Below are 57,671 nucleotides of genomic sequence, written 5' to 3'. Positions count from 1 at the left end.
GCGGGCATTGAACAAAAAATTAACGACATGATTATTGCGCAAGGGCAAGAACTCATCGGGTGGAGGACAGTTCCAATTAACGCTAGTGTTCTAAGTGAAAAAGCAAAAGAGACAGTACCAGTCGTTCGTCAAGTATTCATCAGAGCAATAAACGCAACTGATTCACTTGCATTTGAACGTAAATTATATATCATTCGAAAACAAGTGGAGCACTGGGCACTACAACAGGATAAAAAATTCTATTGTGCAAGTCTGTCAAGTCAGACAATCGTCTATAAAGGATTACTTACTCCCAAAGAGGTGAATCTTTTTTACGTGGATCTTCAAGATGAGTTATTTACATCTGCCTTTTCATTAGTACATTCTCGCTATAGTACCAATACATTTCCAAGTTGGGAAAGAGCACATCCAAACAGATATATTGTTCATAACGGCGAAATAAATACATTACGTGGAAATATTAACTGGATGAAAGCACGGGAACAACAATTTGTATCAGAAGCATTTGGGGAGGATCTTCCAAAACTTTTGCCAATCATTGATACAAATGGGAGCGACTCTTCCATGTTAGATAATGCATTTGAATTTTTTGTACTTGCTGGTAGAAAACCAGCTCACGCTGCCATGATGTTAATACCAGAACCTTGGACAGAAAACCCTCATATAACTGAGGAGAAAAAGGCTTTCTATTCTTATCACAGCAGTTTAATGGAGCCATGGGATGGACCAACAGCTATTTCATTTACAGATGGGAAACAAATTGGGGCAATTTTAGATCGCAATGGTTTACGACCAGCTCGGTACTATGTGACAAAAGATGATTATATTATTTTCTCTTCTGAAGTAGGGGTAGTAGATGTAGAAGAAGAAAATATTTTATACAAAGAACGTTTAACCCCTGGAAGAATGCTACTTGTTGATTTAGAACAAGGTCGTATTATTTCAGACGAAGAAATTAAATCAGATATGGCAAATGCATTACCTTACCAACAATGGTTAGACGAAAATTTAGTAACTATTACATCTGAAATGGAAGAACCAGAGCAAATAGATGATTTGTTGTTCAAACAAAAAGCATTTGGCTACACATATGAAGATATTCAAAAATACATGATTCCGATTGCGTTAGATGGCAAAGACCCAATTGGATCAATGGGGAATGATACACCACTAGCCGTTTTATCAGATCGACCACAATCGTTATTTAATTATTTTAAACAGCTCTTTGCACAAGTAACAAATCCACCAATAGATTCAATTCGTGAGCATATTGTGACATCTACAATGACGCTACTTGGAGCAGAAGGAGATTTACTGCATCCAAATCGATCTAATAGCGAACGAATCTTTTTAGAAACACCTATTTTAACAAATAGCCAGTCTAGCCAATTAAACGATATGAAATCAAACAAATTCCGAAGTGCAACTATAGATTTAACTATGTCTGCAAATTTAGAAATCGATTTATGTCATGTTTCTAAACAAGCGGATGAATATATAGCACAAGGGATAGCCTTGCTCATACTTTCCGACCGACTGTTGGATGTAAAGCAATCTACAATTCCAGTCCTACTAGCTGCAAGTAGCCTCCATCAACATTTACTTCGCACAGGAAATCGAACGAAGGTAAGTATTATTGTGGAATCTGGTGAAGCAAGAGAAGTACATCAATTTGCTGCTCTGATTGGATTTGGGGTAGATGCGATTAATCCATATCTTGCTTATGCAACGATTGCAGAAGCAATCGAAGAAGGGCATATTGATAGTAGTTATGCAGTAGCGGTTGCGAAATATAGTAAAGGTATTGCAGATGGTGTAGTGAAAGTAATGTCGAAAATGGGTATTTCAACTGTTCAAAGTTATCGCGGAGCTCAAATTTTTGAAGCGGTAGGGATTAGTAAAGAAGTGATTGAACGTTATTTTACAGGAACCGTTTCTCAATTAGGAGGTATTAATCTAGAAACGATTGTGGAAGAAGCGCATAAAAGACATCAAGCAGCTGTAGATTCCACTGGGGTTTCTTTAGATTCAGGTAGCGATTTCCAGTGGAGAAGTACTGGTGAACATCATGCATTTAATCCAAAAACGATCCACACACTTCAGTGGGCTACTCGAAAAGGGGATTACGGTTTATATAGACAATATGCAGAAATGGCAAATGAAGAGCGTATTGGATTTTTACGTAATTTATTGACATTTAAAAAAGATGTTAAATGTATTCCACTGGAAGAAGTCGAGTCTGTAGATTCCATTGTCAAACGATTTAAAACGGGAGCGATGTCGTTTGGTTCATTAAGCAAAGAAGCCCATGAAACACTTGCTATTGCGATGAATCGTCTAGGTGGTAAAAGTAATAGCGGAGAAGGTGGAGAACATCCTAGCCGTTATGAACTAGATGACAATGGAGATAACCGAAGAAGTGCCATTAAACAAATAGCGTCTGGTCGATTTGGAGTGAAAAGTCATTATTTAGTGCAGGCAGATGAACTGCAAATTAAAATGGCGCAAGGTGCGAAACCGGGCGAAGGTGGTCAGTTACCAGGTAATAAAGTATACCCATGGGTAGCCGATGTTCGTGGATCGACAACTGGAGTTGGATTAATATCTCCACCTCCACATCATGATATTTATTCGATTGAAGATATGGCGCAATTAATTCATGACTTAAAAAATGCGAATAGAACTGCTCGTATTAGTGTGAAACTAGTGGCGAAATCGGGTGTTGGAACGATTGCTGCTGGGGTGGCAAAAGGTGCAGCAGATGTGATTGTCATTAGTGGATATGACGGTGGAACAGGTGCATCTCCTAAAACAAGCATTAAACATACGGGACTACCTTGGGAGCTAGGACTCGCAGAAGCACATCAAACATTAATATTAAACGGTTTACGTGATAAAGTGAGACTGGAAACGGATGGGAAATTGATGACTGGTAAAGACGTTGTAATGGCTGCCTTACTTGGAGCTGAGGAGTATGGATTTGCAACAGCTCCATTAATCGTCTTAGGCTGTATTATGATGCGTGCGTGTCATCTAGACACTTGTCCAGTCGGGATTGCGACTCAAAATCCGGAACTTCGCAATAAATTCACAGGAAGTGCTGATTATGTTGTGAATTTCATGAAATTCGTAGCGGAAGAAGTTCGTGAGTATATGGCGTTACTTGGATTCAGAACTGTAGAAGAAATGGTGGGACGTGCGGATGTGCTAGAAGTTAGTGATCGTGCAAAAGAACATTGGAAAGCAAAACAATTGGATTTAACGGCGTTGCTTTATCAGCCAGAGGGAGCACGTACGTTTAAAATTCCACAAAATCATAAAATAGAACAATCATTTGACTTACGTGAATTATTACCAAAAGTAGAACATGCTATTCTAAGTGAATCCAAAGTGGAATTGAATTATCCAATTGCAAACACGGACCGTGTAGTAGGCACGATTATTGGAAGCGAAATATCCAAACTATATGGTGCTAGAGGATTAGCCCACGATTCGATCACACTTCGATTTACTGGAGCAGCCGGGCAAAGTTTTGGTGCGTTTATACCAAAAGGGATGTCTATGTATGTAACAGGGGATGTAAATGATTATTTTGGCAAAGGATTATCTGGTGGAAAACTGATTGTCACTGCACCTATTCAAGGTGTTGCTGAAGAAAATGTTATTGCTGGAAATGTTGCGCTATACGGTGCAACAAGTGGAACTGCATTTATAAATGGACGTGCTGGAGAGCGCTTTGCAGTTCGAAATAGTGGAGTAGATGTTGTCGTAGAAGGCATCGGGGATCATGGCTGTGAATATATGACAGGTGGTCGTGCTGTCATATTAGGGGATGTTGGGAAAAATTTCGGTGCAGGAATGTCTGGCGGAATTGCGTATGTACTTGTTGATGACTTGGACGGATTCAAACAAAAATGTAACACAGAAATGATTGGATTTGAACGAATTGAATTATCAGAAGAAAAACATGCGATTCGCCAGTTAATTATGGATCATTATTATTATACGAAAAGCACGAAAGCTATGAACATACTAGATAAATGGGAGGAAAATGTTCAAAGATTTGTAAAGGTCGTGCCAAATGATTATAAGAAAATGCTCGAAAAAATCGCTGACTTTAAAAGAGATGGTTTAACGGATGATGCAGCTGCAATGCAAGCATTTTTAGCAACTTCCGTGAACGCAGAAATAAAGCTACTCACGCTTGTGAAAAAATAAGAGAGGGGAATAGTAAATGGGTAAACCTACTGGATTTATGGATTATAAACGAGAAAAAGGAAAGGAAGAAGCCCCTCTCAGACGTATTAAAAATTGGGGAGAGTATGCCTCGAAGTTAACAGATGAAGCACTTCAAACACAAGGTGCAAGATGTATGGATTGTGGGACTCCTTTTTGCCATATGGGGATTGAAATACAAGGTGCGACTGCCGGTTGTCCTATTAATAACTTAATCCCTGAGTGGAATGACTTAGTGTATAAAGGAAAGTGGCAGGAAGCACTAGAAAGATTATCGATGACAAATAATTTTCCGGAATTTACTGGTCGTGTTTGTCCAGCTCCTTGCGAAGGATCTTGTACACTTGCCATTTCAGATCCAGCAGTATCGATTAAAAATATTGAGCGAACTATTATCGATAAAGGATTTGAAAATGGCTGGATAGTACCTAGAATTCCAGTAGAGCGCACAGGGAAAAAAATCGCTATAGTCGGCTCTGGACCTGCTGGACTTGCAAGCGCAGATGAGTTAAATCAAGCGGGTCATTCTGTAACTGTATTTGAACGTGCGGACCGTGTTGGTGGACTACTCATGTACGGCATTCCAAATATGAAACTAGAAAAAGATGTAGTCGAACGTCGAATTCAGTTACTCCAACAAGAAGGAATCGATTTTGTGTTAAATACGGAAATTGGTAAAGATATTTCAGCAGATCAATTAAAAGATGAATTCGATGCGATTATTTTATGTATCGGCGCACAGAAACAACGTGAACTTCGCATGGAAGGTAGCGATTCAAATGGAGTTCATCTTGCAATGGATTACTTAACTTTTACTACCAAAAGTTTGCTGGATTCTAATTTTGCTGACGGGCAATTTATCAATACAAAAGGGAAAGATGTCATCATAATTGGTGGAGGAGATACGGGGGCAGACTGTGTGGCAACTGCAATTCGTCAAAACTGTAAATCAGTTGTCCAGTTCGGAAAACATCCACAGCTACCAGATACAAGAGCGGAAGACAATTTGTGGCCAACCGATTCGAATATTTACAAATTGGAATATGCTTATGAGGAAGCGGAAGCTAAATATGGCAAAGATCCTCGTGAATACTTAATCCAAACAACGAGAATAGTCGCAGATGAGAAAGGAAATTTAAAAGAGCTCCATACAATTCATATGGAAAAAATACTAGGGGAAGATGGGGTTCATTTCTTTAAAACAATACCTGGTACAGAAAAAATTTGGCCTGTACAATTTGTGTTTGTTGCAATTGGATTTGAAGGAGCAGAGCTTTCATTACCAAATCAATTGGGCGTGAACATTGTAAACAAAAAAATTGCCGCAACAACAAAAGATTATGCAACAAATGTAGATGGTGTATTTACTGCAGGAGATGCGAGAAAAGGTCAAAGTCTTATCGTTTGGGCCATTAAAGAAGGGCAAGATGTAGCGAAAAAAGTCAATGAGTATGTAAGTAAGCAGCCAGTCATTTGCTAATACGGCAACGTTGGAGGAAGCTGAACGGATGGGTTTAATACTTCATCTGCAGACAGCCGATCACTTGCTCGTTATCTTATGTTGAGCCTGCAAGGAATACATGTCATAGCACGAGCGCAGACGAGTAATAAACAATTATTACTCAACTTTTGCAGGGCGAACTCGGCAAATAAGCCTTGATATAACTGGGTAAACCGGCCATCCATTGCTGTAATTGTTTTTCGATTAACTTTTTGAGTGTAGATTTGGTTTGTTTCAGGACATCTTGAAAAAGCTCGATCAATTGCTGTAAAACGACAGCCCAATTCAGTTCGTTTACCTCATCGCATAATTCATAAAAAAGCCCACCCAGTGTTCGTTCATCTGTATTACAGCGGTTTTGCCACGCGAGTACGATATAGCGTGAAAATACAATTGTCGTGTGGCTAATCAATCCATCATATGAACGACCTTGAGACTCTTTTTGGAGTTTCAAAAGGGATTTCGTCGTCTTAAAGTACACCTCAATAGCCCAGCGCATGCCGTAAATTCGAACAATTTCTTATTCGGAAAGCGTACAGTCGGTGCTTAGAATGGCGAGCCATTCGCTTTTCTTATTTCGATTTTGAACGAAAATATTTTTTACTGATGTTCCGTTCGACATCACACAATGAATGGAACGGAGGATGCTCTTTTATCTTGAACGGGCTGCGCTAAACGGTAAAGTTTCATTAATTCAACCAACTGACCAGCTGCTAAATAGCGCTGTTTCGTCGCTTTTACAATGCCAATCACATCAATCCCTTGTTCAACAATTCCTTTGATAAGGGGTGGCATCGTAAAACAAGAATCAATCAGGACATAACTAGAGTCAATTCCACTGGAAAGTGCGCGGTGAATCATCGCTGGAATCTGTTCAGGAGCCGTTTGTAACGTATTTACACGGCGTTTATAAGATGTTCGTTTATCGATATCCGTTGAAATGCCATTGATTGGGGCTTTCTTCAAACTAAGTAAAGAAAAATTCATCGGCATAAACGTACACCCATCTGACCACCCCAATGTGAGCATCCGAAATCCTTTGTAAAAGTGCATTTTTTGTGAAGCATGATCAAAACAGTGCGTAAGAAGTTCCACCTCTTTACTACGATTTCGATCAAAAGACAAATCGTCAATGATCAATACCTTTGTTCGTGTTTGATCCGTCAAGTGTCTCACTTTCTGAATGGTAGAGGCACTAAAAGAGTGAAAAACGACGCCACTTGAACGTGGATTGATTTAAGAATCGATACACGGCATCCTTGGACGGATAACGATCGGCTTTCTTTGACTCTAAAAGAGAGAACCAGTTTCTATGTTGGAAAATTAAGCAAAAGACAAGTTGAAATAAGTACGAACAGCTGAAACCGACTAACTTTTTAATGCTCGCATTGCATAAGTGTTTAAAAATCTTTAGTTCAGGAAAAACAGAGCGAAGTACTTTTGGGAGTTGATTAGTAGCACGGGTATGTATCATGTTAGTAGGCACTTCTTCTATGTGGTAGTGATTTCTCAGTAATCTCACTATACCAAAGAATGAGGTGTCTTTTTTCAGTTATGAAATTGTCAAAGGACCTATTGGACGGGCTACAAAGCTAGGGCAGTCAACTGATTACGCTGTTTTATTCGGTGCGAAAGTTGAGTTATTAGCTGAAAATGACAAAGAAATTATTGAATTGGATAAAAAAATCACTAGTGTTGCATTAATTAAAATTGAAAACTCCAAGTTTTACAAACTTTAAAAAATTAACCTAAAAGAAAAATTCCTTTGTAATGTTCTGTACAGGTAGTTTCTGTCCAAATTCAATAAAAAGGACCTATGCATGGAGAAGAATACACTAAAAACTTCATTTGGTTAATGGGTTGGACCCATTAATTTTGATAGACTTTGAAAATCTGTCGATTTACACAGACAGGATTATTATACGAAAAAATTAGCGATGCAATCTTTCATGCTATTGATGCTTTACTCCCATTTGAGTGGGAAAGAAAGTTTTTATGCCATGGAGGCTGCTCTTACAGACGAGAACTTGCAAACCACACTTGGTTTCTCTTCAATCAGTGTTTCCCAATTGTCTAGGAAAAATAATGACGTGGATCAAGCCATTCTCTCGAGTCTGTTCTAGAATCTTGTCGGTCAATTGAATGCACGTTATCAACCGCAAAAACAAGAACGGCTTTGAAAGTTATCGATTCCACAACGATTCCATTGAACTTGAATCACTTTAAGTGGGCGGAGTTCCGAAAAACTAAGTCTGGTTATAAACTACATCTACGCCTCGTATTCAACGAAGATGGTTCACACTATCCCGATAGGGAGGTCATGACAAATGCCAAGGAACATGACTGTGGGCAACTTGAAGTTCTTGTCGATGATAAGAAAGCCATGTCAATATTATTTAGAATGGAATGGGGAAGAGTGGAGTAATCAGTCATGCTTTGGTTACGTGATTAAAGGCTTAGAAGACGTGTAGCAACTTATGAGTTGCTTTAGGCGCACATTGATGATACTTCACCCAAATAGGCACAAGACATCTATTGTCATTCAAGATATTGAGAAACTGATTGGACACGCTACCTATAAGGGGTTAGCGTGTTTTTCGTATTTCGTATTGAATGATTAGTATGTAAGCGCCAAATAGGTTATTACTTATAAATAATCAAACTTTTTTCAATAGCTACTAAGAAATTATTTATTATATGTCTTGTTTTACACAGATTTTTAATTATTCGAATAAAAAAGCCTTTGTCTCAAATTAATGAGACAAAGCTCACTTCTACGCTAGCATACGAATATGGTCAATATCTTTTATAGTATTCATCAACACCACCTAAACTTCATTCAATTTACACAAGTCACATATATTATCAAATAGTCATGATAGAGGAACTAATAAAACTATTCAGAAGAAAAAGGAGTCCGACCTTAATGGAAGAAGTTAACGTAAAAGCTGCTAAGCAAAACCAAAAACAAACAAACGGCTCACTGTACAGAATAGTATGGAGATGGCATCTTTATGCTGGCATAATTTTTGCCCCGTTTCTTTTTATCCTAGCTGTTACTGGTTCGATCTATTTATTCAAGCCACAGATTGAACAAATAATTTATCAAGACTACTATGAAGTGACTCCACAAGTCGAGAAAATATCTGCATCTGCGCAAATTGAAGAAGTGAAAAATTTATACCCTGATGCTATCATCAAAAAATATCGTCCTGGAGAAAATACCATGCGTTCGAGTGAAATAAGTATTACAGCCACCAATGATTCCCTAACAATCTTTATAGATCCTTATACCGGTGAATTTATTGGAGAGTTAATTAATAAGGACAAAATAATGAGTAAAATTGAAGAATTACATGGCGAGCTAATGGTAGGCACACTAGGTGATCGAATTGTGGAGTTAGCTGCTTGTTGGGCAGTAGTGCTAATTGTCAGTGGGCTTTATCTATGGTTTCCCAAAAAGAATCAAAGGCTGTCTGGAGTCCTTTATCCGAGAATTAATAAAGGGAAAAAGATACTCAGAAGAGACTTGCATGCCGTTCCTGCCTTTTGGGTAACAGCAGGAATGTTGTTTTTAATAATGACAGGTTTGCCCTGGTCTGGGTTTTGGGGTAGTAATTTCCAATCGATAGCGACTAATACGGGTGCAGGGTATCCACCATCTATTTGGTCGGGAGATGCTCCAACATCCATAATTAAAACAAAAGACATAGCAGAAGTTCCCTGGGCTGCAGAAAACTTAGATGTACCTCTTTCAAAAATTCAAGGTTACATCCCTTTGCCAATTGATGATGTCGTTGCGATTGCTAATCGTCAAGGTCTACATCCAAGTTATACCATATTCATTCCACAAGATACAGAAGGCGTCTATACTTTGTCTGCTTATCCACCGAAAGCACAAGATGAAGTGACCATGCATATTGATCAATATTCTGGTGCAGTTCTAGCTAATTATAGTTATCAAAATTATGGTTTAGTCGGAAAATTTGTCGCTTGGGGAATTACCTTACATAAAGGAACACAATATGGTTTTATTAACCAATTAATTAGCCTTCTCATTTGTTTAGGAATTATTCTTGTTACAGTTAGCGGTTTTTATTTATGGTGGAAACGAAAGCCGAAAAAAGGATCGGGTGCACCAAAAGCTCCTAGTATAAAGAAAATGAAGTTTTTCCTAGTCCTGTTAATCGGGTTAGGGATTTTGTTTCCCTTAGTTGGCTTATCACTTATTGTTGTATGGCTAATTGATTGTTTAATTATTCAAAGAATAGCTGTGGTTAAGAATTTTTTTAATGCATAATCCGAAATGTAAAGGGTGGCTTTTGCTGTGAAAAAAAATATAAGTATGTCTATGATCTTTATTTTAAGCCTATTGCTAAGTGCATGTTCACTTAAACAGGATGTCACTAATTTATACAAACAAGAAACACCTCTTGAATCAGAAATAATTATACCAGAATCCATTTCAGCTAATAAACAAGAGACGATTAAGGTTATTCTTACCCAAGATGGTAAGAAGGTTGAGGGAGCAGATTATGTTCATTTTGAGATATGGAAACAAGATGGTTCTGTGAAATTTGATATGGAACAAGCTAAGGAGGAGGGAAACGGTACGTATAGTTTGAGCAAAAACTTTGATAGTGAAGGTCTATATTATATTAAAGTGCATGCAAGTAACGATGGTTCTATAATCATGCCACAAAAACAATTTGTTGTAGGAGAGCTTTCTGAAAGTGAGATGAAGTTCTTGCAAAAAGGAAAACCAAAACAACAAGAGAGTCATAAAAATCATCATTAAACTCGAAAAAATTTCTTGATTCAGTGTAGAAACCTTAGCTCTTTTAATTGCAAAGTGGCTGAGGTTTCTATTTGAATGTGTTAATAGTATATAACAAACTGAAGTTTGATTAGAAATGTCAATGTGGAGTTGGATTGAAGTATGGGCATACCGGTGATTGTAGTGTTTAAAAATTATACTTCGTCTGTAATCCTCAATTCACAACCGGAAATTTTAGTGTGTGACTATTGATTTCTATGATGTATAACAAAAGTCTAGATGAAGGGGGACAGATGCAGCTTGTTTGTATTGCGTATTCTATTGTAACGGAGCCTAAATTTATTGTGTTCGATGAGACTATGTTGCTTTGGTGTTTCGAAGGGAAATTCGTCAGTTGTTGCTAATATTTGCGATAGAATTCTTTTTTAAATTTAAGGAAAGGTTGTCGACGAATTATAGAGTTCCAACTTTCAAATTGTTCAAAATGATTATTCGAAGAAGCGGCAAGGTTCATAAATTCCTTTTAATGTTCAATAAATATGCAACTAAAGCAGGTCAATTTCTTAACGATGAGTTTCTTGATAAACCAAGAAAGCGCGTGATTTTAGTGATGTGTTGACTTGGATTGTATTTTGAAACTATGCAATAGGATCGTCAGATATACCTTCTTTTAGTGTTTTTTTTAGAAATTCGCATTACGAAAAAATCAGTTGCTAATTTAAAAACTCTCTTGTATGATAAACAAACAAGTAAATCGTAAACATTACTGTTTGTAATTAGTGAAGTAGAAATAATGCCGACTAAAGTAGTTACAGAGCATAATAACTTTAACTGTCTTGGTCGTTGATGAGAGAAGGATAGATATAAACCTAATTTGAGAGGAGAGATTTTTATTAACTCAAGTAAGAAGATTCCAGTATATGTACTAAGCGGTTTTCTTGGGAGTGGTAAAACCACCGTGTTATTAAATATGCTAGAACATTGTAAGAAAAAGAGGCTACAGCCGGGAATTATTTTAAATGAAATAGGCCAAACAAACGTAGAAGGTCATCTATTTGAAAATCAAAAGGTGTTTGAACTGTTAGACGGTTGTATTTGTTGTACGATCCAAGAAGATTTAAAAGAAACAATGAACGTGTTGATAACGGAAATGGAACACAGTCCACTCGACGTTTTATTTATAGAAGGAACCGGAGTAGCCAATCCGATGGAAATACAAGAAGTTCTTCTGAGTCATCCATATACTGATCAATTTGACTTAATGTCTATTATTACAGTTTTGGATGCTAGTAATTATTTGGAGTATCAAAGCATATTCTCAAGCTCAACAGAAGTCCGGAATTTAATACATGAACAAATGATTTGTGGAAGTCTACTGGTGTTAAATAAGACGGATCTAGTTCCTTTAAATCAACTTGAAAGTATTAAACAAAAAATCACAAAGAAATCGAAACAAGAAAAAACTATTATGGAAAGTGTTTACGGTAAAATTGATGCTGAATTGCTTTTCGAAAAGCGTATCCACTCTGTTACGATTGGAAAATCGTCTTTGGATGTTGAACACCATCATCATCATCACTCGACATTGCAAGCGCTTAAGTTAGAGGATTGCCCTGTAGTTCGAAAGAAAGGATTCGAAAAATGGCTCAAACACCTTCCAGCCAATGTACTACGAGGAAAAGGGTTCGTTGAAATCGAAAGCTCACACCAACTTTACAGTTTCCAATATGCTTCAAGGAAGGTAGCATTTACTCCAGTCCCCGCCGCTTTAAATAGAAAACCAGTTATTATTTTAATTGGCTTGGGGCTTGACACAGAGCAGATAAACGATCATTGGAAACAACTCGTAAAGCAATGAAAATCGTGTTTTTTTGCGTAGCACTTTACAGAAATTAAGGATATTAGAGAGATAGGAGTACGATTCATGACAAGCAAACGAAGTTTAGGGGTGAGCTTACTTCTCATAGGAGTGCTCCTCTATTTCTTTTTATCAATAGGATTCACAGAAATACAAGCGGCAATTCCAAAAAGCATGTTGCATGTAAATACCATTTTTCTGAGCATCGTATTAGAAGCATTACCCTTTGTGTTTCTTGGGGTGTTTACATCAGCTCTAATCCAAACGTTTGTGTCTGAAGAGGCCGTACAACGGTTTATTCCTAAAAATCCTATTATAGCAATCGTGCCAGCTGTACTAGTAAGTGCAATTTTTCCCGTTTGTGAATGTGCAATTATTCCAGTGGTACGAAGATTGATGAAAAAGGGGATGCCGTTGCATATAGGTGTTATTTTTATTGTTGGGACACCTATATTAAATCCGATCGTCTTTGCATCTACCTATTACGCCTTCCAATCTACTCCAGCAATTGCGTATGCCCGGATGGGATTGGCGTTTGTATTAGCCATTGTAATTGGTAGTCTCATATATGCTTTCTATCGCAATCGTAATCAATTAAAGTGGACAACAGAGGAACTGCTGGATAGACCTATACAGCCGAGTGGCAGGGAAGTCCCTAAAATAAAAGCTGTATTTTATCATGCAAGTGATGAGTTTTTCGATATGGGGAAATTTTTGATCATCGGCGCAATGATCGCCAGCTTATTTCAGACGTTCTTTGATAGGAATCTATTGGTAAGTATTACTGCCAATGACATGACTTCACCTCTTGTTATGATGGGATTTGCGTTCATCTTATCACTTTGCTCAGAAGCGGATGCATTTGTAGCATCCTCGTTTGCACACACATTCTCCGCAGGCTCACTTCTTGCTTTTTTAGTCTATGGGCCGATGCTAGATTTGAAAGGTACGATTATGCTGTTTGCTTATTTCCGTTCTAAGTTTGTTATAGGCTTAATGGCTATTATTACTGTGTCTGTATATGTGATGATTTTGATATACCAATACTTATTTATGTGAGGTGCGTTATGCAGGAAGAACGGGATTACAGTTCTCATGCTTTGTTTAGAGGAATTATATTATTGGGTTTTTTTCTACTCTTATTTAGATTGCTAGTATCAGGGGATATTACCTATTATATTGCTCCTAAAATGATTCCCTTTTCTTATTTTGCACTTGTGATTTTATTGGTATTGGGGCTTATGCAACTATGGAGAAGTGGATCGAAGAATCTGGAGGAATTATACTGTAATTGTGGCTTTAGCCATACTCAAACTGGCACACCCCTACAAACATTTTTTATATACACTTTGTTTGTCTTACCTGTTCTGACTGGATTGTGGTTTCCAATGACCGTTTTAGATAGTTCAATTGTCGCCAAAAGAGGGGTTATATATGGAACAGGTTTGAATACCACACTGCCAGCTGTTAGAAATGATGAAACGGATACCTCCTATGACTTGCCAGGAACAGATCCTGTCATTGTAGAAGAATCCATTGATGGAACGAAGATTGATGAAGACATGAACTATGAAAATGATGAATACCCTAATCGTATGGAAAGTCTGAGAGATGAACTATTAGAAAACGATAAAATCATTGTAAGTGAAGCAAGATATCTGGATATTACCGATAATATTTATGCTTATCTCGATTGGTTTCTTGGTAAGGAAATAGAAATTGTTGGGTTTGTATACAAGCAACCTGACTTGGAAGAAGATCAGTTTGTTGTTGCACGATTCGGAATTACTTGTTGTGTTGCAGATGCTTCTGTCTTTGGCATTTTATCGACTTCTGGTGAAATGTTTGAAGTAGAGGAAGATGAATGGGTTAGGGCAACGGGCTATTTATCGAAAATAACCCTAGAAGATTGGGATTATCCTTACCTGCAGATAACTGACATAGAGAAGGTAGAAGAGCCCGAAAATCCATATATAAATTAAACATAGCCCTTGTCAACCGGACAGGGGCTATGTTTTTTAGGTGTAATAATGTGCGGAAACTTGTTTATAGCTATCGTGAAATAAATGGACCTAATACAACGAAAGGAATAATACTCAATAATTGCCACGGCCATTGCCTGAACTAATGTGGTAACGGTCATCTCTACTTTTTAGGATGTAGACTTAACCAACGTGTGTTCAAACTTCTATACTAACTCCAATAATCTTGTAAAACAGTATTAAAAGAATTCATTAATCATAATTAAGGGTACCTTATCTCCCGCAAAGTAAAAAGAGATCATTCATGACCTGAAAGTACAGGTGTGCTTAGTTTAAAGAAATTACTTTTCACAATATGAAATAAAAACAGTTGCTAATTCAAAAATGCTCTTGTATGATAAATAAATACTTAAAACGTAATCATTACGATTTAAGGGAACAAAGGAGGAGTTTTTGTGGTGAATAAAAAGTTTTTATCTATTTTTTCAATTATTACTCTACTATTGCTCGCAGCATGCGGCAACAAAGAGCAAACGAAAGGGAAGGTAGAAGCGGAAGGTAACGAAGACCTCATATCCGTTTATACTACTGTCTATCCGCTTCAATATTTCACAGAACGGATTGGCGGCGACGCGGTCGATGTACAATCTATTTATCCGCCGGGGGCAGATGAGCATACGTTTGACCCAACACAAAAGGATATGATGGCACTCGCTGATTCAGATTTATTCTTTTATATCGGACTTGGTCTTGAAGGATTTGTGGAGAATGCCGAAAAGACAATGAAAGGCGAGCATGTCAAAATGATAGCGGTCGCTAACAATATTCCAGAAGAGTCGCTAGGTGAAGGACATGATCATGATCACGGAGAGGAGGGGCATGAGTCTGATGGGCACGATGAAGAAGAGCATGAGTCACACGAACAGGACCATGAAGAAAACGATTCACATGATCATGACGACCATGAGCACAGCGAATTCGACCCTCATGTTTGGATTTCTCCTGTATTAAGTATAGAACTCGCAACGGTAATTAAAGACTCACTCATCGAAGCATCTCCTGAAAAAAAGGATATGTTTAATGAAAATTTTGAAGGGTTAAAAGAGGATTTACTCGCCCTCGATCTGAAATTTAAAGACATGGCTTCCAATGCTACTACAAAAACATTTTTCGTTTCACACGCAGCTTTTGGTTATATCGCCGATTCGTATGGACTTGAACAAGTAGCAGTTGCCGGATTAAATTCGCAAAGTGAACCTTCACAAAAGGAATTGGCTGCTCTTGTTAAATACGCGAAAGCACATGAAGTGAAATATGTTTTATTCGAACAAAACGTCTCCTCTAAACTAACTGATGTCATTCGAAAGGAAATTGGAGCGAATTCACTGATGTTGCATAATCTTGGTGTTCTAACAAGTGAGGATGTGGAAAACAAAGCAGACTATTTGTCTTTGATGGAATACAACATTGCAACACTTGCGGAAGCATTGGGTAATAAGTAAAGCGTAAGGGGTGGGAGAATGAAAAAAAGGATACCCGTAACGTTGTTAAGCGGTCACTTAGGTTCGGGGAAGACGACCTAATTGAATCATATTTTACACAACCGACATGGGCTGAAAGTCGCCGTCATCGTTAATGATTGGCATTCGGATGAATCAACAGGAAATTACGGAAGGCTTAGATAAATGCTTGCTTACGGAAGAAGAATTAGTGCAAGATTGGACAATTTTTGTGGATCCATTGCCTAATTTTCAGATCGAAATTTGACTTATAGGAGGAACTAGTATGAGGGTAAATATCACATTAGCTTGTACAGAATCAGGAGACCGCAATTACACAACTACAAAAAACAAACGCACTAATCCCGAACGGATTGAATTAAAGAAATACAGCCCGCGCTTGAGAAAAGTCACGATTCATAGAGAAACAAAGTAAAAAAATTTGCAAAGTTTTAAATCGTAATGATTACTAATTGGGGAGTGGAAATAGAATGGCGAAGAAGTCTAAGGTAGCGAAAGACAAGAGGCAACGGAAGTTGGTTGCTCACTATGCGGTACTTCGTAAAGAATTGAAAGAGAAAGGTGACTATGAATCGTTAAATAAGCTACCTAAGGATTCTTCCCCAACACGATTGAAAAATCGATGCGAACTGACGGGGAGACCAAGAGGATATATGCGGAAATTTAACATGTCACGGATTGCTTTTCGGGAACTTGCGCATAAAGGGCAACTACCAGGTGTTAAAAAAGCCAGTTGGTAAAAGATATTCAACCATTCGGTTACTATAGAATGGTTGAATTATTCCAATGTGAATTATGTAATGTGTGGGGAATAAATGAACGATTAATAGTCATTATTAGGAAGCGAGATTAAAAAGCTTTCGGAATTAGCAGGTACTTTATTGCAAAGTGACATTTTAAATCCATTAGCTGAACCCGGCATTATTGGTGCGACAGCTTTGAGTACGCTTTTTGCCGTCCTCTAGATTACCTACTCGGCTTTTTAAATTCTTATGTGTTACAGCCTTACTATTGTGGTAGCTATTGGGGCGACGCTTTCTGTTGAGTTGATTTATTGGATCTCGAAGTTCCCTCGTATCAGGATGCAGAAATTGGCTTTGATTGGTGAGTTTTTTCAGTTAATATACAATCTTTATTTTACTCATACTATTGTAACAAAAACAAGCTATGGGGACCATTTTTCTATGGATGATTAAATCGCTGAACGGACGTACATGGTTGCAATTTTATATGGTAGTATCTTTTGCTGGTATAGTGAACGGCTTGCGTCTAGGTGACGAGAAAGTATTCTTCATAGGATTCTGATTAGAATAATGAATACTGTTTTTTATAGTTTTATATTTTGATGAAAAATACTAGGAGGATATGCATGAAGATGAGAATATGGTTATCTATGTTTTTAACAGTAGCTGCTGTGTTTAGTGGCTGTTCAAAAGAGGAAGAAACTAAACCAGAAAATCAAATATCGAGTGGCTCCCTTGAGGAGTTAGTTGTGTCGATAAAGGGAGAACCAGCAAAGGGGTTTGATCCAGCATTTGATTGGCCTGGCTTGGGAGAGGCATTGTTCCAAAGTAAGCTAGTGGTCTTTGATAAAGAGTCAAATATAATTAATGATCTTGCAACAGAAAGAATTGTAAGTAAGGACGGAAAAGAGCTAACAGTTAAGTTAAGAGAAGATGTACTTTATTCTGACGGAGAAAACTTTACGGCAAGCGATGTGGCTTTCACCTTTGAAAAAGTGAGAGAGAATACCTCATATATTGATCTTTCTAATGTTAAAGAAGTAATCGCTGAAGACGATTATACAGTGAAATTTCTACTGAATCATCCGGATTCAACTTTTGAATATACATTGAGTCGAATTGCAATTATCCCAGAGCATGCTTACGGTGCGGATTATGCTCAAAATCCAATAGGTTCCGGTCCCTACAAGTTTGTGGAGTGGCAAAAAGGGCAGAAACTTATAATTGAGGCAAATCCATTGTATTACGGAAAAAAACCAAATGTTAAAAAAGTAACCTTTCTATACCTTGATCTAGACGCAAGTTTTGCAGGTGCAAAACGTGGAGAAATAGACATTGCTCGAGTTAGTATGGATTATATTGGGAAAGAGATACCAGGATATACTCAGAGAAACCTTGAAACAATGGATATTGTTTCTTTGAGTTTACCGTCAGTGAAAAGTGGCACATATGAATTGGAAGGAACACCTATTGGTAATGACGTAACGTCTGACAAGGCAATACGAAAAGCACTGTCTTATGGAATAGATCGCAAAGGGATAAGTGAAAATGTTTTGAATGGTGGAGGGCGCCCGGTCTATTCTCACAATCCGGGGATGCCTTGGGATGCGGTAGAAAATGAGATTAAGGATGGAGATGTGAAAAAAGCAAAGAAGATCCTCCAAGAAGGGGGTTGGATTGATACGAACAATGATGGAATTGTTGAAAAGAATGGTCTGAAAGCAGAATTTACACTAGTTTATGTACCAGGGGAAGTAGAGCGGGAGGCTGTTGTATTAGGTATTCAAGAAAGCGCTGAGAAAATTGGTATAAAAGTGAATTTGGATGCTAAAGTTTGGGATGAAATTAGTCAACAAAAGTTAATTTACAAAGATGCTTATCTATTTGGAAAAGGGGCGGACAGTCCGTTTGAAATATATACTAATTTTAGTTCTGAACGGATTGCAAAGGGGACAACCAACTCACCAAGCTATAAGAATGAGTTTGTGGACGAGTACTTGAAAAAGGCTATTGAGACAACGGATCAGGATGAAGCAGTTGAATTCTGGAAGAAAGCACAGTGGGACGGAAAGCACGGAGCAAATACGTTGGGAGATAGTCCGTTTGTACCTATAGTTGCTTTTCATCATACATTTTACATCAAAGACGGTGTAGAAATTGGTGACTTCAGACCTGCCCCTCATAGAGGAGCTTACTGGATTACGGTGGAGAATATAAAAGATTGGATTAAAAATTGATGAATATTAGTATCAATCCTAGATCTATGATAACATCGCCCCAGTTAAAGAATATCTCACTTCTTATTATGAAAAAGATTCTACGTTTATTTTTTCTGTTGTTTGTCGTTACAGTAATTTGCTTTATCTTAATGAAATTTGCTCCTATTGATCCAATAGAAGCATATATAGGTGGTGAACAAGCATCTTTACCGCCTGAGCAAATCGAACATCTACGTGAGTATTGGGGACATAACGACGGCTTTACTATACGTTATGTGAAATGGATGAGAGGAATGCTGAGTGGTGATATGGGAGCTAGTATGATATACAATCAACCTGTGAAGGACGTTATTTTAGAGAAATTCTCGGCCTCACTTTTACTCATGGGAAGTGCTTGGGCCATATCAGGGGTTTTAGGATTCACTCTAGGGATTATAGGTGCCCTAAACAAAGGTAAACTTATCGATAGAATTGTCAAACTATATTGTTTGACCTTGGCATCCGCACCAATATTTTGGATTGGAATTCTTCTTTTGACTGTATTCTCAGTTCAATTAGGCTGGCTTCCAATTGGACTAAGTGCGCCGATTCATTCAACAATTTCAGATGCAAGCTGGGGAGACAAGATATATCATTTAATACTTCCAACGCTTACGTTAAGTTTGACAGGGGTAGCCAGTATTGCACTTCATACACGGCAGAAATTCATTGATGTGTTGGACAGCGATTATGTCCTCTTCGCCAAAGCAAGAGGAGAAAGTAAGTTATTGATTTTGAGAAGGCATGGATTAAAAAATATAATGCTACCAGCTATTACGTTACAGTTTGCTTCAATTGCTGAGTTGTTCGGAGGATCGACATTAGCAGAAGGGATATTTTCTTATCCGGGACTCGGGAATGCTGTCGTAGAGGCTGGGATTAAAGCTGATTTACCATTACTGGTAGGTATCACTATATTCGCGGCTGCTTTTGTCTTTACCGGGAATTTAATCGCGAATTTATTATATGCCTTGATCGATCCTCGAATCAGGGAGGGACAAGAAAATGTATATTAATAGCGATATACACACTCGACAGACAAAAAAAGGTTTTTTCAATTTTATACAAATGAATATGCGCCAAAAAACTTTATTTTACATTTGTTTCAGCACACTGCTACTGCTATCCGTTCTGATTACTGGGAACCTTGTAACAGAAGGGGATTTGCGAGTTAATTTTGTTGATAAGAACTTTCAGCCATCGATTGATCATATTTACGGCACAGATTGGTTCGGTCGAGATATGTTTCTACGCACCCTAAAAGGACTCTCGCTCAGCATTATTATTGGAGCATTATCTACGTTAGGTAGTGGAATTATTGCGCTCCTATTGGGAACAGCAGCCGCTATCGGTGGAAAAAGGATTGATTCTTGTATCAATTGGCTAATTGATGTCATTATGGGCGTGCCTATGCTTATTTTTTTGATTTTAATTTCTTTTATTTTTGGTAAAGGACCACAAGGAATAATTATAGGTATGATTCTGACGCATTGGACATATCTTGCAAGGGTGATTCGCGCGGAAGTATTACAGCTTAAATCTAACCAATATGTAATTGCTTCCAGAAGTCTTGGGAAAAGCAATGGATATATCGTGTTACATCATATACTTCCCCATGTTTATCCACAATTTTTGGTGGGATTAATCTTGATGTTCCCTCATACCATTTTGCACGAGGCATCTTTGACCTTTCTTGGATTTGGCTTATCTCCTCACGAGCCTGGTATTGGGGTAATCTTATCAGAATCGCTTAATTACTTGAGCACGGGTCAATGGTGGATTGCTCTTATGCCTGGTTTATCATTGCTCATCATTGTTAGATTGTTTGATATATTAGGAGAAAATGTACAAGCTTTGTATAATCCATACAAAGCCCATGAATAGGAGATATAGCATGGAACAAAGAATACCACTTCTGAAAGTAAAGGGATTTGGCGTAAGCTTTAAACAATACGAGAAAGGCTTAAAGCAGAAGGAGACTCAAGTTATTTCTAATTTCACATTGGATTTATATCCAGGTGAAATCATGGCTATCGTCGGTGCTAGCGGCTCAGGAAAAAGTCTACTCGCTCATGCGATTCTAGGAATACTGCCCTCCAATGCACATATAAGTGGAAGCATTGAATATAAAGGTGAAGAACTCACCCAGAAGAAAAAAGAACAGTTGCGGGGCAAGGGAATCTCGCTTATCCCCCAGTCAGTGGGATATCTAGATCCACTTATGAAAACAGGCAAACAGATAGACAGTCCATTAAAAAGCGTAAAAAGCACAGTCAAAAACATTATGAATCGTTTTAATTTGGAAGACAATGTGAAAAAAAAATATCCATCCCAATTGTCAGGAGGCATGGCAAGAAGAGTGCTCATTGGTACGGCATTAACATCGGGGGCAGATTTGATTATCGCAGATGAACCTACTCCTGGTCTGCATAAGACAATGGTTGATGAAACGTTGAGAACGTTGAAGGAACTGGCTAGCAGTGGAAAAAGTATTTTGATGATTACTCATGACATCGATCTTGCATTTATTATAGCGGACAAGATTGCAGTATTTAACAAGGGAGTTACTGTCGAGGTGGTCGACGCTAAATTATTTGAAATTTCTCCAGATAATGTGAAACATCCCTACAGCAAGGCTTTATGGAACGCTTTACCACAAAATGGATTTCATTCAATTCCAGGTAAGGATTATGGAGCTGATCTTGATGCAATACAAGAAATATTAGGTGGTGGAGTATAATGCTAACTGCAAAACATATTCATTATAAGTACAACAGCAACAAAGAATGGGTATTGGAAGACATTTCAATTGAGGTTAATGCGGGTGAAGTAGTGGGCTTAGTCGGAACCAGCGGTCGTGGTAAGAGTACGCTTGGAAAAATATTAGCCGGACAAATAGAAAAGTACAAAGGGGAGGTATTGCTGGATGAAAGACCTATTCAAAAAGGAGGTTATTCTCCAGTTCAACTGATTTATCAACATCCTGAATTGGCGGTGAATCCAAAATGGAAATTAGGCAAAACCTTAGCAGAAATAGGTGAATATGACGATGAACTCAGAAAAGAAATGGGCATCGAGAAAAAATTTCTGAATCGTTGGCCTAATGAACTTTCAGGCGGGGAACTTCAGAGAATATGTGTGATGAGAGCACTGAAACTGCAAACACGATTTATAATTGCGGATGAAATTAGCACAATGTTAGATGTGATTACACAATCTCAAATATGGCATATTGTCCTTGACTATGCAAAGAAAAATAACATTGGTATTTTGGTAATAACCCATAACGAGAATTTGGCTAGAGTGATTTGTACTAGAATAATCAATTTAAACTGATCATATACAATGGTTACTGTCGTGGATGCCAATAGTTTTTGGCGAGATTTTACTTCAGGTGAGACTTTGCTTGATCGGAGAGAGGCCTCAACGGAAGTTGATGAACGAGAAATTGCAGATTTGCTCATCGACCAGATTAAATTTGCCAATGTGTTGTTGTTGAATAAAACGGATTTAATTTCCCCGGAAAAGGCGGAAGAATTGAAAGGTGTTCTACACGCGTTATACCCGGATGCGAAGATCATCGAAACGGACCAATCCCAACTTGATTTAAGTGAAGTGCTCGACACTGGATTGTTTGATTTTGGGATCTCCAGTCAAAGTGTCGGGTGGATAAAAGAGCTGAATGAAGAACATGTTCCTGAGACAGAAGAGTATGGGATTGCGTCGTTTATCTACCGGAGTCAAAATCCGTTTCATCCGGAGCGTTTGATGAATTGGATTTTAGAATGGCCGGTTGAAATCGTCCGGGCAAAAAGATTTCTATGGCTGGCTACACGCGATGATGTCGCAGTTTTACTATCTCAAGCGGGTTCATCCCTAGGTATAGAAGGAGCCGGCGTTTGGGATGAAGAATTCGGTGAAAAAATGACTGAATTTGTAATGATTGGACAATTTTTGTGGATCCATTGCCTAATTTTCAGATCGAAATTTGACCTATAGGAGGAACTAGTATGAGGGTAAATATCACATTAGCTTGTACAGAATCAGGAGACCGCAATTACACAACTACAAAAAACAAACGCACTAATCCCGAACGGATTGAATTAAAGAAATACAGCCCGCGCTTGAGAAAAGTCACGATTCATAGAGAAACAAAGTAAAAAAATTTGCAAAGTTTTAAATCGTAATGATTACTAATTGGGGAGTGGAAATAGAATGGCGAAGAAATCTAAGGTAGCGAAAGACAAGAGGCAACGGAAGTTGGTTGCTTACTATGCGGTACTTCGTAAAGAATTGAAAGAGAAAGGTGACTATGAATCGTTAAATAAGCTACCTAAGGATTCTTCCCCAACACGATTGAAAAATCGATGCGAACTGACGGGGAGACCAAGAGGATATATGCGGAAATTTAACATGTCACGGATTGCTTTTCGGGAACTTGCGCATAAAGGGCAACTACCAGGTGTTAAAAAAGCCAGTTGGTAAAAGATATTCAACCATTCGGTTACTATAGAATGGTTGAATTATTCCAATGTGAGGTGCGGGGGATAAATGAGCTTGTATCAGTTTAACTCAGGAAACGGAAGGGAGATTTAAGTGTCTTGCCAATAAAACATCAACTACTTAGCAGTTTGTTACTCATGTTACTTGTTTTAGGAGCTTGTAGTAATAAAACGGAGGAATCGTCTGCTGAGTCAAAGGAAGAGAAGAAGCTACTAGATAGCACGAGTACAGAGATTGTATTAGACAAGATACCCTCTGAAATTATTTGTTTAACAGAAATCTGTGTGGATACCCTGCATCTTTTAAAAATCGATCCCAGTGCTGTATCAGCTGATGGAATCACGCAGGAATCAGAATTTTTTGGAGAAGCGGGTGCCGCTATCCCATTGATAGGCGGAACTTTTTTTGAGCCAAACATTGAAGATATTTATCAAACGAATCCGCAACTGGTTATTGGTTTAGGTGGCGTTCATGATAGCTTGCGTGAAAGTTTAGGAGATATACCGCTTTATATAGTTAATCCATTGTCATACAAAGATTCTATTGAATTCGTACGTGTAATGGGAAGCATAACAGGAAGGCAGGACTTGGCCGAGGCTGCAATTAAGAACTTTGAGGAAAAAATTGAATTATTTAAAGAACAAGCATCTATGGATATTACCACATTAGTGATGTACGGATCTGATGTGAATTTTGGTATTGATACAAAAGAAAGTGTTGTCGGCTCTTTATTAGCCGAAGGCGTCAGCTATCCATGGTCTACTGGTGGAGATGCTGAAAGTCATACTAGTGGGGGAGCTCAATTCTCTTTAGAGGAAGTCCTTAAGCAAAATCCAGATATCATCTTTGTCGAAACATTTTCCTTTGATAAGAAAGGACCGACATTGTCCGATCAACTCTCTGAAAGTCCAATTTGGAAAGAATTAAAAGCTGTTCGAAATGATGAGGTCTATGAAGTTAGGACCAATATCTGGGCAAATGGTAGAGGGATAGGTTCATTATCAATTGTTTTAGATGAAGTGACTGGGATTATTGAAAACGGTAAATAGGCCGAGAAGTGGGCAAAAAATACTATCTATTAGTTTATCCCTCGCACTTTTATGTATGATTCTATCGTTTGTTCTACTCATTTTAAGTTTAATGTTGGGCGAGCCTCGACTCTCATTTGCCTCCTTGTTACAAGTGTTGGATGGGCAGGCCACGAAGTTAGAGGAAATTGTTGTTTTTGAGATACGATTTCCAAGATGGGTTGTGGGATGGATTGCAGGGGCTCTTTTAGCACTTGCTGGTACAATGCTTCAAGACGTCCTTCAAAATGACTTAGCAGGACCGGAATTGACAGGAGTGTCAGCGGGTGCTGCGATGGTAATGGCATGTGTTACTATATTTAGCCTGCCATTATCTTTTTCACTTTATCCGTTAGCAGCACTGACTGGCGCTATGTTTAGCGGACTTATTGTGGTCACAGTAGCCTCCAGTAAATTGCGACGATCTTCTATCTTACTGGTCGGCGCTGCTATGACCGCAACAATAAATGCACTGGTGATTGTGGTGATAAGCATTGGAAGTCCAAATGACATCGGATTGTTGTTTTTCTATCTCACCGGCAGTTTAGCGAACCGAACGCAAGAGCATGTTTTGGCCCTTTTACCTTGGTTTATCATCGGCGTTCCTTTGGCATTACTTGCCGGAAAAGCTTTAAATGTTTTCCGTTTGGGAGATGAAGCGGCAAAGGCGCGGGGAGTCTCCGTAGATCGCATCAGACTTTTGGTATTTGGAATAAGCGCTACCTTAACTGCTGCTGTTGTCGCTTATTGTGGTCCAATTGGTTTTGTTTCGCTTATTATCCCTCATCTAATACGTCGGGGTGTTCAAAGTACAAACAGCTATGTTGTTATGCCATTAAGTATTCTTGCGGGCGGAACATTTTTGACAGGAATGGATTTAATTACACGAATTTATTTTTATCCGGTTGAAATTCCTGTAGGATTTCTCACTTCCATAATTGGTGGGAGCTGGCTCTTGTTTATGTTTATAAAAAGGAGAACCGGCTTATGAATATATATACTTTTAAAAGATTATGGTCTATTCTATGTATCTTACTTTTGCTGTTCTTTTCTCTTCATTTGATTTTAGGTGGTTTGAGTGTGGAAATTCAAACAGTTGTTAAAGAGCTCATGAATCCTAATCATAATTCTACAGTCCGGAATATTCTTCTAAACCTGCGTTTACCAAGAGCGATAATTGCTGTTCTTTGTGGGGGGATGCTTGGGTTAGCAGGTGCTTTATTGCAAAGTGTCATTTCAAATCCATTAGCTGAACCCGGTGTTATTGGTGTGACAGCTTTGAGTACACTGTTTGCTGTTCTTTGGATTATCTACTCGCCATTTTCAATTCTTATGAGTTATAGCCTTCCTGTAGTGGCAGCTATCGGAGCAACGCTTTCTGTTGCGTTGCTTTATCGGATCTCGAAGTTTCCTCATATCGGGATGCAGAAATTGGCTTTGATTGGTATACTTTTTTCAGTTATTATACAAGCTTTTATTTCTCTCATTCTATTGCAGCAACAACAAGCTATGGGGAGTATTTTACTATGGATGATTGGATCGCTAAACGGACGTACATGGTCACAATTTTATATGGTGGTACCTTTTGCACTGATTTTGATACCGATAGCACTTTCTTTTGCAGGTATAGTGAACGGCTTGCGTCTAGGTGACGAGAAAGCTCGAACATTGGGCATTAATTTACAATCATCAAAAAAATACATACTGCTTGTTGCGGGATTACTAACTGCAGGTGCCGTTTCAACAGTTGGAGCAATTGCGTTTGTAGGACTCATTGGACCGCACATCGCCAGACACCTAGCTGGAGAAGATGCCCGACTATTCCTGCCTATAAGTTTCTTGACTTCCTCTTTACTTTTATTGGCTGCAGATATAATTGCTCAAGTTGCAGTTCCATTACTGCCGGATGCTTGGGTACCGTTTACTATCCAATTGCCGACGGGTGCTGTAACAGCTTTAATTGGCGGACCCTTCTTTATGTACTTAATTACTAAAAACATGAAAGGTGGTAAAGTCAGTTGAGTCAACAAAATATACAATTGCAGGATATCGGGATTTCTTTTGGCTCAAAGGACGTAGTGACAGCATTTTCTGCAACGATTAAAGAAGGGAAAATCACTGTTCTTTTAGGCCCGAATGGCTGTGGGAAATCAACGCTATTAAAAGCTATTTCAAATATTGTAACGCCTCAAACAGGTAAAGTTTTGCTTGGAGATACACTAATTTCAAGCCTTTCTGCTAAAAACCTGGCAAAAAAAATGGCGTTGCTCCCGCAAGTTTACGATGCATCGATTCGGATAACGGTGGAAGAACTGGTCGAGCAGGGTAGATATCCCCATATGGGTGCAATTGGCATGCTCAGAAAACAAGATCATATTGCCATCGGAAAAGCTATGGAGATGACTTCAGTTAATCATTTGAAGAATAAATTATTGGACAACTTGTCTGGTGGAGAAAGACAGCGGGCATGGCTTGCTTTAGCGCTTGCTCAGGATACACCGATTATATTGTTGGATGAGCCGACAACGTTTTTAGATATCCAACACCAATTAGCAATGCTTGAATTGATAAAAGAGATTAATCAAAAAGAACAAAAAACAATTTTATTGGTATTACATGACTTAAACCAAGCACTTCAATATGCGGACGAAATTTTATTGATGAAAAACGGCTCGCTATATGTTGGTGGAAAACCGAAAAAGGTATTGAACGCTGAAACGATTAAAGATGTTTACAATGTGAAAGTCAGCTTAATAGAAGATGCACAGTCAAATAAATCATTTATTCTTCCATTCCACTGATTCTGTGTAAAATGTCACCTACTAGGCGTTAAAAATGCAAGTTGGTAAAGTCTATCCAACCATTCTTTAATTAAAGAATGGTTGGGTTTTTAAGTTACAAATACGTGAGGTGAGGAAAATGAATGATCGATTAATGGAATATTTATTAAGAAGCGAGGTTAAAAAGCTTACGGAAGAACAAAGGAGCCTGTATCAGTTTGTCATTGAGTTAGAGGATTCTTTGGCTGAAAGTGCTGAAACGGCTGATCATTTTCTTAGTCTTCTAGTGGAGAATTCTCCGTATGAACTCGCGGGCCGCCATTTTAATTTGCCCATAACAGAAGTGGTACATCTGATGACTGCTATTGAAGTAGAATTAACTAGGAAAATAGAAACAAGGTGTGGAAAGATGAAATGGGTTGATTATACTGATCACTTACTGCAAACAGTTGAAGAGGGACGGAGTAAAAAGCTATTTCTGTTTATCAATTAATAAAATTGATTGTAGCGTAAAGAGCAATTAACATGATTATCTTCATTGGATGTGGCTCTAGAGGATTACTAAAAAATTGTAAATATTGGTGTCCATCCTTTTTTTAAGTCGATTTAGAAAGTAGACAGATTATGAACTCAGACGATAAACAGCGCCTGTAAGAGGATTAATGAGATGGAATGAATTCTTATAAGGAACGAAATTACGTTGAACGTGTAAACACCAATCTCAAAGGTTATTTTCTACCAAATCAGATCTAACATTATACAGGAGAGAAAGCCAAAGTTCATTTCGACGGGGTTCATATTGAGTGCAACACTAGTAACTTGCAGTTAATCAACTCATCCAGCTTCAACTATTCACAACAGCGTAATCGGAATTTTCATTCGTTTTTTTAAGAAATCATTTGGACTCTGTTTCTTTATGATTTTTTAAGAGTACGTAATATGAAATCGATTCAATTGACTTTTAAAAAAGGGAAGAGTAAGATACGGAAGTACTCTAATTAAAGTACTTTGTTGAAACTGTAAAACATATTTTATTGGAAAGAAGGAAGAAATACATGAAATTTATACATTTCTTAAAAACAAAAGGGGCTATTGCCGCTATTTTTATGGGGATTTTTTACGCAATCGCCATGCTAGGAATATTTATCCCCGGGTATTCAGCCATTCCGAATAATATTGATCAAATGCCAATCGCTATGGTGAATGACGATGCAGGCGAATATGGGATAAAGATTGCAGAACAACTCGCAGAGAAATTGCCATTTGAAGAAATTGAAACGGATTTGACAAACAAGCAAGCGTTAGCACAATTAGAAAAAAATGAATTGGCGTTAATCATCCATATTCCTGTAACGTTTTCTGAAGACATGCAAAATGGGGAAACAGCATCAAGCATTGACTTTACAACCAATGGAGCAAGTGCGACAGTTGTTTCTTCGACAATGACTTCCATCGTTAATGAAATCAATAATCAATTAAGCACACAGTTTTCCACACAAACAGCACAAGGTGTATTGATGAATTTGAATATACCCGAAGAGCAAGCAACTGAAATGGCGGAAATGATCGAAACCGCATATGCTGGAAATTTGGTCACGATCAATGAGATTCCAGCGGGCATGAATAATACTATGCTACCAATGTTCTTAACAATGGCCGGATACACGGGTGCAATGATTGGCGCTATGCAATTAGTCGGAGCATTTAGAGCCAGTCGCGGAAAAGCAAGCAAGACGCGGCTATTCTTATATGTTCAATTAACAGCATTGTTAATCGCGGTTGTATCATCCCTTGTAGCTTTGGGTATAGCATATTTAGTCAGCAGCCATGGAGCTGACATATTTGTGAGCCTGACTGCACAGCAAATTTTGAACTATATGGTATGCTTCAATTTCACGGCGATTTTAATTTTCTTGATGGGTGAAGGCGGAATGGTTCTCAACTTGCCAATACTATTGGTCCAAACACTTGCCAACGGTGCGACAATCCCTCGGGAAATGATGTACTTGCCATATGAATGGATGAGCTATATTTCGCCGATGTACTATTCTGTCCAAGCGTACTTCGCGACATTATATGGCAGCGTCAGTGCAGCGCCTAACCAGTGGATGATGGTGGCTGTGGGAGCCGGGGCCATGTTAATTAATATATTAATTGTGGCTTTCCTTCACAAGCCGCAGCCTGTATCGGAACCTGAAACAGAGTCTGTAAGTATTAAGACGGCTGAAATCACTGCATGATTTTGTTACAATGAGGGAGTCACTTGCCGAAGGAGATTGATCATGACAATCCAAATATACATTTTGAGTAAATTAATCGAAGGCAATAATTATCCATATAAATTAAAAAGACAGCTGTCGGATCCGATTCCATTTGATAAACTTGCCGGATTGACAGAAAGTAAGTTGTATTATAATTTTAATACTTTAGCAAAACAAAGACTTATCGAGGCAGTGGAAATCATCAAAGAAGATCATCGGCCTGACAAGCAAGTATTTTCCATTACTGCAAAAGGCCGTGAAGAACTGCCGAAAAAAATATACAAGTTATTCGAAAAAGCCGACAAAATCAGTGAAATGCTTGTGGGCTTAGCCAGTATCGAGTACGTTGATCGCGACAAAGTGATTGCCATTCTTGAAAGGAAGTTAGCCGATCATAAAGACCGCTGGGAGTATTTGAAAAGTTTAAATGAGCACGTAGATGTTGGAAAAGAAAAAGAAAAGCTCATGGAATTTATGGGCGATTATTTCCCCAGCAAGGCCGAGCATACAGCGAGCTGGCTTGAAGTGTTGATAGACCTAATAAAACAAAGAAAAATATAATTGGATGAATGAATCTAACGCTATTGGAAGCTTGTACTTCCGTGTAATTAAAGGGTTTATTCCCTATGAGTTATGTTGGTATCAGCTTTTATGATTATTGCTTACTGTATGGTTTTTATCAAACTAAAGAAGTCTTTTGGGTAAAGAAAATTACTTTATTAAATGAACCGTTACGTCCTTGAATAAGGAAATAACGGTTCATTTTTATTTTCATTCAAGTAATTGTTTGTCTGTCCTGTAGAATAGAGATACATTTTATTCAAATGAGTGTTTGCGTCCGTCAAATTTATCACTAGTTGAAATCGATTACTGATATGGTGGGCTTCAGGAGGGGCTTTCCAAATCTCAGTGGTAAGAGAGCCATATCTTGAGACATAATTTATATTAGCAAAAAAGAAAGCTAGATAACTGCATCTTCTATCTCTCTTGATTCTACGGGATTAATGACCCGACCATCGGCTAGGTTCACCATGATGGTACCGTAACTCTTTCTCTTTTTTATTGCGAAATCAGCGATACAAATGGCTTCAATGTCCTCTTAATTTATTACCAATATGCTTTTTTGATAATTACAGATTGCGCTCTTTTCCACTTCATTATAAAACAATGTACAAACAATTCAACTAATTGTGGAAGTAACCTCTTTTTCATTTACTTTAAAGAGAATGAAGAGCCATCAATAATTTCAACGTCTTTCCTTGCTTTTACTTCATCCATTAATTTGAAAAGCGCCTCATCTTTTTTCTTTGCCTCAATCATGCAGTCAATTCGTGGAATACTACCCTTTATTACATGAAGGAATCTAAAAAACATATCGATGTCTACATAATCTGAATGATGGCGAAAAGCTTTATCACTCTTTGGACTTGATATATGTATTTTTATTGAGAGCGGAGAATGTCTCCATGTCTGAATAACTCTATTCCAGTTGGTTTCCCAATTTGCACCTAGGTGATGGGCCAGATGATGATGATGATCGAAAACAAGAGGTATATCTAGTTTTTCACATAAGTAAAGTGTATCTTCGAACGTAAAAGAAGTATCATCATTTTCAAGCATAATCATATTTTGAATCCTTTTCGGAACGTCCATCCAATTATCAACAAAACGTTCAAGTGAGAGTTCGGTTTCTTTATAATTACCACCAAAATGCATGACACAGCGATGAGTCGGGTCAATCCCCATCGCCTTTAGTAATAAGTAATGTAGCTTTAAGGTACTAATTGAATTTTTTAAGATATGCTTCTCTTTAGAATTAATCAGAACAAAGTGATCTGGATGAAAATCAACTCTAATATTTATGTTTTTTTGCGAAATCTCCAATCTCACGAAGCGGTTCTATTAATGGCTTTATATAATTCCATTTAAGAAGCTCCTCATGGTTTGCTAAAGGAATAAGGCGAGAGGTTAGCCGATAAAAATGAATATCAGACGCTACATTATGTTTTAACAGTCTTAGTGTATTATGTAAATTCGAAAGTGCAATACGTTCTAATTTACGGATGGCAGCTTCCCGATCATCAATTTTTTTGAATTGGGTAAAAGTCATTGTTTGCGAAGGGGATGCATTATCAAGTTCCATACTCATTGCGACATAACCAAGACGTACAATCGTCATCTATTCCACCTCATCGGTATTATCATTATTCAGCAAATGTTTTTGTACTGAAAGCGAAGCGTCAGCTACAGAAGACTCTCACCTTCATAGGTGGGAGATGAATGCAATTTTTTTACCTGTTAAGCGGGTGTCAAAATATCCGCTGACCAAAGAAAGAAAGGCAATCTAAGTTCGCCGCGTCCTGCGGCAACGGTTGCATGATCTACATCCTGTTTGCCTCAAGCTCGATTCAAAATCTGGACTCAATAAGTGATTAATTCTATTCTTCGCGGTTACCATTCCACAGATGACCCTGAAGTACGTTTGACTCCTCGAATTGCAGCTATTTCATCTACAAGTTTCAGCATGGCAAGGTTTTTTTGTTTTGCTTCTATCATTATGTCAAAGTCCTTATTAAGCTCCTTTGCCATCTTTAAGAAGGGGAGGACAAAGTCTAAAGAAACAAAGTCGGCATGAGAACGATAGGCTTGATCTGATTTCGGTGAAGAAATGTGAACTTTTGGGACAATATTAAAGGTATTCCAAGTCTTAAATATGCGGTCCAAGTAAAGAGGGAGGTCACTCTCCACGTTATTCGCCATATAGTGATGATAATCGAGTACCATTGGAATGTTTTCCCTTTCACAAGTAATGAGTGTTTCCCGAACATCATACGTTTTATCATCATTTTCTAGCGTCATCTGCTTCTTAATTTCCTTTGGCAATTTTTTGAGATTTTGATGGAAACGGTTTAATGACGCAGTTTTATCCCCATAGGCTCCGCCAATATGAATATTTATTAATCCCGTATCAAGAAAGTTCATAGCTTTGAGCATCCTAAAATGATATTCCATACTTCTTACTGCATTCGTTGTGACTTCTTCTCTTTGGCTTGTGAAAAGTGTAAATTGATTTGGGTGAAAGCTTACTCTAAGCTTGAAATTTTGGACTAAATTCCCGATTTCTTCCCATTCGTTTTTGAATGGAGTTAAGAAATCCCACATCACTTCCGGATGGGTTGCTAAAGGGACAAGTGAGCTTGAAAATCGGTATAATTCTATTTCATGCGCGATATTATAATACAAAATTCTTTTTGTGTGCTGTAAATTTTGTGCTGTTATCGATTTCAATTTTTCCATTCTCTCGTTTATAGGGAGCGTTGAATACCGTGTAAAAGTTATAGTTTTTGATGGACTTGCATCCCATAAGCCTAGTGCATTACCTACATATCCGAACCGGATTTTCATCTACTTTTCCCCTTTATTTAATACTTTGAGGTTCAAATCTAATCTGACACATAATATCTAAGAGCATTTTAAACAGTGAGGGGAAATTTATACATAAATATTATCTGCATAAATCCATTTATGTATACACAAAATGAGAATGGTTAACCCGCTTCGTTAATTGAGTAGGCTTTATATAAGCTAACGGTCCATGAGAGACAATTGGTTCAACCTTCCTTTTACTTGTTCATATAATGTATTGAGAGGAGGTTAAACTAAATGGATCGATTTATTCTTTTGATGTTGGCTAGTATTTTAGCTGGATTTGCATTATTAAAGGTTCCCTTATCAGATACTTTTTTAGCGGGTTTAGAGCCGATAACTAACTTAATAGGTATTTTGGCAATTTTGATTTTCTCCCTTGTCCTAATGTATAAAGGTTTAATGGCGCTACTGGGGAGAAAATGATAAGAAGTTTAGACTCAGAAGTTATTCTGAGTCTTTTTAAGTTACTACTCACAAATATATTATTATCTAAAAGGTTGCAAACATACAATGGCATTGTAAAAAAATATGGTATTTCACTCTTATAGGTAATACTTATTCAACTAACGAGTGCGTTACTGAAAGAGGGAATAGAAATATGAGAAATGAAGATAAGATATGCTATCTAGATTGTACAGGCTAGAATAGTTTGGGTTTTTTTGATACTTTCACTTGAATCCCCTATTATAGAAGGAACAAGTCTAGTCTGAAGTGGTGGCGATTTTGGCGAAGATAATACCATACAAAACTAGGCAGCAATTATAAATAGAAAAGGCGGTTAAAGTATGCACGTGTGGAAGCCCGCTTGGGATGGGAAGAAGCAAATTGGCACAATGTAGTAGATAGAGAAACGAAGTATGAGGGGTGCAATTTAATGATAAAGTATGAATGGCGAAAAAAGGATAAAGAAATCTATTTACCAAAACAGATCCCTACTATTTACAATGATACTGAAAAGACGTATATCAAATTACAAGGTGCAGGACATCCAGATAGCGATTCATTTCGGATAAATGTGGAAGTTTTATATGCATTGTCTTATAGTATTCGAATGATGCCGAAGAGTGGCTACACACCACAAGACTACTATGAATATACAGTATTTCCGCTTGAGGGAATTTGGGATTTAGATGAAGAGGGAAGAAAATTGGATTACCTGGATAAAAATCATTTTGTCTATCAATTAATGATTAGACAGCCTGACTTTGTGACGAGGGAACTTTTTCAAAGGGCTGTTGAAAATGTACGAGCAAAAAAGAAACATTTAGCAGTTGATACAGCAACACTCGAATCTTTTTCTGATGGATTATGTGTTCAGATGATGCACCATGGTAGCTACGATAAAGAACCAGAAACGTTTTCTAAGATGGAAAAGTATTGTGAGGAACAAGGTTTGATACGAATTGAAAAAAGCCATAGAGAAATCTATATTACAGATGCAAGAAGAACAGCTCCAGAAAAATTAAAGACTGTGCTAAGATTTAAAGTTTCTAAATAAAAAAATGTTCGTTTCGCGCTTTATTTAAAACGAATCGTATTCTCAAATACCCCAAGCTGTATTTTGTATATTCCCATTCAATTAGTAATGCTTTTTTATGCCAGACGAATGAATTCGAAAAAGAGTATTTGAAGTTGCAAAATACATAAGTGGTCAGTGTATATAGTTAAAGAGAATATTGGGTAGCGTTAACTCGAAAAAGTTAGTCTTTATAACAAATAACGTCATGAAAAGCCTTACACATATTATAGAGATTGAATAGAAGAAACCTAGGTATATCAGGAATTAAACGCTCTAAAAACGTCCTCGTGGGACATTATGTAACGAAAATTGATTCAATAAAAAACACCTAAAACATTGTTGATTTCAATGTTTTAGGTGTTTTTTTATGGTAAGTATTTGGTTGGAATTGATTGTTTATAAAAAGTGAAAAAAACGTCTCTTTCAAATTGAACAGCAGTGTGCTCAGTGATCAGGCTCTTTAATAAGGGGGAACGAAAAAGCCCAATATCTTAATATTAATACTAAGGAATTAGGCTTTTTAATATTGGAATTTCTTAATGTTTTAAATCCGTATTTTCCTGATGCTACACTAAATAATTGGATATCATTTTTCATCTTCGAATTCGCAACAATTATGATTGCATAAATTCATTGAAAAAAGTGAGAAACTGTGGTAAATTTATATAGTTATACGCTATTTAAGTAGATTGTGTATAGATTACCCTATTTTAATTATACATCATAAAGCCCTTTTTAGTCAATATTTTTTTGAGAAAAGAAGTGTTTGATGTGAATATGGAACTTCGCCAGGAGCAAGAACGAGTGGACAGCGTAATTAGTTGATCAGATGAACAATTTTTGTCATATGATTCGTCTTGGTATTGAGCGATAAATGGGAGGGAAAGAAATGAAACCATATGTACTAGAGTTACGGGAAATCGATAAAATGAGTCAAATGGTGGTTGGTGGCAAAGGGATGAATTTGGGTGAGTGTTCGAGGATTGAAGGAACACTTGTACCAGAAGGTTTTTGTGTTACCACTGAGGCATATAAAAGAGTCATTGGGGAAAATGAGGAACTTCAACAATTACTAGATCAACTAGCAGTTCAAAAAGTGGACGAACGAAAAAGAATTAGTGAAATTAGCAGGAAGATTCGTGAGCTGATTGAGGGGATTGAGATCGAGAAGGGGATCGAACAAGATATCGATCAATGTCTCTTAACATTTGGCCTAGAGCATGCATATGCTGTTCGTTCAAGTGCAACAGCCGAGGATCTTCCATTTGCCTCCTTTGCTGGTCAACATGACACTTATTTAAATATCATCGGAAGAGATAAAGTATTGCGACACATCAGTAAATGTTGGGCTTCCCTATTTACTGATCGCGCAGTAATTTACCGAATCCAAAATGGATTTGAACACAGCCAAGTTTTCCTCTCCGTTATCATTCAACGCATGATTTTTCCACAGGCTTCAGGAGTTTTATTTACTGCTGATCCGCTTACTTCTAATCGAAAGCTACTATCGATCGATGCTAGCTTTGGACTAGGGGAGGCCCTTGTTTCCGGCTTGGTATCGGCGGATTGCTATAAGGTGCAAGAAGATGAAATCGTCGATAAGATGATAGCAACCAAAAAACTGGCTATCTATGGGCTAAAAGAAGGCGGAACAGAGACGCAGCAGATCAATCCTGATCTGCAAAAGTCTCAAACACTTACTGACCAACAAATTTTACAACTAGCACGCAAAGGAAGACAGATTGAAGCTTATTTTGGTTGCCCACAAGATATCGAATGGTGTTTGGTTGAAGATACATTTTATATTGTCCAGAGTCGCCCAATCACTACTTTATTCCCTGTCCCTGAAGCGAATGATCAAGAAAATCACGTTTACGTTTCTGTCGGTCATCAACAAATGATGACCGACCCCATGAAACCATTAGGATTGGCTTTTTACCTGTTAACGACTCCTGCACCCATGCGTAAAGCTGGTGGAAGGCTGTTTGTTGATATCACACATAGTCTGGCTTCACCTGTTAGCAGAGAAGTTTTAGTAGATACGCTGGGACAATCCGATCCGCTTATAAAAGACGCACTAATGACCCTAATCGAGCGGGATTTCATTAAATTGTTACCAACTGATGACAAAGAGCTGAGTCCAAGTAGTAGTAATGAAAGTATGTCTTCTGCGGGTTTTCAAACACAAATCAAAAACGATCCTACAATCGTTTCTGATTTGATAAAGAGTAGTGAAACATCGATAAACGAGTTAAAACAAACCATCCAAACGAAATCAGGATCAGATTTATTTGATTTTATACTAGAAGATCTGCAGCAATTAAAGAAGATTCTTTTTGACCCACAAAGTTTGGGTGTGATTATGACTGCTATGGATGCTTCATCATGGATCAATGAAAAAATGAATATGTGGTTAGGTGAAAAGAACGTAGCAGATACGCTTTCCCAATCTGTGCCAAACAATGTTACTTCGGAAATGGGTCTGGCGCTATTGGATGTCGCAGATGTGATTCGTCCATATCCAGAAGTAATTCATTATTTACAGCATGTAAAAGATGATAACTTTTTGGAGGGAATCGTTACGTTTGAAGGAGGACAGGAAAGCCAAGATGCAATAATAGCTTATCTCAACAAATACGGAATGCGATGTGCTGGAGAAATCGATATGACTAAACCTCGTTGGAGTGAAAAACCAACAACACTTGTCCCAATGATTCTCAGTAACATCAAAGAACTTAAGCCTGATTCTGGCAAGCGGAAATTTGAGCAAGGGCGGCAGGCAGCTTTGAAAAAAGAACAAGAGTTAGTAGATCGATTGATGCAATTACCGGATGGTAAACGAAAAGCCGAAGAGACAAAACGAGTGATTAGCCTAATCCGAAGCTCCATCGGTTATCGTGAATATCCAAAGTACGGCATGATTAGTCGCTACTTCGTTTATAAGCAGGCGTTACTGAAAGAAGCCGAACAACTCGTACAAGCCAACGTTATTCATAAAAAAGAAGATATTTACTATCTCACATTTGAAGAACTTCGTGAAGTCGTACGAACAAAAAAACTGGATTTCGAGATTATCTGCAAACGTAAGAACGACTACAAATTTTATGGAAAACTGACGCCCCCGCGTGTACTCACGTCTGATGGTGAAATCATTGCAGGTAACTACAAACGAGAAAATCTCCCAGCCGAATCGATTGTAGGACTACCTGTTTCTTCTGGAGTTATTGAGGGACGAGCACGTGTCATCTTAAACATGGAAGAAGCTGTTTTAAAAGAAGGAGATATATTAGTCACCTCCTTTACTGATCCCGGCTGGACACCATTATTTGTCTCCATAAAAGGTCTTGTTACCGAAGTTGGTGGACTGATGACCCATGGAGCAGTTATCGCACGTGAATACGGCTTACCAGCAGTTGTCGGAGTGGAGAATGCTACCAAGCTGATAAAAGATGGACAACGTATTCGAGTAAATGGAACAGAAGGGTATATAGAAATACTATAATTCATTACATTTAAATCATAAAAGAAGAGCATACGAATTAGAAGCATCATTGACATCATGGTGCTTTGGGGACTATGTTTAGAACCCTGTGACTAGGACATATGAGCAGTCATTTTCTAACTAGGGAAATCCTAATTTTTTTAAAAATAATTATGAAACCCAGCAATCTTCTCATTTGGAGGTAGCTGGGTTTTTAAAGTTTGATGTGCAAAATAACAATTTAAATAAGCGCAAATTATTGGGGAAAGTGAAAATCATGATGGTTCGGGCTAAGGTTACTTCTTGAGTTTATGAAGTGAACTTTGGTAGTTGGAAAAAGGATTGTATGCCTCCGGTTCGATTGACAAGCAACTACACGGTTGCTTATACTTAATGTATGAAGGACAAAGACGCTATATTCAAAGCACTTGGCGACTCGACTCGGCGGCTGATATTAGACGAACTATCCGAACGCAACGAGCTAACGTTGTATGAACTTACGGTACGTCTCATTACGAAGCACAACCTTACCATTTCGCGACAAGGGATAGCTAAACATCTTTCTGTATTGGAAGATGCAGGGCTTGTAAAATCAAGACGAAAGGGAAAATATCGAGTACTTATGTTCAACACCGAACCACTTAAAAACTTGCTGAATGGATGGATAGAGTAATTTTGTGGAAAAACAAGAAAAAATATTCCGCAGACGTAAGTAAGGAGATAAAAGGCGGATGAAGTCACTGAGTGTGTTTTGAATGGTATATTAAAAAGGGCATTATAGGAACAGGATTTCGAACGAACGTGCGTTTTTCACTTGCAACCAGATTGTTAGCACAGCACCATACATCGCAAATATCAAAGGAGGCAAAAAACAGTATGAAAATTATTGTTACTAGTATATTCGTAGAAGATCAAGACAAGGCACTAGAGTTTTATTCAGAAACGTTGGGCTTTGTAAAAAAGCATGACGTTCCTACCGGAGAATTTAGATGGATTGCACTTGTTTCTCCCGAGGAGCAAGAAGGTACTGAGATTTTGCTCGAGCCAAATAATCATCCAGCAGCCAAGGAGTATCAAAAGAAACTATTTGAAGAAGGCATACCTGTAACAATGTTTGGTGTTGAAGATGTTCGCAAAGAGTACGATAGGTTATTGAAACACGGCGTGAACTTTTCTATAGAGCCGACAGAAATGGGCGAAGTTACAATAGCTGTCTTCGATGATACATGTGGAAACCATATTCAGATAATCCAGCAGTAACTTTATGCGGATAACAGAGTAGAGTTAAGCTTAGCAACCTATTAACGCGTGGCACCAAAGCATATGGTATAGGAATGAACTGAGTATCTGCGTATGTAGGAAGTTTTTATTTAAACACTATTGCTTCAGAATTAAGGTTATTCCATCAAAGGGCACTTTTCCGGAGTAACGAAAAAAGTCCAATGTCTCAATTTTAATATTGAGACATTGGACTTTTTTATATTTACTTATAGTGTTATGTAACTTAAAGAACAAGAAAGCTTGCCAGCCTTTCAAAATCCTCTACTGTATGTATTGGTGTCGAATCAAATCAGTGGAGGTAGAAAGGAATGCTGGCAATGCCTGAAGTGAATGGGCACATAAGCATAAGTGCAATGATGAATGCTTACATAAAATAGTTTAGTTTGATTCACTGTTTGGGTCAATTAAGGAGTACATTCATTATTAACATGATAACGTCCTTTTGGTATGGCAAAAGGAGAGCCTGAAACCGGGTCTTTTATCACCATGCAATCGAGGCCGAATATGTCTTTAACTAATGTGCTTGTAATAACCTTTGATGGCTCACCCTCAACGATAAGCTTTCCTTTACGAAGTGCAAAAATATAGTCTGCATAGCGCGCGGATAAGTTTATATCATGAAGAACCATTACAATCGTAGTTCCGTGCTTTCGGTTAAGGTCTGTGAGTAGGTCAAGAATTTCGACTTGATAGGTGATATCTAAAAAGGTTGTTGGTTCATCAAGAAATAAAATATCTGTTTGTTGAGCCAGAGCCATTGCGATCCAGACGCGCTGTCTTTGACCGCCAGAAAGCTCGTCAATATCATTATTTGCAAGCTCAGTTATATCCATAATACTCATAGCTTCGGCGACTGCATCATAATCCTTTTTTGTCCAACCGCTGAGCAATGATTGGTGCGGAAATCTTCCGCGTCCAACCAAATCAGCGACAGAAATTCCTTCTGGAACAATGGGGGATTGCGGTAGCAGTCCTAAAACACGAGCTAATTGTTTTGATGGGATTTTGCTGATGGGTCTTCCGTCAAGAGTGATTTTTCCAGACGTAGGCTTTATAAGCCTTGATAGTGTTTTAAGAAGCGTAGACTTTCCGCAGGCATTTGCTCCAATAATAACGCTTATTTTATTACTTGGGATAATAAGGCTGACTCCATGGATGATCGTTTTATTATCATAGCCCGCTACTATTTCTTCGGCTTGAAAAATATGTGTCGGTTTCATTATAATTCTCCCCTTCGATTCATTCGGATTAGCAAGAAGATCAGATACGGCGCTCCGAGTATTCCTGTTATGACGCCCACAGGGTATCTAGCCACAAAAGCAAATTGTCCGATTAGATCTGCCGCCAAAACTAAATTAACGCCAACAAGACCTGCGGGAATTGCGCTTGAGAAGCCAACTCCGACTAGTCTTTTTGCAATTGGTCCGGAGAGGAAGGAGACAAATGCTATTGGACCCGTGGTAGCAGTAGCAAGAGAAATCATGCAGACGGAACTAAAAATAAGCACAATTCTTGTCTTGTCCGTGTTCACTCCGAGAGAAGTGGCCGACTGTTCTCCAAGTTCCAATATACTTAGGTGTTTTCCTAGCACTATAATAATAGGTGTAAAGATGAAAACTGATAGTATCAAAGGCGGAAGTTCGTGCATTTGTGAGCCATTGAGGCTACCGCTGAGCCATCTGAACGCTGCGGGGAGATCTTGTTCTGCACCGATCAGTAGAAGATAGGATATTAAAGCGCCAAGCATGGCTTGTATGCCTATACCGATAAGAATTAATCTCCCGATTGAAAATGACTTTCCCCTAGATAATATGTAAATTAGTATTACAGTAGCAAGGCCAGCGATCACGGAAGCAATGGAAACAACAGCTCCGCTAGTATGAAGTATGACTATACAAAAAACAGCCGCTGCGCTCGAGCCGCTAGTAATACCGATTACATTCGGGTTAGCTAGGGGATTGCGCAACATAGTCTGAAAGGTGTTTCCGGCAATGCCGAAAGCGAATCCAGCGAAAAGACCTGCCAGCATTCTTGGTAGACGTATGGTATTAATGGCAAAAGAAGCACCTTGGAGTTCTTCTCCAGAAAGTACTCGGATTACATCTATTACGGGATAGATGGTGTTCCCCAGTAAAAGCATCGCACAGCAAAGAATGAATGCAAGTGCTGCTAGGGAGCTGGTAACAAGTATCCATCGACGGTGTCTTTGACGTCTGCCCGCCATAATAAACTTAACAGATTCATTTTTCATAATGACCGCACTTTCGATTTCATAGCTAATAGTATTAGTATCGGTGCTCCTATAAATGCTGTAACTACACCGACTTCAAGCTCTCCAGGGCTACCGATGAGCCTGCCGCTTACATCTGATACAGTCAAAATGATGGCTCCTGAAATAGCTGACATCGGTATAACAAAACGCAGGTCAGGGCCAAGAATAAGGCGCATGACGTGGGTTGATAAAAGCCCAACAAAGCCAATTGGACCTGCCAGGGCAGTAGCTGAGCCGCACAAAAGAACGGCCCCAAGAGCTGCAACAAGCCTCAGTATTCCTGTTTTAACGCCGAGTCCGGTTGCAACATCGTCTCCCAGGGCAAGTGCATTTAGTGCGGGTGCAGAAATAATAGCTATCAGTATTCCAATTATCAAAAAAGGGGTAAAAGTCGTAATAGCGCTCCAGTTTGCTGAGCCAACACTTCCTACCTGCCAAAATCTGAATTGATCCATGACATGAGAACGTGGAATCATTATTGCGATGACTAGAGAAGAAAGGGCGGCACTTGTAGCGGCTCCCGCCAAAACAAGCTTAATGGGCGTGGCGCCACTACGCCCCATAGAGCCGATTCCAAATACGAAAATCGCAGTAAGCGCAGCACCAGCTAAAGCTAGCCATATATATTGATTGGCGCTGCTTATGTTAAAGAATGCAATTCCGCAAACAACAAACAATGATGCACCTGTATTAACCCCCAGTATACTCGGGTCTGCAATCGGGTTGCGAGTGACCGCTTGCATAAGCGCTCCTGAAACTCCGAGTGCTGCACCGCAAAGTAAACTGAAAACTGTTCGTGAAATCCTTTTGCGAACCGCATTTGCTTCGTAGGAGTTTACGTCAGGGTGAAATAAACCGTCCATCACTTCATTTAATCCCACCATACGAGAACCTAAAGCCAGGGATGCAAACATGCACAAGCCGAGCAAGACAAAACAAATCACTAGAACCGTTATAAAATTCTTCGGAATATGTAAGCTTGACTTTTTTATTTTGGAAGCCGATATACTATTCATTTAATTTCTTAATGGCTCCTCCTATTAATTCAAGGTATTCATCAATCGTATAAGATATTGCAAGTGGATTTGGGTTTCCAGAAGCAGCCATAGGAGTATCGTTACCAATGAACACAACTGAACCTCTTTGAATCGCTGGAATTTTGCCTAACAGGGGATCAGCTTTAACTGCTTCATATAGGCTTTCATCACCATATCCAATTATGATATCAACGTCGTTAAGAATATCAGCATTCTCAGCGCTTAATGACAATGAGTAGCTAGTAGGATCAGTAATCTGATTCGTGATACTTTCAGGATATTCCATACCTAGCTCAATTAGAAAAGCACCTCGAGGATCTTTAGGTGTATAAAGATGGAGTTTAGACATATCTTTAGCTGAGAAGTTGACCCAGGCAACTTTTTTACCTTCCATCTCAGGATATTTACTTGATTCCTCCTCAATTAGTTTCTCAGTGTCTTTAATAAGTTGTTCGCCTTCTGCTTTCATACCCATACCTGTTGAATTTAATATAACTTGGTCACGCCATTCGGTTGCCCAAGGAGCGTCCTGAAAGGCCACAACTGGAGCGATTTTACTAAGGACATCATAGTCTTCCTGTGTTATACCCGAGTATGCTGCAAGAATTACATCAGGGTTTGCATCTGAAATAGCCTCAAAATCAAGACCATCGGTATCCTGGAAGATATTAGGTTCATCTGCGCCGAGTTCCTCGAGTTTTTTAGCTGTCCAAGGCAAAAGTCCGCTGTCATCCTGAACCCCGTAATTAGCCGCTGAGAAACCTACAGGTACAACTCCGAGAGCGAGAACAACATCATGATTAGCCCATTGAACTGTAACAACTCGTTCAGGCTTGCTAGCAATTTCAGTTTCGCCAAATGCATGCTTGATTACGATCGGAAATGCAGTATTTTCATCTTGAGAAGCAGGTTTTTCTGTTTTAGATGTTTCGGTACTTTCCGATGATGAATCAGGTGTTGAACTTGATTTCTCACCTGAACAACCAACTAGTAGTATCATAGCCATTGCCGAAATTAGTAATGCTTTTAATGAGATTTTTAGCTTCGTATTCATTTTCATAACCTTCCTTATCATAAAATGTATTTTTAGTAATTGTTGATTAATTTTACTGAGTAAACTCACAAACATTACTATTTTGTAAAGTTTTTCGGGAAAAATGTTTTTGCTTTCCGCTCCGATAATGATCAGAGAATCAGCTAGGGAATGAAAATTTCTTTTTTGGTCTCCTTTTCATAATTGATAATGATAATCATTCTCTATTTAATGTATATTCTCTTTGATGGGTTGTCAATGAAAATTTATAAGAGCTACTCGCGATATACGAGGGGTGATGGGTAGCCGAATTTCTAGTGCTTATCGCGAATAATTGGTTCTTAATTGTGCACTCTAACCGCTCTAACATCCCTTCTAGAATGGGTACTCGGTTGTTCGCCTTTTACTCCAATGAAAAAAATATAATTGATAATAATGCATAACAAAAAAACTTGGAAAAAAATAAGGCTGAGCCTTGAGTTGGGTTCTCTGCAATCTTTGGAATCAAGAAAACTTACAGCTTGTAGTTTTTGATGCCGTGGTTAATGCCGAAACGTATAATAATCAGCATAAGTTGATAGAACTAAATTGGATGAAACACTTCATAACATTGATGGATAAGTAACATTTGGAAGCTAAGTAGTTATATATGATTACTTAGATCAGGCCATAGTTGTGCATATTTCAAGTTGCGATGCATATAATAAAGTTGACCATTTGCCTTGAATAGGATTTTATTCAAAGGAAAGGCTAATGGTCATCGGGATGTCTTTTATGGGATCCTGGGGTTAGATATCTGGTGATGATTAGGCACCGTGAAAACTTGATACACTTCCCGGACTTCGGGTGCCGGAGGTTGGCAAGCAACATAAAAACCTAATCATTATATACGAGAAGAAGGGAGGAAGTAGTCATACTTTCCTCTCTTCTTTTTGATTGAAAATAGGTGACTCATTATGATGAATGATAAAAGGACAATTGAAATGTTATGCAAGGGTTTTCGGCATTTGAAGAAGTAGTGAGTAAAGAAATTCATTAACGTATAGGTATACCGAATTCCTCCCATCAATGTACACTCTGTCTCACTCCTTCCAAAGGCAGCGTATGTGACCTTAAGAGAATCATTTAGCGCTTTGTCTTTAAATTGCTAGTATGAAAAATATTGATTTGGATCCAAAATCTGAATTTAATCGGGAGACTCCCTTTTTAAAATTTCAAAACAGATAAATTACCAAATGTATCAAAAATACTATTTTGACTTATTGCTACAACGATGAGGATAGGCACATGCCCTGTTAAATATCGTCCAATAGCAGGTCCATGAAGTCTAGAAGGCGGTAATTGAAAGAAGTCTCTTTATTTTTTTTGGAAGGAGGAAATACAGAAGAATTGAACTACATATTAACAATCAATGGCAAAAATTCCCCAATAATTGGTGAAATGCGACAGGGGTGATACATTCCTATAACCATAATTACCATTATAAGTACAATATTAAAAAGTCATCTTAAAATGATGGCTTTTTTCATGCTGATTTTTAGGTGTTTTGGCTGTTCAGGATAACATTTTTAAAATTAAAATTTGACAAAATAAAATAAAATATGTATGGTTGATTAGTCGACTAATCAACTGTTATTTCGCTGAAAAGGAGAAATACAATGAAAGTTAAATTAAATGATCAATCGCCTATTTTTATTCAAATAGCCGACATGGTAAAGGATGCGCTTGTTGAAGGTGTGATCAAAGAAGGCGAGAAGATTCCTTCTACTACAGAGTTATCAAATTTTTATCAGATTAATAGAGCAACTGCTCAAAAAGGTGTCGGGATTTTAGTTGATGAGGGAATTGTTGAAAAAAGACGTGGAATTGGTGTATTTGTTGTCCCGCATGCTCGCGATAAATTAATTAATGAAAGAGCGCAAGGCTTCTCTGAAACGTATATTAAATTATTAGTTGAAGAAGCGAAACGATTAGAAATGTCTAAAGAAGAAGTAATGGAGAAGGTGAGTGAATACTATGACAATCATTGATGTACGAAACGCTAATTTTAAGTATAAAGATGAGTTGATTCTAGAAAACATAACATTCAATGAAGATAATCCTGTTATAACAGGATTATGGGGCAGAAATGGTGCAGGAAAGACAACGTTAATGAAATTATTATCCGGCCAAGAACGTGAGGTTTCAGGCAAAGTATCGGTACTGGGTACACATCCGTATAATAATAGTGCAATTTCAAAAAAGATTAGCTATTTAAGGGAGGATCATTATTTTGGGAAAAGTTGGACTGTGAAAGATGCATTGCATTTTGCTGCCCTTTTCAATGAAAATTGGAATCAGGACGAAGCGGATGCACTGATTGAACAATTCAAGTTACCAAGAAAAAAGAAAATTACTTCCTTCTCTAAAGGGATGCATACGATGATTCAGCTTGTCATTGGTTTAGCAAGTCATTCGAAAGTGACAATTTTTGATGAGCCAACAAACGGTTTAGATGCTCATGCACGTAAACAGTTCTTTCAGGCTTTAAAGGATTCTTACGATAATGATCCGCGTTTTATTTTGATTTCTTCACACCACATTAATGAAATTGAACCACTATGTGAAAAGCTAATGATTATATCAGACCACAGCATTAAATTTCACCAACCAATTGAATATTTTCAAACACAAGGTGTCAGTATGATGGGCAAAATAGAAGATATAAAAAGAGTCGTTAAGCCTGAAGAAATTTTGGAAACAACGCATATAATGGGGCAATCCAAAGTGATGGCTGATATTGCCTTAACAAAGGAACTACAAGTATCCTGCGAACAGAATAATATTCAATTAGACAAAGCATTGATGCAAGATTATCTCGTTAATATAACGTCTTAGGAGTGATATACATGAACGATTTAAAAGGTCCAACTACAATCATATTAAAAGATTTAAAAATACAGTTTTATATATTTACTGCTATTACACTAGTGTTAGTAACCATCTATAATATGGTCGGCTATTATGTAAGCCCGGATAATTTTTATCCCTTTATATCTGGACCGATCTATGGCATCTTGTTATTCTTACCGTTTTTTATGTTTGGCGATGCATTTAAATCTACGATCGGACTTGGGGGTACCCGTACCAATTATTTAACCAGTCTTATTATCAGTTACTCGTTATTTATAGTTTCATTGATGATTGTTCATAATGTTTTATTCCAACTGTCTGAATTAATAACAGATAAGACGGGGAGTACAACGCATATTTTCCACTTTGCTAGTTTATTCGGGGCATCAAACGCGCTATCCTATTTCTGGGTGGATGTACTTATTGGTATCTTTTTCGTTGGAACAGGTACCATTGTTTCAGCTGCTTTATACCGCTTTGGTTATATATGGATGTTAGGAATAGCATTAGGTATAAGTGTTTTTGGATTTCTTTGGTTTACACTAGGAGATGTGAGTGGGATATTGAAGTGGACATTGGAAAATATGTATTTGTCACTTCATTTATTAGGTGGGTTAGGTATTGTATGTATAGTACTCACATATCCGCTCATTAAACAGGTCACATTAAAGCTTTAATTCAATGTGGATTTGGACTTGGACTTCTGATTCATAAGGTAAGTTGAGCTAGTAATATATAGTGGTGGAAGTTTACGTGAATGTAATTAGTATATAAAATAACACGTCTGTTGATTAACCATTTTCTTGCATAAAGGGCAGGTAAGAAAGGCTTGAAAAACTCAATTTTTCACTGAATCATTTCCGGTCTGCTTTCGGCGAACTATTCATGACATCTTTGCTGGGTGACAAGTATGGCTAGAAATGACTACGTCATTCCTAGCCATACTTGTTTTGGTCATCCTGTTGCGAATAGTTGCCTGTCGCGTTCCTACACTATTCAAGTGAAAAATACAGCTACTTTAGAAAAAAAGAATAGATGACTTAGTATATAGGTTATAAGTGCCCGAAGATACAATTTCGAGCACTCTAGTACTTTGGACAATGTGTTCCATGCTTACTTTTAGTAAAGAGTACGCTTCTTATCATGCGATGGACTATAAGAAAGTGCCTCTTCCTTAACTAAAAAAGACAAGACTATGGAGAAGACTTCAGCCGCCAAAATTGTATCTTTGGCGGCTATTAGCCAGATTAGAATCCTCGCTATTCTTTCGTCCCGAAAAGCATTAGCACTTTGTGTACTAATGCATTTGGATAGCGCCGGATGAATAAGCACCATACGATTATCGGAAAAATATGTAGGGATGCGACGAAGTCGCATCCCTACATATCAAAACATCTCGGTAATCGTATAGAGGTCGTTCAATCCAAAGCAATCCAGAAGTAACTGTACACGAAGCGTCTAGTATTTGATTCAGTTAGTTACTGGTTGTTTTTGGTCAATCAACACTTGTGATGTATAACATTTGTTGATTGGACCAAACTTTGCATTTTAGCTTTATTATCAATAGTTTCAATGCCGAAATTAATAAATGTAAATTAAACCCAATGAATAATGAATTTCCTTTTCATTTACTTGAGATGCCTCTAATCCATAAAAGACTAGACCAATAATGGTAATTGGTATCACACTTCTTACTAAATTATTAGTATCCATAAAAAATGTTGAAGGGAACTTTTGTACGAGCCCAGAGACTAACCCAAACACAAATATTAACAGTGGAATTCGTAATTTCCACTACACACTATCTACGCCTTCCCCTTAGTATGATTGAAAGCATAACATTACTTAACAATTATTATGATTTTAATAGAATTTATCAACTAGAGCTCTTCTTTATATCTATTGTAGCTTTAATTTAAAACCCTCACCTTAGATAAATTAATCCACATATAGATTCTCTTGCAAAAATTTGTCTGCGAGTTTAACGTTTTCCTTTAGGTATACAGGTAAGTCTGTATGAGCAAGAATTTCTGAAGTAGTCATCCAGATTACTTTATCAACTTCTTCATTACTTTTAGCGTAAGGCTCTCCAGATTTATGATGACATAGAAAAACAATATCTACTACATTGATCCCCGATTCAGTAACAAAAGAAGAACTATTTACGTACCTTAAATCAGTAACTTCGCAGCCTACTTCTTCAAGAATTTCCCGTTTCAATGTTCTTTCTAGAATATTAGATGAGTCGCCTTCTATTTCGCACTTTCCACCAACTAGCGAAAGAGAACCCCCAGCGTGTTCTTCATTTGCACTCCTTAAAATTAGTAACCATTTACCATTGCGGTGTATAGCGCCTTCTACATTCACTACAAACATAATCTAGCCCTCCTAAAGCTCTATTGTTATCTGCTTTAACCTTACCACTTGGAAAACTTAAAACCTACCATTTATGGTATGCTTGGTCATGGTTTCCCTTATAGTTTGGGATTTGGACAGAATTACCCTTGTCTATATTTATAAGGTCTTTTTATTAGTTTGATAGTTGAGTATTCCGCATTACCCATAAAGTGAGCAGTTCATTTTGCTTGATCATTTGATTTCATTTTCATGAAACACTAGTAATATAATTTAAACATACTGTACGGAGGTGGATGCCATCTCTCAAGAAGGTTTTTACTATGCGAAACAGGTACGATTGACTATGTCATTGAGAACTAAAGCAAACTTGTATTTGACTTTATTCGGACTTTAAATTTTGTAAATGATAGTGTCAAGATGGAGATATAGGCGGTGGGAAAAAGGTAGGTATTACTATATTATGCCAACGACAGACCCTCTTCAGGAGTTGATATCATACTATGATTGTGGAAGATCATCTTTTACTTTGGAACCATGCATCGCTAAAAGTACTTGAGGTGAAGCGGATTGAGCTGCCGATTGGCGAGCAGCTGCACGCATCTCAACTTTCTGCGAGTACTCTAATTTACACAATTCAAGGTCGTGGCAGGTTGCTATTGGACGGGGAGGAGCAGCATCTGGAGAGCGGATATGTTTGCCACGCTGGCAAGGGCGCTGTTCTTACTATCACGGATATCGCCGATCATCTGAGCTATTATATGATTCAGTATAAGGCCACTCTGCCGCTGCCGTGTTGCCAGGATCTGCTTCAATTAATGGATCACACGGAACCGTTTGAAATCCAATATGGTTTTGCAGCCCTTCATGCTGCCTCGCTGCTCATTATCTTAGCTCGTATGGAGCAGGAATGGAGCCAGCCGGAAGCGATGGCAAAGCTGCAGGTGAAATCGTTGTTTTATCAGTTCGTTTGCGAGCTGATGAGGGAACTGCAGCACCGGCGTTTGAAGCATGCTTCACCGGATATGGTGCTACTTGCTACTAGATATATGGATGAAAACTATGCCGAACCAATCACAGTAGACACACTTGCAGCTCTATTGAATTGCAGCTCTCGAGCGATGCAGCGGATGTTCAAAAAGCGTCTGTCGCTTGGGCCGATTGACTATCTGTTGCAAGTGCGCATGGACAAGGCAAGGGAATTGCTCTGCCGCACAAATACAGGGCTCAAGGATATTTCCCTAGCAATCGGTTATGTGGACAGCTACTATTTCAGCCGCTTGTTTAAACGCCACACAGGTGTTTCTCCAAGTACATATCGAGAATTGATGCTACATTCCAGAGGTGATAAACCAGAGGCGGTTACTGTGAGCTCACTACAGGCGGGGACAGATCCACTGGATACCGCAATCCGCCGCTCACGGCGATTGGTTATCCATCTAAAAGGCGAACTACAGTTGGAACGGCAGCCTGAGAAAATTGCCGTACTAGATCCCCAGTTTATGGACCATATGCTGGCCCTAGGAGGACAGCCGGCCGGAAGCGTCATAGTGAGCGGAGATCTAAATAGCTTTCCTGAGTATCTGACTAGCAAGCTGGGCGTGGTCGAGAACTTGGGCACTAAGGATGAACCTGATCTAGAAGTACTGCGTGCCATGTTGCCTGATCTTATAATCTGTACCGAGTTCCAGAAGAGCATTTACGGAAGCCTCGCGCAGATAGCACCAACCATCATGCTTGAGCGGAACCGCGACTGGAGAGAAACATTACGAATCATCGGGCGTATTATGGGTAAGGAACTGGAGGCAGAGCAGGTCCTACAACAATATAAACAAAAAATCGGTAGGCTGAAGTCGGACTTGGCGATAAAGATGGAAGGGCAGTCGGTATCAGTCATTCGACCGCGGGATAACAACATAAGATTGCATACAAGCGTTCATCGTACAGCGGCGATTCTATACAACGATCTGGGGTTGCATCCACCGAAGCAAGCGGTTGACCGCAAACGGACTAGCTCGATGATTTCTGTGGAGGGGTTGCCGGAGCTGGATGCCGACCATTATTTTGTATTGACCGACAATAATTTTCAACTATGGTCGGATGAGATCCAGAACACGACTACCTGGAAAAGTCTGCGTGCTGTGCAGCAAGATCATGTTTACCAAGCCAAAGTTAGCATGTGGATTGCTTATTATGGTCCGATTGCGATGAATCGGGTGGTGGATCAGGTGGCAAAAGTGTTCTTGGATGCGAAATAGCCATATTTGTTGTAAAGAGTAAGGAATAACTGACACTATAGCAATCTATATCTTATAAAAACACTTTTGTTAGGGGCCACCAAACCTTACAACAGTGTTTTTTATGTCGCAATAATCCATTGTATTTGTCGCAAACATCCATTGCCGAGAGTGGCTTGAGTCGTTATAGTGAGATGGGTGATGATGATTATCATTCTCAATTATATAAGTGGAGGGGTTACATATATGTTTTCAAAAATCAGTTCGGTATGGGTCTTTAGTTTAGTTTTAGCTCTGGTTATGTTGCTGGGGGCATGCTCAAACAGTTCAAATCAAGATAGTACTAGCACGGGGGATCAAGAGCCAGCTACTACTGACGGAGTGGATCCGGTACAGGAATCACCGGTCACAATCCAGCATCTCAAGGGTGAGATGACATTTGAGAAAGTACCTAAGAAAATTGTCGTGCTAGACGTCCAGTATGCGGATCAAATGCTGGCACTGGGCAAGCAGCCAATCGGTAGCGTAATAGCGGAAACCGACAACGCGCTACCGGAATATTTGGGCGATAAGATGGACAATGTCTCATTACTCGGAACGTATGTAGAACCGAATTTGGAAGGAATCCTTGCACTAGAACCGGATCTCATTATCGCTACGGAGTTCCATGATGCGATCTACGAGGATTTACTCAAAATTGCACCGACACTTACGCTAGAGCGCAATGAGGATTGGCAGACAGTCATGTTGAAGTTTGGGCAAATTTTGAATCAGACCGAAGAAGCGCAGCAGTTGGTGGATGATTACAAACTGAAAGTGAGCGATCTAAAAACGACATTGGCTGACAAAATGAAGGGCCAAACCGTAGCTCTGATTCGACCTAGGGATAAAATGATTCGTCTCCAGACGACATCTCATCGTACCTCACAAATTTTGTATGACGATCTGGGCTTGACTCCACCCGAAATGGCAGTCAACAGCACGGATTCAAGTACGATGATTTCAATTGAAGTCTTACCGGAGCTGGGGGCAGATCATATGTTTCTGCTGCAAGACGATACGAATATGGAACTGACATCTGAATTTCAAAACACCTCAATTTGGAAAAATATGAGCGCGGTTACGACCGAACAAGTGTATATAGAGGACACAGCGCAGTGGATTGGTTATTATGGACCAATTGCCATCAATTTGGTTGTCGATCAAATCGCTGATGCACTTAACTAAATCTTTGTGGACTGAGAATCTAAGGGGGATTGCGGATGACTAAGCATTCCAAACTTGTACAAAATGAATGGGATTACTTGAGCCAACATTTTGGCTTATGTGAACAAGCTGCAATCAATTGTATTTATTCGGTTAGCACGTTGGACTTGGTCGACCCGGAAATGTGCTCTGATTATCTGGATAGGCTAACCGTGCTTCTTCAGTCTCCCTCGAGGATGATTACAGCTTCGCAATTTTTGAAAAGGTATGCCTTCCTAACCTCAGTTCCGTTGCTATATGCCATGTCAGTGTATAATAAAGGGCTAGATTTATCGGTCGAAAATTGCTCGCTTGAGTCATCATCGGGTCACTCCTGGCTGGAGCATGTCAGTCTTGTTGACGTCGATGCCACTATGCCTGAAACTAACGAGAGGCATGTTTGGCGCGATACTGTTATTAAAGCGTGTTTTGCCGAAAATCTAGGCAAACTCATACAAGTGATGTCTAGAGTTGCCAACGTGCCAAAACCTATTCTATGGGAAAACGTAGCAGTTCGTGTGTTTTCGCTTTACGAGAAACGAATTGGTGTAACAGAGGATCAGCAGGAGCAAGCGTGGGGCAAGGCAGACTTTCAGTACCTGATTCATGAGGCTCCTGGTGCGCTATTCGGGGAAAAGCAAAACCCATTAAGCCGCTTTTATGGCGAACATACATCTTCATACGTCTCTAATCCGCCTATGCGAGTTCGCAAAACCTGCTGCTTCTACTACGAGCTCTCCTGTGTTGAAGAATACTGCTCTAACTGTCCGAAAGTTAGAGGTTAAGGGATACAGGTATTGTAAATTCAATAACAGCATACGAATTGAAAAGCACCCCGAATTATTAGCTAAAACTAATAATTTGGGGTGCAGTTTTTTATATCCACGGTTCCTTATTCTCTATATCTTATAGCTAATCCTTTTAAGAAATTCCTTGCGTATCTGTCAAGGCACTCTTTATAATTCTTGTGTCCTTCTTTTCTTAATACAGCACCTAATTCACCTTTTGTTATAACGACTCCTGCTTCTTCTAATATTTCAAGCATATCATCGCTTGTTAATGATAGTGCTATTTTCACTTTTTTTAGAAGGATATTATTAACGCTTTCATAATTTTTTATAGCCAGTGCCGGTTTTTCAGCTTGTCCTGGTTTTGGATCTTGTTGCCCTCTTTTGAAAATAATAAAGCCATTTAAAAATGAATCTAACATACTATTACTACACTTTAAAGTCCCTTCATTTTCAGCTGCATCATGGTAATTGTCATCTGATTTTATGAGCAACATGGACACTTCTTCTTGTGTTACTTCAACGCCGCCAAGTTTAAATATCTCTACCATAACCGAGTCTTTTATATCTAAAGCATATCGTAATCTAATTAATATATCATTATTATTCATTTATAAACCTCCAGTAAAATTGTTATATATGCACAATAGTTTCATCATTTTCATCATTTTTAACGTAGAAAAAGGCAATCAAAGTTAACCTAATAATAGCACATAAAATTAGTTTAACCTTTTTTTTGTTATATCAGACTTTAAAAAAGATGAATTCCCGTCTGCATTAAAAATTTAGAATAAGATGAGTGTGAAATCGTAGCTTTCCTCATCAATAAAATCCCTATATAATATAGTAGGAACGTCAATGCTTGTCCTGGTTGTGGACTGCATTAAATTATGAGGAATTATTCTTAGTGAAGGAACAGGTGTAAAATATATGAGTTTATTGACTGTAGCAAATTTAAGTCACGGCTTCGGGGATCGCGCGATTTTCGAAGACGTCTCTTTTCGGTTATTGCAAGGAGAGCACATCGGCTTAATCGGTGCCAATGGCGAAGGTAAATCAACGTTCATGAACATTATTACGCGCAAGTTAGAACCTGACGCGGGAACGGTAAGTTGGGCGAAGCGGGTGCGGGTCGGGTATTTGGATCAACACGTTGCATTGAAACAAGGGATGAGCATTCGCGATGTGCTGCGGACCGCTTTTCAATATCTTTATGACCAGGAGACAGAAATGAATGCGCTCTTTGCCAAGATGGCTGAGGTCGATGCAGATGAACTGGAGATCCTTCTTGAGGAGGCGGGTCAGATGCAGGAAGAATTGACGAACAATGATTTTTATATCGTCGATTCCAAAGTCGATGAAGTAGCGAACGGACTAGGATTAAATGAATTTGGTCTAGATCGGGACGTTCATGATTTGAGTGGGGGGCAGCGGACAAAAGTGTTGCTTGGTAAGTTATTATTGGAAAAACCGGACATTCTTCTTCTTGATGAGCCGACGAACTATTTGGATGTTGAGCATATTGATTGGCTACGCAATTATTTGCAGAACTATGCAAATGCTTTCATATTGATTTCCCATGATATACCATTCTTGAATAGCGTTATTCAGCTTATCTACCACATGGAAAATCAGCAAATCGCTCGATATTCTGGGGATTATGATGAATTTTTGCGCGTGCATGAAATGAAGAAGCAACAGGTGGAAGCCGCCTATAAAAAGCAACAGAAGGAAATTTCAAACCTTAAAGACTTCGTGGCACGTAACAAAGCGAATGCAGCGACGAGTAAAATGGCTATGTCCAGGCAGAAGAAGCTAGATAAGATGGATGTCATCGAATTAGATGCCGAAAAGCCGAAGCCACAATTCTCCTTTAAACAGGCAAGGACCCCGGGGAAATATCTGTTCGAAACAAAGGAACTTGTGATTGGCTATGATGAACCGTTGTCAAATGCCTTGGATCTGACGATGGAACGTGGGCAGAAAATCGCTTTGTCTGGTGCGAATGGTATTGGGAAAACAACTCTCTTAAAGAGCATTCTAGGAGAAATCCCTGCACTTGCCGGTTCTGTTACTCGTGGTGACCATCTGGAAATCGGGTACTTCGAACAGGAAGCGAAGTCGGAAAACAACAATACTTGTCTTGAAGAAGTATGGGAAGCTTTCCCGCATTTCACACAATACGAAGTACGTGCCGCCCTTGCACGATGTGGATTAACGACCAAACATATTGAGAGTAAGGTGAAGGTGCTAAGTGGTGGAGAAAAGGCGAAAGTACGTCTTTGTAAACTGCTAAACCGCGAAACAAATTTACTTGTCCTTGATGAACCGACAAATCACCTTGATAGGGATGCGAAAGAGGAATTGAAACGTGCCTTAAAGGAATACAAAGGCAGCGTGCTACTTATTTCTCATGAACCTGATTTTTATGATGGCCTTGTAACCGATGTTTGGAACGGAGAAAATTGGACGACTAAGATGTTTTAAGTGGTTTGAATCAAGGTATCGATGTGTCAAATATACATGGAAGCTCAGCCAATCACGTTTGTTTGTGACGCAGGTATCTTAAATCTTACCCCCAACTATTTTGGTTGGGGGTATTTTATCATGCCTGCAAAATGCTTTCGATCACAGGAACAATTTCTGGCTAAGCAACATAGCTCAGTATACTATTTTTTGAAAAAGCCTAAACAGTTATGTTTTTGGTAACATATTTTGTAATAGTGATAGGGGGTGAACTAATTGTCATTTAATAGAAATGGATGTAAAATATGCTGCCCGATTTATCGGATTCCAACATCATCGAAGCAGCAAAGATTTATCTGCGTGTCAGGAGTAGCGGGAGCAACAGGGCCACCTGGAATTACAGGTTTAGAAGGACCGGTTGGAGCAACGGGACCTCCTGGAATTGCAGGTTTAGAAGGACCGGTTGGAGCAATGGGGCCTCCGGGAATTACAGGTTTAGAAGGACCGGTTGGAGCAATGGGGCCTCCGGGAATTACAGGTTTAGAAGGACCAGCGGGAGCAACGGGGCCTCCCGGAATTACAGGTTTAGAAGGACCGATTGGAGCAACAGGGCCTCCCGGAATTGCAGGTTTAGAAGGACCGATTGGAGCAACGGGGTCTCCGGGAATTACGGGGGTCAGAAGGACCGATTGGAGCAACAGGGCCTCCCGGAATTACAGGTTTAGAAGGACTGGTTGGAGCAACGGGGCCTCCCGGAATTGCAGGTTTAGAAGGACCGATTGGGGCAACGGGGTCTCCCGGAATTACAGGTTTAGAAGGACCGGTTGGAGCAACGGGGCCTCCCGGAATTACGGGGTCAGAAGGTCCGGCGGGAGCAACAGGGCCTCCCGGAATTACAGGGTCAGTAGGGGGAGTACTAGCTTTTGCAGATTTTTTTGCGTTGATGCCTAATGATAATGCAGCAACAGTTGCTCCTGGTACAGACGTGGGGTTTCCGCAAGATGGACCTACTAGTGGATCGGATGTTGTCCGTGCTACCTCTGATTCATTTACCTTAGCTGCAATAGGCACTTATCAGATTTTGTTCCAGGTAAGTGTGACTGAAGCGGGACAACTGGTTTTAACTCTCAATGGCGCTGACCTAGCCGATACGGTGGTAGGGCGAGCGACCGGAACTTCTCAGCTAATAGGAATGGCTCTTGTGCAAACGACAGTCAACAATTCAATACTCACTGTACGAAACCCAACTGGCAATTCCACAGCACTAACCGTTTCACCTCTCGCAGGAGGAACGAGACCTGTTTCAGCTCACCTTGTTATTACGCGACTCCAATAGAAGTCGACATACTCTCTATATCAAAGCTGGTTGCCGGCAGGCAGGCTTGTTAGGCAGCTTTCGAACCCTCTATTAAATTGTTGCCCTCAGTATAAGAAATCTCTCCTTAACCCACATTACGTTAAATAAGAATCGTTGGCTGAATTGAATGAAAAAACTAGTTGATTAATGTAGTAATAATAAAATCAATGAAGTATAGAGACCTTCCAATAGAGGGTTATTTCTTGTCGATGAATATTTTGGGATTCTAAAGTGATTCCGACTAAGGTTCCCGAGGTTTCTTGGGCGTGATACATTACAAAAGTCGATTCAACCCTTAGTGGTTTAGTCGGTTTTTGTTGTTTTGAAATAATGGAAATGGCGTGAATAAAACGTTTGATTTCTAACAGTAAAGGCAGGTACAAGTAAATGATTCATTATAAGCAGAGGAGATGAGGCATGGGAAAAAGTCCTTGAATTCAGGTACCTAAATTAATTCCAAAAGAAAAAGGATTTGCTACAATATCAAGTATGATACATATAACTGAGTTGAACATTTGAATAAGATATTTTAAAAGTAAAGGCTATTATTTTATCCGATATTAGTAATAGAGCGATCATCAATCAAGTGGGAAAATGCTGCGATTTTCTATCTTCTGGTGCCGGGATATTTAGCAAGTATATAAAAGTCCACTCACTATATTCTAGAAGAAGGGGGAGTATTTATACTTTCCTCTTTTGAGATTGAAAATAGACGACTTAATACGATGAGTGATACCGCAATCTCCGCAGTAGCTTCCAAAAACTTTTTATCACTTTCCGAACCGAATCAATT

46 protein-coding genes and 4 pseudogenes (1 of these 50 only partly in view) are annotated in these 57,671 nt (G+C 38.7%); 41 read left to right on the top strand and 9 right to left on the bottom strand.

The window, feature by feature from the left end; translation table 11 throughout:
• A protein-coding gene (gene gltB, locus MKZ26_RS06065; protein ID WP_340765110.1) for a glutamate synthase large subunit crosses the window boundary here: on the top strand, positions 1 to 4,218 show its 3' portion. The gene continues 315 nt to the left of window position 1, outside the view; only the last 4,218 of its 4,533 coding nucleotides appear in the window; the start codon falls outside the window, past its left edge; the stop codon is at positions 4,216 to 4,218.
• Positions 4,219 to 4,234: 16 nt separating this feature from the next.
• On the top strand, positions 4,235 to 5,716 hold the full coding sequence (gene gltD / locus MKZ26_RS06060; RefSeq protein WP_340765108.1) for a glutamate synthase small subunit: 1,482 nt from the start codon (positions 4,235 to 4,237) through the stop codon (positions 5,714 to 5,716).
• A gap of 142 nt (positions 5,717 to 5,858) precedes the next feature.
• On the opposite strand, the pseudogene MKZ26_RS06055 reads toward gltD, so the two are convergent.
• Positions 5,859 to 7,211: pseudogene (locus tag MKZ26_RS06055) on the bottom strand (IS4 family transposase).
• A 64-nt stretch (positions 7,212 to 7,275) separates the two neighbouring features.
• On the opposite strand from MKZ26_RS06055, the gene MKZ26_RS06050 reads away from it, so the two are divergent.
• The 26 genes and pseudogenes from MKZ26_RS06050 to MKZ26_RS05930 all read left to right on the top strand — a co-directional run bounded on the left by MKZ26_RS06050 (position 7,276) and on the right by MKZ26_RS05930 (position 30,047).
• Positions 7,276 to 7,476, top strand: a complete 201-nt coding sequence (locus MKZ26_RS06050; RefSeq protein ID WP_340765106.1) for a hypothetical protein — start codon at positions 7,276 to 7,278, stop codon at positions 7,474 to 7,476.
• 198 nt (positions 7,477 to 7,674) lie between these two features.
• Positions 7,675 to 7,860, top strand: coding sequence for a hypothetical protein (locus MKZ26_RS22325; protein WP_445683401.1), 186 nt, complete (start codon positions 7,675 to 7,677; stop codon positions 7,858 to 7,860).
• An 803-nt stretch (positions 7,861 to 8,663) separates the two neighbouring features.
• Positions 8,664 to 10,037, top strand: coding sequence for a PepSY-associated TM helix domain-containing protein (locus MKZ26_RS06045; RefSeq protein WP_340765104.1), 1,374 nt, complete (start codon positions 8,664 to 8,666; stop codon positions 10,035 to 10,037).
• Positions 10,038 to 10,064: 27 nt separating this feature from the next.
• Complete coding sequence (locus MKZ26_RS06040; protein WP_340765103.1) at positions 10,065 to 10,535, top strand: FixH family protein; 471 nt, start codon at positions 10,065 to 10,067, stop codon at positions 10,533 to 10,535.
• Positions 10,536 to 11,388: 853 nt separating this feature from the next.
• Positions 11,389 to 12,372 (top strand): CobW family GTP-binding protein, encoded by a 984-nt coding sequence (locus tag MKZ26_RS06035; RefSeq protein WP_340765101.1) that lies wholly within the window; start codon positions 11,389 to 11,391, stop codon positions 12,370 to 12,372.
• Positions 12,373 to 12,438: 66 nt separating this feature from the next.
• Entirely contained in the window at positions 12,439 to 13,431 is a 993-nt protein-coding gene (locus MKZ26_RS06030; RefSeq protein ID WP_340765099.1) for a permease, read from the top strand.
• A gap of 8 nt (positions 13,432 to 13,439) precedes the next feature.
• The gene (locus MKZ26_RS06025; protein ID WP_338652846.1) at positions 13,440 to 14,354 is read left to right on the top strand and encodes a TIGR03943 family putative permease subunit; all 915 of its coding nucleotides are present in this window, start codon (positions 13,440 to 13,442) and stop codon (positions 14,352 to 14,354) included.
• Between the two features lie 458 nt (positions 14,355 to 14,812).
• Positions 14,813 to 15,856: a metal ABC transporter solute-binding protein, Zn/Mn family gene (locus tag MKZ26_RS06020; RefSeq protein ID WP_445683455.1), complete on the top strand. Its 1,044-nt coding sequence runs from the start codon at positions 14,813 to 14,815 to the stop codon at positions 15,854 to 15,856.
• Positions 15,857 to 15,874: 18 nt separating this feature from the next.
• Positions 15,875 to 15,994: pseudogene (locus MKZ26_RS06015) on the top strand (GTP-binding protein); the annotation flags it as partial.
• Positions 15,995 to 16,139: 145 nt separating this feature from the next.
• Positions 16,140 to 16,289, top strand: a complete 150-nt coding sequence (gene rpmG, locus MKZ26_RS06010) for a 50S ribosomal protein L33 (protein ID WP_187047410.1) — start codon at positions 16,140 to 16,142, stop codon at positions 16,287 to 16,289.
• Between the two features lie 55 nt (positions 16,290 to 16,344).
• The gene (gene rpsN / locus MKZ26_RS06005) at positions 16,345 to 16,614 is read left to right on the top strand and encodes a 30S ribosomal protein S14 (protein ID WP_338652844.1); all 270 of its coding nucleotides are present in this window, start codon (positions 16,345 to 16,347) and stop codon (positions 16,612 to 16,614) included.
• A gap of 629 nt (positions 16,615 to 17,243) precedes the next feature.
• A complete protein-coding gene (locus MKZ26_RS06000; protein WP_340765094.1) occupies positions 17,244 to 18,854 on the top strand; it encodes an ABC transporter substrate-binding protein in 1,611 nt (536 codons plus the stop codon).
• The gene (locus MKZ26_RS05995) at positions 18,854 to 19,891 is read left to right on the top strand and encodes an ABC transporter permease (RefSeq protein WP_340765092.1); all 1,038 of its coding nucleotides are present in this window, start codon (positions 18,854 to 18,856) and stop codon (positions 19,889 to 19,891) included. Before MKZ26_RS06000 ends, MKZ26_RS05995 begins: the two co-directional genes overlap by 1 nt.
• Positions 19,881 to 20,759, top strand: a complete 879-nt coding sequence (locus MKZ26_RS05990) for an ABC transporter permease (RefSeq protein ID WP_340765090.1) — start codon at positions 19,881 to 19,883, stop codon at positions 20,757 to 20,759. The genes MKZ26_RS05995 and MKZ26_RS05990 overlap by 11 nt, the downstream gene beginning before the upstream one ends.
• A gap of 10 nt (positions 20,760 to 20,769) precedes the next feature.
• Entirely contained in the window at positions 20,770 to 21,615 is an 846-nt protein-coding gene (locus MKZ26_RS05985; protein ID WP_340765088.1) for an ABC transporter ATP-binding protein, read from the top strand.
• Positions 21,615 to 22,211 (top strand): ABC transporter ATP-binding protein, encoded by a 597-nt coding sequence (locus MKZ26_RS05980; RefSeq protein ID WP_340765085.1) that lies wholly within the window; start codon positions 21,615 to 21,617, stop codon positions 22,209 to 22,211. The genes MKZ26_RS05985 and MKZ26_RS05980 overlap by 1 nt, the downstream gene beginning before the upstream one ends.
• A gap of 6 nt (positions 22,212 to 22,217) precedes the next feature.
• Positions 22,218 to 22,823, top strand: a pseudogene (locus tag MKZ26_RS05975) (CobW family GTP-binding protein); the annotation flags it as partial.
• Between the two features lie 62 nt (positions 22,824 to 22,885).
• Positions 22,886 to 23,035 (top strand): 50S ribosomal protein L33, encoded by a 150-nt coding sequence (gene rpmG, locus MKZ26_RS05970; protein WP_187047410.1) that lies wholly within the window; start codon positions 22,886 to 22,888, stop codon positions 23,033 to 23,035.
• Between the two features lie 55 nt (positions 23,036 to 23,090).
• On the top strand, positions 23,091 to 23,360 hold the full coding sequence (rpsN, locus tag MKZ26_RS05965) for a 30S ribosomal protein S14 (protein ID WP_340765080.1): 270 nt from the start codon (positions 23,091 to 23,093) through the stop codon (positions 23,358 to 23,360).
• A 116-nt stretch (positions 23,361 to 23,476) separates the two neighbouring features.
• Positions 23,477 to 24,427 (top strand): ABC transporter substrate-binding protein, encoded by a 951-nt coding sequence (locus tag MKZ26_RS05960; protein ID WP_340765077.1) that lies wholly within the window; start codon positions 23,477 to 23,479, stop codon positions 24,425 to 24,427.
• The gene (locus tag MKZ26_RS05955; RefSeq protein WP_340765074.1) at positions 24,411 to 25,436 is read left to right on the top strand and encodes a FecCD family ABC transporter permease; all 1,026 of its coding nucleotides are present in this window, start codon (positions 24,411 to 24,413) and stop codon (positions 25,434 to 25,436) included. Before MKZ26_RS05960 ends, MKZ26_RS05955 begins: the two co-directional genes overlap by 17 nt.
• On the top strand, positions 25,433 to 26,467 hold the full coding sequence (locus tag MKZ26_RS05950; RefSeq protein WP_340765072.1) for a FecCD family ABC transporter permease: 1,035 nt from the start codon (positions 25,433 to 25,435) through the stop codon (positions 26,465 to 26,467). The genes MKZ26_RS05955 and MKZ26_RS05950 overlap by 4 nt, the downstream gene beginning before the upstream one ends.
• Entirely contained in the window at positions 26,464 to 27,246 is a 783-nt protein-coding gene (locus MKZ26_RS05945; protein WP_340765070.1) for an ABC transporter ATP-binding protein, read from the top strand. The genes MKZ26_RS05950 and MKZ26_RS05945 overlap by 4 nt, the downstream gene beginning before the upstream one ends.
• A 118-nt stretch (positions 27,247 to 27,364) precedes the next feature.
• On the top strand, positions 27,365 to 27,718 hold the full coding sequence (locus MKZ26_RS05940; RefSeq protein ID WP_340765068.1) for a hypothetical protein: 354 nt from the start codon (positions 27,365 to 27,367) through the stop codon (positions 27,716 to 27,718).
• Positions 27,719 to 28,280: 562 nt separating this feature from the next.
• The gene (locus MKZ26_RS05935) at positions 28,281 to 29,465 is read left to right on the top strand and encodes a YhgE/Pip domain-containing protein (protein ID WP_340765066.1); all 1,185 of its coding nucleotides are present in this window, start codon (positions 28,281 to 28,283) and stop codon (positions 29,463 to 29,465) included.
• A 42-nt stretch (positions 29,466 to 29,507) separates the two neighbouring features.
• On the top strand, positions 29,508 to 30,047 hold the full coding sequence (locus MKZ26_RS05930) for a PadR family transcriptional regulator (RefSeq protein ID WP_187047418.1): 540 nt from the start codon (positions 29,508 to 29,510) through the stop codon (positions 30,045 to 30,047).
• A 651-nt stretch (positions 30,048 to 30,698) separates the two neighbouring features.
• On the opposite strand, the pseudogene uvsE (MKZ26_RS05925) reads toward MKZ26_RS05930, so the two are convergent.
• Positions 30,699 to 31,665 (bottom strand): annotated as a pseudogene (gene uvsE, locus MKZ26_RS05925) (UV DNA damage repair endonuclease UvsE).
• A gap of 272 nt (positions 31,666 to 31,937) precedes the next feature.
• Complete coding sequence (gene uvsE, locus MKZ26_RS05920) at positions 31,938 to 32,891, bottom strand: UV DNA damage repair endonuclease UvsE (RefSeq protein WP_340765064.1); 954 nt, start codon at positions 32,889 to 32,891, stop codon at positions 31,938 to 31,940.
• A 258-nt stretch (positions 32,892 to 33,149) separates the two neighbouring features.
• Between uvsE (MKZ26_RS05920) and MKZ26_RS05915 the strand changes: the two genes are divergently transcribed.
• From MKZ26_RS05915 to MKZ26_RS05895, 5 genes are all read left to right on the top strand, one after another.
• Entirely contained in the window at positions 33,150 to 33,338 is a 189-nt protein-coding gene (locus MKZ26_RS05915) for a hypothetical protein (RefSeq protein WP_340765062.1), read from the top strand.
• A 451-nt stretch (positions 33,339 to 33,789) separates the two neighbouring features.
• Positions 33,790 to 34,413, top strand: a complete 624-nt coding sequence (locus MKZ26_RS05910; protein ID WP_340765060.1) for a GyrI-like domain-containing protein — start codon at positions 33,790 to 33,792, stop codon at positions 34,411 to 34,413.
• 910 nt (positions 34,414 to 35,323) lie between these two features.
• A complete protein-coding gene (gene ppsA, locus MKZ26_RS05905; RefSeq protein WP_340765058.1) occupies positions 35,324 to 37,936 on the top strand; it encodes a phosphoenolpyruvate synthase in 2,613 nt (870 codons plus the stop codon).
• 376 nt (positions 37,937 to 38,312) lie between these two features.
• Positions 38,313 to 38,588: an ArsR/SmtB family transcription factor gene (locus MKZ26_RS05900; protein ID WP_340765056.1), complete on the top strand. Its 276-nt coding sequence runs from the start codon at positions 38,313 to 38,315 to the stop codon at positions 38,586 to 38,588.
• 203 nt (positions 38,589 to 38,791) lie between these two features.
• Positions 38,792 to 39,175 (top strand): VOC family protein, encoded by a 384-nt coding sequence (locus MKZ26_RS05895; protein WP_067207969.1) that lies wholly within the window; start codon positions 38,792 to 38,794, stop codon positions 39,173 to 39,175.
• A gap of 425 nt (positions 39,176 to 39,600) precedes the next feature.
• On the opposite strand, the gene MKZ26_RS05890 is transcribed toward MKZ26_RS05895, so the two are convergent.
• Genes MKZ26_RS05890 through MKZ26_RS05875 form a run of 4 tightly spaced genes read right to left on the bottom strand, consistent with a single transcriptional unit; the run spans position 39,601 to position 43,559 of the window.
• Positions 39,601 to 40,416: an ABC transporter ATP-binding protein gene (locus MKZ26_RS05890; protein ID WP_340765053.1), complete on the bottom strand. Its 816-nt coding sequence runs from the start codon at positions 40,414 to 40,416 to the stop codon at positions 39,601 to 39,603.
• Positions 40,416 to 41,447 (bottom strand): FecCD family ABC transporter permease, encoded by a 1,032-nt coding sequence (locus MKZ26_RS05885; RefSeq protein ID WP_340765051.1) that lies wholly within the window; start codon positions 41,445 to 41,447, stop codon positions 40,416 to 40,418. Before MKZ26_RS05885 ends, MKZ26_RS05890 begins: the two co-directional genes overlap by 1 nt.
• The gene (locus MKZ26_RS05880) at positions 41,444 to 42,484 is read right to left on the bottom strand and encodes a FecCD family ABC transporter permease (protein ID WP_340765050.1); all 1,041 of its coding nucleotides are present in this window, start codon (positions 42,482 to 42,484) and stop codon (positions 41,444 to 41,446) included. Before MKZ26_RS05880 ends, MKZ26_RS05885 begins: the two co-directional genes overlap by 4 nt.
• A complete protein-coding gene (locus tag MKZ26_RS05875) occupies positions 42,477 to 43,559 on the bottom strand; it encodes an iron-siderophore ABC transporter substrate-binding protein (protein WP_340765047.1) in 1,083 nt (360 codons plus the stop codon). The genes MKZ26_RS05880 and MKZ26_RS05875 overlap by 8 nt, the downstream gene beginning before the upstream one ends.
• Positions 43,560 to 45,196: 1,637 nt before the next feature.
• Between MKZ26_RS05875 and MKZ26_RS05870 the strand changes: the two genes are divergently transcribed.
• Genes MKZ26_RS05870 through MKZ26_RS05860 form a run of 3 tightly spaced genes read left to right on the top strand, consistent with a single transcriptional unit; the run spans position 45,197 to position 47,107 of the window.
• Complete coding sequence (locus tag MKZ26_RS05870) at positions 45,197 to 45,568, top strand: GntR family transcriptional regulator (protein WP_340765045.1); 372 nt, start codon at positions 45,197 to 45,199, stop codon at positions 45,566 to 45,568.
• Positions 45,555 to 46,415, top strand: coding sequence for an ABC transporter ATP-binding protein (locus MKZ26_RS05865; RefSeq protein WP_340765044.1), 861 nt, complete (start codon positions 45,555 to 45,557; stop codon positions 46,413 to 46,415). Before MKZ26_RS05870 ends, MKZ26_RS05865 begins: the two co-directional genes overlap by 14 nt.
• Positions 46,416 to 46,426: 11 nt before the next feature.
• Positions 46,427 to 47,107: a hypothetical protein gene (locus tag MKZ26_RS05860; protein WP_340765041.1), complete on the top strand. Its 681-nt coding sequence runs from the start codon at positions 46,427 to 46,429 to the stop codon at positions 47,105 to 47,107.
• Positions 47,108 to 48,368: 1,261 nt separating this feature from the next.
• Here the strand turns inward: MKZ26_RS05860 and MKZ26_RS05855 are convergent.
• On the bottom strand, positions 48,369 to 48,806 hold the full coding sequence (locus MKZ26_RS05855) for an NUDIX hydrolase (RefSeq protein ID WP_067207987.1): 438 nt from the start codon (positions 48,804 to 48,806) through the stop codon (positions 48,369 to 48,371).
• Between the two features lie 482 nt (positions 48,807 to 49,288).
• Between MKZ26_RS05855 and MKZ26_RS05850 the strand changes: the two genes are divergently transcribed.
• The 3 genes from MKZ26_RS05850 (at position 49,289) to MKZ26_RS05840 (ending at position 53,052) form a co-directional block, all read left to right on the top strand.
• Positions 49,289 to 51,043 carry an AraC family transcriptional regulator gene (locus MKZ26_RS05850; protein WP_340765039.1) on the top strand — a complete coding sequence of 585 codons (1,755 nt, stop codon included), beginning with the start codon at positions 49,289 to 49,291 and terminating at the stop codon, positions 51,041 to 51,043.
• A gap of 225 nt (positions 51,044 to 51,268) precedes the next feature.
• Complete coding sequence (locus MKZ26_RS05845) at positions 51,269 to 52,249, top strand: ABC transporter substrate-binding protein (RefSeq protein WP_340765037.1); 981 nt, start codon at positions 51,269 to 51,271, stop codon at positions 52,247 to 52,249.
• A 35-nt stretch (positions 52,250 to 52,284) separates the two neighbouring features.
• Positions 52,285 to 53,052 carry an IucA/IucC family C-terminal-domain containing protein gene (locus MKZ26_RS05840; protein WP_340765035.1) on the top strand — a complete coding sequence of 256 codons (768 nt, stop codon included), beginning with the start codon at positions 52,285 to 52,287 and terminating at the stop codon, positions 53,050 to 53,052.
• 107 nt (positions 53,053 to 53,159) lie between these two features.
• On the opposite strand, the gene MKZ26_RS05835 is transcribed toward MKZ26_RS05840, so the two are convergent.
• Entirely contained in the window at positions 53,160 to 53,666 is a 507-nt protein-coding gene (locus tag MKZ26_RS05835) for a YehS family protein (protein WP_067207997.1), read from the bottom strand.
• A 319-nt stretch (positions 53,667 to 53,985) separates the two neighbouring features.
• Between MKZ26_RS05835 and MKZ26_RS05830 the strand changes: the two genes are divergently transcribed.
• Together MKZ26_RS05830 and MKZ26_RS05825 are read left to right on the top strand one after the other, a co-directional pair.
• Positions 53,986 to 55,542: an ABC-F family ATP-binding cassette domain-containing protein gene (locus MKZ26_RS05830; protein WP_340765033.1), complete on the top strand. Its 1,557-nt coding sequence runs from the start codon at positions 53,986 to 53,988 to the stop codon at positions 55,540 to 55,542.
• 622 nt (positions 55,543 to 56,164) lie between these two features.
• Positions 56,165 to 56,857, top strand: a complete 693-nt coding sequence (locus MKZ26_RS05825; protein WP_340765031.1) for a BclA C-terminal domain-containing protein — start codon at positions 56,165 to 56,167, stop codon at positions 56,855 to 56,857.
• Positions 56,858 to 57,671 lie beyond the last annotated feature (814 nt).

The sequence above is a fragment of the Sporosarcina sp. FSL K6-6792 genome, from assembly GCF_038004885.1.
In the GTDB taxonomy this organism is placed as follows: Bacteria; Bacillota; Bacilli; order Bacillales_A; family Planococcaceae; genus Sporosarcina; species Sporosarcina psychrophila.
The sequence above is the reverse complement of the archived record's forward strand: the minus strand, read 5'-3'. Positions and strand labels throughout refer to the sequence as shown.

Coding starts and splice junctions, on each gene's coding strand:
- MKZ26_RS05895 (WP_067207969.1), top strand. CDS start 38,792: ATGAAAATTATTGTTACTAGTATATTCGTAGAAGATCAAGACAAGGCA.
- MKZ26_RS05835 (WP_067207997.1), bottom strand. CDS start 53,666: ATGAATAATAATGATATATTAATTAGATTACGATATGCTTTAGATATA.
- rpsN (WP_340765080.1), top strand. CDS start 23,091: ATGGCGAAGAAATCTAAGGTAGCGAAAGACAAGAGGCAACGGAAGTTG.
- MKZ26_RS05875 (WP_340765047.1), bottom strand. CDS start 43,559: ATGAATACGAAGCTAAAAATCTCATTAAAAGCATTACTAATTTCGGCA.
- MKZ26_RS05910 (WP_340765060.1), top strand. CDS start 33,790: ATGATAAAGTATGAATGGCGAAAAAAGGATAAAGAAATCTATTTACCA.
- MKZ26_RS06045 (WP_340765104.1), top strand. CDS start 8,664: ATGGAAGAAGTTAACGTAAAAGCTGCTAAGCAAAACCAAAAACAAACA.
- MKZ26_RS22325 (WP_445683401.1), top strand. CDS start 7,675: ATGCAATCTTTCATGCTATTGATGCTTTACTCCCATTTGAGTGGGAAA.
- MKZ26_RS06025 (WP_338652846.1), top strand. CDS start 13,440: ATGCAGGAAGAACGGGATTACAGTTCTCATGCTTTGTTTAGAGGAATT.
- MKZ26_RS05890 (WP_340765053.1), bottom strand. CDS start 40,416: ATGAAACCGACACATATTTTTCAAGCCGAAGAAATAGTAGCGGGCTAT.
- ppsA (WP_340765058.1), top strand. CDS start 35,324: ATGAAACCATATGTACTAGAGTTACGGGAAATCGATAAAATGAGTCAA.
- MKZ26_RS05990 (WP_340765090.1), top strand. CDS start 19,881: ATGTATATTAATAGCGATATACACACTCGACAGACAAAAAAAGGTTTT.
- MKZ26_RS05935 (WP_340765066.1), top strand. CDS start 28,281: ATGAAATTTATACATTTCTTAAAAACAAAAGGGGCTATTGCCGCTATT.
- rpmG (WP_187047410.1), top strand. CDS start 22,886: ATGAGGGTAAATATCACATTAGCTTGTACAGAATCAGGAGACCGCAAT.
- MKZ26_RS05865 (WP_340765044.1), top strand. CDS start 45,555: ATGACAATCATTGATGTACGAAACGCTAATTTTAAGTATAAAGATGAG.
- MKZ26_RS05930 (WP_187047418.1), top strand. CDS start 29,508: ATGACAATCCAAATATACATTTTGAGTAAATTAATCGAAGGCAATAAT.
- rpmG (WP_187047410.1), top strand. CDS start 16,140: ATGAGGGTAAATATCACATTAGCTTGTACAGAATCAGGAGACCGCAAT.
- MKZ26_RS05985 (WP_340765088.1), top strand. CDS start 20,770: ATGGAACAAAGAATACCACTTCTGAAAGTAAAGGGATTTGGCGTAAGC.
- MKZ26_RS05995 (WP_340765092.1), top strand. CDS start 18,854: ATGAATATTAGTATCAATCCTAGATCTATGATAACATCGCCCCAGTTA.
- MKZ26_RS05840 (WP_340765035.1), top strand. CDS start 52,285: ATGACTAAGCATTCCAAACTTGTACAAAATGAATGGGATTACTTGAGC.
- MKZ26_RS05850 (WP_340765039.1), top strand. CDS start 49,289: ATGATTGTGGAAGATCATCTTTTACTTTGGAACCATGCATCGCTAAAA.
- MKZ26_RS06000 (WP_340765094.1), top strand. CDS start 17,244: ATGAAGATGAGAATATGGTTATCTATGTTTTTAACAGTAGCTGCTGTG.
- gltD (WP_340765108.1), top strand. CDS start 4,235: ATGGGTAAACCTACTGGATTTATGGATTATAAACGAGAAAAAGGAAAG.
- MKZ26_RS06030 (WP_340765099.1), top strand. CDS start 12,439: ATGACAAGCAAACGAAGTTTAGGGGTGAGCTTACTTCTCATAGGAGTG.
- rpsN (WP_338652844.1), top strand. CDS start 16,345: ATGGCGAAGAAGTCTAAGGTAGCGAAAGACAAGAGGCAACGGAAGTTG.
- MKZ26_RS05870 (WP_340765045.1), top strand. CDS start 45,197: ATGAAAGTTAAATTAAATGATCAATCGCCTATTTTTATTCAAATAGCC.
- MKZ26_RS05830 (WP_340765033.1), top strand. CDS start 53,986: ATGAGTTTATTGACTGTAGCAAATTTAAGTCACGGCTTCGGGGATCGC.
- MKZ26_RS05980 (WP_340765085.1), top strand. CDS start 21,615: ATGCTAACTGCAAAACATATTCATTATAAGTACAACAGCAACAAAGAA.
- MKZ26_RS05915 (WP_340765062.1), top strand. CDS start 33,150: ATGGATCGATTTATTCTTTTGATGTTGGCTAGTATTTTAGCTGGATTT.
- MKZ26_RS05855 (WP_067207987.1), bottom strand. CDS start 48,806: ATGTTTGTAGTGAATGTAGAAGGCGCTATACACCGCAATGGTAAATGG.
- MKZ26_RS05880 (WP_340765050.1), bottom strand. CDS start 42,484: ATGAATAGTATATCGGCTTCCAAAATAAAAAAGTCAAGCTTACATATT.
- MKZ26_RS05845 (WP_340765037.1), top strand. CDS start 51,269: ATGTTTTCAAAAATCAGTTCGGTATGGGTCTTTAGTTTAGTTTTAGCT.
- MKZ26_RS05885 (WP_340765051.1), bottom strand. CDS start 41,447: ATGAAAAATGAATCTGTTAAGTTTATTATGGCGGGCAGACGTCAAAGA.
- MKZ26_RS05940 (WP_340765068.1), top strand. CDS start 27,365: ATGAATGATCGATTAATGGAATATTTATTAAGAAGCGAGGTTAAAAAG.
- MKZ26_RS05950 (WP_340765072.1), top strand. CDS start 25,433: ATGAATATATATACTTTTAAAAGATTATGGTCTATTCTATGTATCTTA.
- uvsE (WP_340765064.1), bottom strand. CDS start 32,891: ATGAAAATCCGGTTCGGATATGTAGGTAATGCACTAGGCTTATGGGAT.
- MKZ26_RS05860 (WP_340765041.1), top strand. CDS start 46,427: ATGAACGATTTAAAAGGTCCAACTACAATCATATTAAAAGATTTAAAA.
- MKZ26_RS05900 (WP_340765056.1), top strand. CDS start 38,313: ATGAAGGACAAAGACGCTATATTCAAAGCACTTGGCGACTCGACTCGG.